The 57671-nt window shown below is 38.2% G+C and carries 55 protein-coding genes and 1 tRNA gene (1 of these 56 running past the window's edge); 3 read left to right on the top strand and 53 right to left on the bottom strand.

Annotated features, from left to right (window positions below):
• The 14 genes from LQE94_RS09765 to argS form a co-directional block, all read right to left on the bottom strand.
• A protein-coding gene (locus LQE94_RS09765) for a murein hydrolase activator EnvC family protein (protein ID WP_240577576.1) crosses the window boundary here: on the bottom strand, nucleotides 1-362 show its beginning. Its footprint begins 811 nt before the window's first position; 362 of the gene's 1173 nt are visible here — the first part of the coding sequence; the start codon lies at nucleotides 360-362; the stop codon falls past the left edge of the window.
• Nucleotides 363-433: 71 nt separating this feature from the next.
• Complete coding sequence (gene ftsX / locus LQE94_RS09760) at nucleotides 434-1387, bottom strand: permease-like cell division protein FtsX (RefSeq protein WP_022075890.1); 954 nt, start codon at nucleotides 1385-1387, stop codon at nucleotides 434-436.
• Nucleotides 1377-2063: a cell division ATP-binding protein FtsE gene (ftsE, locus tag LQE94_RS09755; RefSeq protein WP_240577575.1), complete on the bottom strand. Its 687-nt coding sequence runs from the start codon at nucleotides 2061-2063 to the stop codon at nucleotides 1377-1379. Before ftsE ends, ftsX begins: the two co-directional genes overlap by 11 nt.
• A gap of 45 nt (nucleotides 2064-2108) precedes the next feature.
• Complete coding sequence (locus LQE94_RS09750; protein WP_022075888.1) at nucleotides 2109-3200, bottom strand: PucR family transcriptional regulator; 1092 nt, start codon at nucleotides 3198-3200, stop codon at nucleotides 2109-2111.
• A 202-nt stretch (nucleotides 3201-3402) separates the two neighbouring features.
• Entirely contained in the window at nucleotides 3403-4074 is a 672-nt protein-coding gene (locus LQE94_RS09745; protein WP_118737415.1) for a WecB/TagA/CpsF family glycosyltransferase, read from the bottom strand.
• 178 nt (nucleotides 4075-4252) lie between these two features.
• Complete coding sequence (locus LQE94_RS09740) at nucleotides 4253-4456, bottom strand: small, acid-soluble spore protein, alpha/beta type (RefSeq protein WP_022075886.1); 204 nt, start codon at nucleotides 4454-4456, stop codon at nucleotides 4253-4255.
• Nucleotides 4457-4544: 88 nt separating this feature from the next.
• Nucleotides 4545-4739 carry a PspC domain-containing protein gene (locus LQE94_RS09735; RefSeq protein WP_022075885.1) on the bottom strand — a complete coding sequence of 65 codons (195 nt, stop codon included), beginning with the start codon at nucleotides 4737-4739 and terminating at the stop codon, nucleotides 4545-4547.
• 106 nt (nucleotides 4740-4845) lie between these two features.
• Complete coding sequence (locus tag LQE94_RS09730; RefSeq protein WP_240577574.1) at nucleotides 4846-5670, bottom strand: DUF4097 family beta strand repeat-containing protein; 825 nt, start codon at nucleotides 5668-5670, stop codon at nucleotides 4846-4848.
• The gene (locus tag LQE94_RS09725) at nucleotides 5667-6428 is read right to left on the bottom strand and encodes a DUF1700 domain-containing protein (protein WP_240577573.1); all 762 of its coding nucleotides are present in this window, start codon (nucleotides 6426-6428) and stop codon (nucleotides 5667-5669) included. Before LQE94_RS09725 ends, LQE94_RS09730 begins: the two co-directional genes overlap by 4 nt.
• The gene (locus tag LQE94_RS09720) at nucleotides 6425-6748 is read right to left on the bottom strand and encodes a PadR family transcriptional regulator (protein ID WP_118737412.1); all 324 of its coding nucleotides are present in this window, start codon (nucleotides 6746-6748) and stop codon (nucleotides 6425-6427) included. Before LQE94_RS09720 ends, LQE94_RS09725 begins: the two co-directional genes overlap by 4 nt.
• A 379-nt stretch (nucleotides 6749-7127) precedes the next feature.
• Nucleotides 7128-9170, bottom strand: coding sequence for a molecular chaperone HtpG (gene htpG / locus LQE94_RS09715; protein WP_118737411.1), 2043 nt, complete (start codon nucleotides 9168-9170; stop codon nucleotides 7128-7130).
• Nucleotides 9171-9372: 202 nt separating this feature from the next.
• Nucleotides 9373-10317 (bottom strand): CPBP family intramembrane glutamic endopeptidase, encoded by a 945-nt coding sequence (locus LQE94_RS09710; RefSeq protein ID WP_240577572.1) that lies wholly within the window; start codon nucleotides 10315-10317, stop codon nucleotides 9373-9375.
• Nucleotides 10310-11500, bottom strand: a complete 1191-nt coding sequence (locus LQE94_RS09705; protein ID WP_117989446.1) for an alanyl-tRNA editing protein — start codon at nucleotides 11498-11500, stop codon at nucleotides 10310-10312. The genes LQE94_RS09710 and LQE94_RS09705 overlap by 8 nt, the downstream gene beginning before the upstream one ends.
• A gap of 98 nt (nucleotides 11501-11598) precedes the next feature.
• Complete coding sequence (gene argS, locus LQE94_RS09700) at nucleotides 11599-13386, bottom strand: arginine--tRNA ligase (protein WP_207723257.1); 1788 nt, start codon at nucleotides 13384-13386, stop codon at nucleotides 11599-11601.
• A gap of 81 nt (nucleotides 13387-13467) precedes the next feature.
• Here argS and LQE94_RS09695 point away from each other — a divergent pair, with 81 nt between their 5' ends.
• Nucleotides 13468-14367: a deoxyribonuclease IV gene (locus tag LQE94_RS09695; protein ID WP_118724428.1), complete on the top strand. Its 900-nt coding sequence runs from the start codon at nucleotides 13468-13470 to the stop codon at nucleotides 14365-14367.
• A 47-nt stretch (nucleotides 14368-14414) separates the two neighbouring features.
• Here the strand turns inward: LQE94_RS09695 and LQE94_RS09690 are convergent.
• From LQE94_RS09690 to LQE94_RS09625, 14 genes are all read right to left on the bottom strand, one after another.
• Nucleotides 14415-14486 (bottom strand) — tRNA-Arg (locus LQE94_RS09690).
• Between the two features lie 203 nt (nucleotides 14487-14689).
• Nucleotides 14690-15622: a DUF5688 family protein gene (locus LQE94_RS09685; protein WP_118724429.1), complete on the bottom strand. Its 933-nt coding sequence runs from the start codon at nucleotides 15620-15622 to the stop codon at nucleotides 14690-14692.
• Nucleotides 15623-15957: 335 nt separating this feature from the next.
• Nucleotides 15958-16515, bottom strand: coding sequence for an elongation factor P (gene efp, locus LQE94_RS09680; RefSeq protein WP_117989383.1), 558 nt, complete (start codon nucleotides 16513-16515; stop codon nucleotides 15958-15960).
• Between the two features lie 96 nt (nucleotides 16516-16611).
• The gene (locus LQE94_RS09675) at nucleotides 16612-17118 is read right to left on the bottom strand and encodes a YqeG family HAD IIIA-type phosphatase (protein WP_022076037.1); all 507 of its coding nucleotides are present in this window, start codon (nucleotides 17116-17118) and stop codon (nucleotides 16612-16614) included.
• A gap of 91 nt (nucleotides 17119-17209) precedes the next feature.
• Nucleotides 17210-17917 (bottom strand): peptidoglycan recognition protein family protein, encoded by a 708-nt coding sequence (locus tag LQE94_RS09670; protein WP_240577571.1) that lies wholly within the window; start codon nucleotides 17915-17917, stop codon nucleotides 17210-17212.
• A gap of 83 nt (nucleotides 17918-18000) precedes the next feature.
• Nucleotides 18001-19455 carry an IMP dehydrogenase gene (gene guaB / locus LQE94_RS09665; protein ID WP_022076039.1) on the bottom strand — a complete coding sequence of 485 codons (1455 nt, stop codon included), beginning with the start codon at nucleotides 19453-19455 and terminating at the stop codon, nucleotides 18001-18003.
• A 257-nt stretch (nucleotides 19456-19712) separates the two neighbouring features.
• A complete protein-coding gene (groL, locus tag LQE94_RS09660; RefSeq protein WP_240577570.1) occupies nucleotides 19713-21338 on the bottom strand; it encodes a chaperonin GroEL in 1626 nt (541 codons plus the stop codon).
• 86 nt (nucleotides 21339-21424) lie between these two features.
• On the bottom strand, nucleotides 21425-21712 hold the full coding sequence (locus tag LQE94_RS09655; protein WP_022076041.1) for a co-chaperone GroES: 288 nt from the start codon (nucleotides 21710-21712) through the stop codon (nucleotides 21425-21427).
• 121 nt (nucleotides 21713-21833) lie between these two features.
• Nucleotides 21834-22145, bottom strand: coding sequence for a hypothetical protein (locus LQE94_RS09650; RefSeq protein ID WP_022076042.1), 312 nt, complete (start codon nucleotides 22143-22145; stop codon nucleotides 21834-21836).
• A gap of 111 nt (nucleotides 22146-22256) precedes the next feature.
• Entirely contained in the window at nucleotides 22257-23036 is a 780-nt protein-coding gene (codY, locus tag LQE94_RS09645) for a GTP-sensing pleiotropic transcriptional regulator CodY (RefSeq protein WP_022076043.1), read from the bottom strand.
• Nucleotides 23037-23167: 131 nt separating this feature from the next.
• A complete protein-coding gene (topA, locus tag LQE94_RS09640; RefSeq protein ID WP_240577569.1) occupies nucleotides 23168-25246 on the bottom strand; it encodes a type I DNA topoisomerase in 2079 nt (692 codons plus the stop codon).
• Between the two features lie 52 nt (nucleotides 25247-25298).
• Nucleotides 25299-26405 carry a DNA-processing protein DprA gene (gene dprA, locus LQE94_RS09635; RefSeq protein WP_240577568.1) on the bottom strand — a complete coding sequence of 369 codons (1107 nt, stop codon included), beginning with the start codon at nucleotides 26403-26405 and terminating at the stop codon, nucleotides 25299-25301.
• 2 nt (nucleotides 26406-26407) lie between these two features.
• A complete protein-coding gene (locus LQE94_RS09630) occupies nucleotides 26408-27940 on the bottom strand; it encodes a YifB family Mg chelatase-like AAA ATPase (protein ID WP_240577567.1) in 1533 nt (510 codons plus the stop codon).
• 199 nt (nucleotides 27941-28139) lie between these two features.
• Nucleotides 28140-29060 (bottom strand): NTP transferase domain-containing protein, encoded by a 921-nt coding sequence (locus LQE94_RS09625; RefSeq protein ID WP_240577566.1) that lies wholly within the window; start codon nucleotides 29058-29060, stop codon nucleotides 28140-28142.
• Between the two features lie 199 nt (nucleotides 29061-29259).
• On the opposite strand from LQE94_RS09625, the gene sigK reads away from it, so the two are divergent.
• Complete coding sequence (sigK, locus tag LQE94_RS09620) at nucleotides 29260-29898, top strand: RNA polymerase sporulation sigma factor SigK (RefSeq protein ID WP_022076048.1); 639 nt, start codon at nucleotides 29260-29262, stop codon at nucleotides 29896-29898.
• Here the strand turns inward: sigK and pepT are convergent.
• The 14 genes from pepT to mtaB all read right to left on the bottom strand — a co-directional run bounded on the left by pepT (nucleotide 29876) and on the right by mtaB (nucleotide 44085).
• Nucleotides 29876-31093 carry a peptidase T gene (gene pepT, locus LQE94_RS09615; protein ID WP_240577565.1) on the bottom strand — a complete coding sequence of 406 codons (1218 nt, stop codon included), beginning with the start codon at nucleotides 31091-31093 and terminating at the stop codon, nucleotides 29876-29878. The two genes, sigK and pepT, sit on opposite strands and share 23 nt — an antisense overlap.
• A gap of 62 nt (nucleotides 31094-31155) precedes the next feature.
• Entirely contained in the window at nucleotides 31156-32859 is a 1704-nt protein-coding gene (locus LQE94_RS09610) for a peptide ABC transporter substrate-binding protein (protein WP_240577564.1), read from the bottom strand.
• Nucleotides 32860-32925: 66 nt separating this feature from the next.
• Nucleotides 32926-33963, bottom strand: a complete 1038-nt coding sequence (locus LQE94_RS09605; protein ID WP_022076051.1) for an ABC transporter ATP-binding protein — start codon at nucleotides 33961-33963, stop codon at nucleotides 32926-32928.
• On the bottom strand, nucleotides 33956-35029 hold the full coding sequence (locus LQE94_RS09600; protein WP_240577563.1) for an ABC transporter ATP-binding protein: 1074 nt from the start codon (nucleotides 35027-35029) through the stop codon (nucleotides 33956-33958). The genes LQE94_RS09605 and LQE94_RS09600 overlap by 8 nt, the downstream gene beginning before the upstream one ends.
• 20 nt (nucleotides 35030-35049) lie before the next feature.
• Nucleotides 35050-36396 (bottom strand): ABC transporter permease subunit, encoded by a 1347-nt coding sequence (locus LQE94_RS09595; RefSeq protein ID WP_240577562.1) that lies wholly within the window; start codon nucleotides 36394-36396, stop codon nucleotides 35050-35052.
• 2 nt (nucleotides 36397-36398) lie between these two features.
• Complete coding sequence (locus tag LQE94_RS09590; protein ID WP_240577561.1) at nucleotides 36399-37340, bottom strand: ABC transporter permease; 942 nt, start codon at nucleotides 37338-37340, stop codon at nucleotides 36399-36401.
• Nucleotides 37341-37469: 129 nt separating this feature from the next.
• Complete coding sequence (locus tag LQE94_RS09585) at nucleotides 37470-38693, bottom strand: peptidase U32 family protein (protein WP_240577560.1); 1224 nt, start codon at nucleotides 38691-38693, stop codon at nucleotides 37470-37472.
• 27 nt (nucleotides 38694-38720) lie between these two features.
• Nucleotides 38721-39389, bottom strand: a complete 669-nt coding sequence (locus LQE94_RS09580; protein WP_240577559.1) for an O-methyltransferase — start codon at nucleotides 39387-39389, stop codon at nucleotides 38721-38723.
• Nucleotides 39390-39392: 3 nt separating this feature from the next.
• Nucleotides 39393-41063, bottom strand: a complete 1671-nt coding sequence (locus LQE94_RS09575) for a ribonuclease J (protein ID WP_118724456.1) — start codon at nucleotides 41061-41063, stop codon at nucleotides 39393-39395.
• Between the two features lie 47 nt (nucleotides 41064-41110).
• Entirely contained in the window at nucleotides 41111-41569 is a 459-nt protein-coding gene (locus tag LQE94_RS09570) for a Fur family transcriptional regulator (RefSeq protein WP_240577558.1), read from the bottom strand.
• Nucleotides 41570-41624: 55 nt separating this feature from the next.
• A complete protein-coding gene (locus LQE94_RS09565) occupies nucleotides 41625-41885 on the bottom strand; it encodes a DUF1292 domain-containing protein (RefSeq protein WP_022076059.1) in 261 nt (86 codons plus the stop codon).
• Nucleotides 41886-41896: 11 nt separating this feature from the next.
• Nucleotides 41897-42325, bottom strand: coding sequence for a Holliday junction resolvase RuvX (gene ruvX, locus LQE94_RS09560; protein ID WP_240577557.1), 429 nt, complete (start codon nucleotides 42323-42325; stop codon nucleotides 41897-41899).
• Nucleotides 42326-42332: 7 nt separating this feature from the next.
• Complete coding sequence (locus tag LQE94_RS09555; protein WP_022076061.1) at nucleotides 42333-42596, bottom strand: IreB family regulatory phosphoprotein; 264 nt, start codon at nucleotides 42594-42596, stop codon at nucleotides 42333-42335.
• Nucleotides 42597-42777: 181 nt separating this feature from the next.
• Complete coding sequence (gene mtaB / locus LQE94_RS09550) at nucleotides 42778-44085, bottom strand: tRNA (N(6)-L-threonylcarbamoyladenosine(37)-C(2))-methylthiotransferase MtaB (protein WP_022076062.1); 1308 nt, start codon at nucleotides 44083-44085, stop codon at nucleotides 42778-42780.
• Between the two features lie 122 nt (nucleotides 44086-44207).
• Here mtaB and LQE94_RS09545 point away from each other — a divergent pair, with 122 nt between their 5' ends.
• A complete protein-coding gene (locus tag LQE94_RS09545; protein ID WP_022076063.1) occupies nucleotides 44208-44441 on the top strand; it encodes an HPr family phosphocarrier protein in 234 nt (77 codons plus the stop codon).
• Nucleotides 44442-44541: 100 nt separating this feature from the next.
• Here the strand turns inward: LQE94_RS09545 and thiI are convergent, their stop codons facing one another.
• From thiI to LQE94_RS09490, 11 genes are all read right to left on the bottom strand, one after another.
• Nucleotides 44542-45723: a tRNA uracil 4-sulfurtransferase ThiI gene (thiI, locus tag LQE94_RS09540; protein ID WP_022076064.1), complete on the bottom strand. Its 1182-nt coding sequence runs from the start codon at nucleotides 45721-45723 to the stop codon at nucleotides 44542-44544.
• Nucleotides 45724-45736: 13 nt separating this feature from the next.
• Nucleotides 45737-46894 (bottom strand): cysteine desulfurase family protein, encoded by a 1158-nt coding sequence (locus LQE94_RS09535; protein WP_118724440.1) that lies wholly within the window; start codon nucleotides 46892-46894, stop codon nucleotides 45737-45739.
• A 58-nt stretch (nucleotides 46895-46952) separates the two neighbouring features.
• The gene (locus LQE94_RS09530; RefSeq protein ID WP_118724441.1) at nucleotides 46953-47705 is read right to left on the bottom strand and encodes a 16S rRNA (uracil(1498)-N(3))-methyltransferase; all 753 of its coding nucleotides are present in this window, start codon (nucleotides 47703-47705) and stop codon (nucleotides 46953-46955) included.
• 18 nt (nucleotides 47706-47723) lie between these two features.
• Nucleotides 47724-48677: a 50S ribosomal protein L11 methyltransferase gene (prmA, locus tag LQE94_RS09525; protein WP_118737397.1), complete on the bottom strand. Its 954-nt coding sequence runs from the start codon at nucleotides 48675-48677 to the stop codon at nucleotides 47724-47726.
• 26 nt (nucleotides 48678-48703) lie between these two features.
• Nucleotides 48704-49318 carry a cyclic pyranopterin monophosphate synthase MoaC gene (moaC, locus tag LQE94_RS09520; RefSeq protein WP_117989405.1) on the bottom strand — a complete coding sequence of 205 codons (615 nt, stop codon included), beginning with the start codon at nucleotides 49316-49318 and terminating at the stop codon, nucleotides 48704-48706.
• A gap of 191 nt (nucleotides 49319-49509) precedes the next feature.
• Complete coding sequence (locus LQE94_RS09515) at nucleotides 49510-51354, bottom strand: ABC transporter ATP-binding protein (RefSeq protein WP_240577556.1); 1845 nt, start codon at nucleotides 51352-51354, stop codon at nucleotides 49510-49512.
• Nucleotides 51354-53594: an ABC transporter ATP-binding protein gene (locus LQE94_RS09510; protein ID WP_240577555.1), complete on the bottom strand. Its 2241-nt coding sequence runs from the start codon at nucleotides 53592-53594 to the stop codon at nucleotides 51354-51356. Before LQE94_RS09510 ends, LQE94_RS09515 begins: the two co-directional genes overlap by 1 nt.
• 26 nt (nucleotides 53595-53620) lie before the next feature.
• Nucleotides 53621-54082 (bottom strand): MarR family winged helix-turn-helix transcriptional regulator, encoded by a 462-nt coding sequence (locus tag LQE94_RS09505; protein WP_022076071.1) that lies wholly within the window; start codon nucleotides 54080-54082, stop codon nucleotides 53621-53623.
• Between the two features lie 120 nt (nucleotides 54083-54202).
• Nucleotides 54203-54787: a 5-formyltetrahydrofolate cyclo-ligase gene (locus LQE94_RS09500; protein WP_240577554.1), complete on the bottom strand. Its 585-nt coding sequence runs from the start codon at nucleotides 54785-54787 to the stop codon at nucleotides 54203-54205.
• Between the two features lie 2 nt (nucleotides 54788-54789).
• The gene (gene cls, locus LQE94_RS09495; protein ID WP_240577553.1) at nucleotides 54790-56349 is read right to left on the bottom strand and encodes a cardiolipin synthase; all 1560 of its coding nucleotides are present in this window, start codon (nucleotides 56347-56349) and stop codon (nucleotides 54790-54792) included.
• Between the two features lie 15 nt (nucleotides 56350-56364).
• Entirely contained in the window at nucleotides 56365-57510 is a 1146-nt protein-coding gene (locus tag LQE94_RS09490; protein WP_240577552.1) for a DUF4317 domain-containing protein, read from the bottom strand.
• Between the last annotated feature and the right edge of the window lie 161 nt (nucleotides 57511-57671).

The following is a 57671-nucleotide window of genomic DNA, read 5'->3' as shown; positions in this document are numbered from 1 at the left end:
TCAATCAAAATTTCAATTAACTGCGTATTGCCATTCTCATACATGAATTTAATGCGTTTTTTCATGCTATCATACTGATTATTTTCGTCAACCTTGGCATTTACCAGTTCCGTCTCCGCTGTCTCAATTTCTGACTGTTTAGCTGTCAGTTTTTCCTGTGCTTTTTCCATGTCTTCTACAATTCCAGACAGCTGTTCCGTGAGAGAATTCTTTTCTGCCTCTGTAGAGTTTTTTTGTGACTGTAGCTGGTCGGCTTTCTTCTGTGCCTCTTCAATGGTTGTCGCATGTACATTCACAGTCATCCCCATACTCATAGTCAGTGCCAAGGCCCCACTAATTACGCGCTTTGTTTTTCTTTTCATATTTTCACCCATATTATTAGTGTACGATACCTATGGCATCGTACACCTTCATAAACTCTATGTAACTTTTATCAAACTTTCAAATGCTTACGCACTGTGAAATAACTTCCGATAAATCCAATTCCTACTCCTAAAAGTAATCCGATTGGCAATAAGTAACGATATACTGTTGTTACCGGAAGGAATTCGATAATATTATTTAAAATTGCAAACTTTGCTAAAATATATGAAACTGCTTTTCCATACAGTACGTATAATATTCCTAATGGAATAACAGCTCCGATAATTCCCATGATAAGACCTTCAATTACAAATGGAGAACGAACTACGAAGTCCTTTGCTCCGATATATTTCATAATTGCAATCTCTTCTTTACGAACTGTAATACCCATTGAAACTGTATTGCTGATCAGGAAAATAGAAACTCCAAATAAAATCAGGATAATCGCAATAGATATATATGCCACCAACACATTCACACTGGAAAGTGTATTTGCAACAACATCTGACTTATTTACCTTACGAACTCCATCCAGACCTTTTGCAAAGTCAACCAGCTCTTTCTGTGTTGCTGCAAGTGACTTACTTTTTGCAATTAAATCTTGTCCTTTATCATCTACCGTTTTCATATATACTTCGTAGTTATCTGAACCTGCAAGCGGGTTATCATTTTTAAATCCATCTGCCAGATCCTTATTATCTGCAAAGTATTCATCTTTAAACTTATCCCATGCATCATCTGCCGACACATATTTCACTTCAAGAACATCATCCTTGCTCTCAAGCTGTTTACCAATATTACTAATCTGATCCTCTGTTGCATCTTCGTTAAAGAAAACTGTGATTGCTACACCTTCCTCAGCTGTTTTAATAATATACTGAAAATTCAGCAAAATTGATGCAAATAATCCAAAAAGGAAGATACATGCCGACATTGTTGCGATAGCGGCAATTGAAAACATCTTGTTTCTTCCGATATTCTTCACACCTTGTTTTCCAACATATCCTAATGTACTAATCCTCATTTATATACCCACCTTTTTGTTCATCACTTACGATTACACCTTGTTTCATTGTGATAACTCGCTCGTTCATCTCGTTTACGATTTCCTGGTTATGTGTAACAACAAGTACTGTTGTTCCACGCTCGTTAGCCTCTTTCAGCAAACTCATAATCTCCCATGAGTTTGTCGGATCCAGGTTACCAGTTGGCTCGTCCGCTAACAAAATTGCAGGTTCATTTACAATTGCTCTTGCAATCGCAACTCTCTGCTGTTCTCCACCTGACAGTTCTTTTGGATAGGATTTGTATTTCTGTGCAAGACCTACCAGTGATAATGCAGCCGGTACTTTTCTCTTAATCACTCGTGTCGGTGTCTCAGTAACTCGCAATGCAAAGGCAATATTCTCGTAGATATTACGATCCTTTAACAAACGGAAATCCTGAAAGACAACTCCAAGTCCTCTTCTGTATTTTGCAATGTTACGATGTTTCATACGATTCAGATTCTGTCCGTTAACAATAATTGTACCGTTAGTTGGATCAAGTTCTTTCATGATCAGACGAATCAGTGTTGATTTTCCTGAACCGCTGTCTCCTACAATGAAAACGAACTCGCCACGTTCGATCTTAACAGATACACCATTAAGAGCTGCATTTCCCTTCGTGTACTCTTTCGTTACATTCTTTAATTCAATCATATGCTCCTCCTAATTATTTCTACTCCTTTGTATTCCCCAATACATTTAATACTCTAATGTTTCCATATATTTCATATACTTCACTACCATCAGCGCAATCTTAAATGTGATTGCATCTTCAAAGACACGCAAATCCAGACCGGTACTTTTCTGAAGCTTGTCCAGACGATATACCAATGTATTTCTATGGATATACAATTGTCGAGATGTCTCTGACACATTCAGGCTGTTCTCAAAGAACTTATTGATCGTAGCCAATGTTTCTTCGTCAAATTCATCCGGTGATTTCCCCTCAAAAATTTCTTTGATAAACATCTTGCAAAGTGGAAGTGGTAACTGATAGATCAAACGGCCGATTCCAAGTGTACTGTATGCAACAATATCTTTCTCATCAAAGAATATCTTACCGACATCCAATGCCATCTTAGCCTCTTTGTAAGACTTAGATACTTCTTTGATGTCATTCACAACAGTACCATATGCAATATGGATATGTTCATCTCCCGTATCCTCTTTCAGAATACTCAACATATCTTTTGCCATCTTATCCATCTCTTTACTTCCATCTTTTTCAGACAGTTCTTTCACAACAATAATATTCTTTTCATCTACAGCTGTGATGAAGTCTCTAGATTTTCCTCCTAAAAGGCTTCTGACATTATCCAATGCTGCACTGTCTTTTTCTCTCGATGTTTCAATAATAAAGATAACACGTTTTGCATCTGTGTCAATATGTAATTTTTTGGCGCGGTTATAAATATCCACCAATAACAGGTTATCCAAGAGCAGATTTTTTATAAAGTTATCCTTGTCAAAACGCTCTTTGTAAGCGATTAATAAATTCTGAATTTGGAATGCGGCAATCTTTCCAACCATGTATACATCTTCATTCTCTCCATCTGCAAGAAGAATGTATTCTAACTGCTGCTCATCAAATATCTTAAAAAATTGGCATCCTTGAATTTCCTGGCTATCTGCAGGTGATTCCCCGAACGACAGTACCACATCTTCATAGTTATGCCCGTTGTCTGATGTAGTAGCCAAAACTTTGCCCTCCACATCAAACACACAAAAATCAATTCTGGAAATTCCTTTTAATCCTTCAATTGTATTTAGAAGTATTTGATTTGTTATCATCTTTTTTTCCTCCACTGGCTCATTCAAATTCATGTGCAGTTTTCACAAACTTTTTTCTAGTCATTCGCACTCTGTAAGTCTATATATTTTATATACTAATGCAAAACTGCAAAAAAATAAAGACAAAATCCTTATTTTTTATGCATTTCCTCATATTTATTTACAATTTTTTAATTTTTTCAACCTATACAGAGTTCACAAATCAGCCTTTCTGTGTTTTTCCTACTTGATAGCGAAATAATCTTTTCAGAATGAAATATTTGAATTTCCCACTTGCCTTTTCCTCTTTTTTTTGTTGGTTCAACAAGAAAGTGCATCCAAACCATACTCTTGCGTTTAAAAGTGCTTTACTCTCTGCAATAAATTTTTCCTGCCATGGATAAGATAATCCCGATAATATGCAGTCCGGCTCTACACCATTAATCATATTAATCACTGCTTCTTTACTTCCACTTTGAGCCGAGATTACTGCTTCTCCAACAAATTGTATTCCTTTTCGGTAAGTTTCGATTCGTTCTTTTAATAATTTGCTCGCTTTTTCATCTTCTGTAAGCAAAAAAACTTTCTTTTTATTTTTCACTAAATACCTAAAAAACAATCTGACGAATGTGTTATTCTCCAAATCCTGTATTGCATTCTGATCCGTCACCTCTGCGCTTTCTAAAATTTCACGCTCTGACGGAAGTAATAAATCGACAGACTGTAATGCTTGTTTCCATTCAGCATCATCTTGTCCTTTTAACAATACTTCCATTGGAATAAGTTCAATTGTACTGACACTTTCCCCTCCCATATACCGCATCACTTGCCTCATTGCCTTTTTTGCAGTCAGCAGGTTCAGTTCAATGTCAAAAACATTTATCTTTTCTTCCATTTTCCCACCTATTTTTTCAAGTCAAACGCATGTGATTCCTCACAAAGCGATTATCTCAGTCGTACAATTGTACCAAAAACACTTTCCAATTTCAACTATTTTTATCAATTTTATCTCTTCAACGCAATATATTCATAGTTTTTTCATTTGATTTTCTTCAAATTTTCACATTTTCTTTTTACTTTTTATTTTCGTTCTTTTGCTTTTCTTCCCTTCTTCGCTTCGTGATCAAGCCACCAATTCTGCCTGTTTCTTTGGATGACAATGATTTCCATCCTGATTCCATTACTTTGTCTAGAAGGCCTAATTCTTCAGCAATTTCGTATTTCAGTTTTTCATCTTCTTCTAAGCATTTTAGATCTATCGTTTCTTTTTTCATCATGGATACCCCTTTCTTTTTTTCAGAGTATACCCATAAATGCAAAAAGACATTCTACATGAATGCCTTTTCTCATGATTCTATATTCTTTCTAGAAAGCAGACGGCTCATCTGGAATAATCACAGCTGCAATAAAATACGCTAATACACCTGTTCCGAAACTGCATGCAGCCAGAAGCACCATTCCTAATCGAACCAATGTTGGGTCGATATTAAAGTATTCTCCTACACCTCCACATACACCACATAACATTCTGCTTTCTTTTGAACGATATAATTTTTTCATAATATTTTCTCCTCTTCATATTATATTCTTTTCAAGTCGAACGTCCGTGAGACTTGGCACGCGATTCCGGTCAGCAAAGCTGACATATTCCTATCAGAATCACTTGCTACTTTTGAAATTCCACCTGAACCTGACCGATTCCACATTCTATATATAATTCTTTTTTTGCTCCATCACGAGAAATCTCTGTACCTGAACCAATCCCACCACATGACCTGCCTCCTACAGTAATTTCTCCCAGAGAGCTTTCCACTTGGTAGTTATATTCGTCCTCTCTTCCTTTTGCCTGATAAATGATACTTCCGACTCCACATTCAACTTCTGTTGATTCTGCTTCGCCTGCAATCTGCATTTCTCCTGCTCCACAATAAAATTCTGCACTATTTGAGACAAATTGTTCTATCTTTGCCTGACCGGCCCCCATTTCTACTTGTAATTCTTCAACTTGTATCTGACTGATATATAAGCTTCCGGCTCCCACCGAAATATCTGCTTCTTGTAATGAACGAGATGGAACTTTGATTCTTATCGTTGCCTTTGTATTATCTGACAATAATTTCTTAATTCTTTTTGAATCTTCCAATTCTATCTCTAATGAAGACTCGTCTGCTGTATAAGAGATTTTATTCAAAACATTGTCCGGAATATCAACCGTTTCTACTGTCAAATATCTGCCATCATACTCTTCGAGCTGTACATTCACCTGCGATACATCTACGTCCAGCTCTTTTATTCCATAAAATGTCTGCTGTTCTTCTCCTTTTATTTCCAAGTCATTTTCCGATTCAAAGGTTATATAATCAAAATCCCTGTCTTTTACAATGCTTCTAAAAAATGAACCACCTAATATCACACCGACAATACAACAAATCACTCCGATTGCAGCAAGGCTGCCACAAATCGCCCAGAATATCTTCCATTGCTTTTTCATACATTACCCACCGCCTTTCCTCGATAAAATGGCCATCTGCAAATATTAACAAAAATTCGAAATATTGCTGGATACATAACCATACACAATCTTACAGTTGCAACCGTTGCCACCAGACCAAGTGCCAACATAATCAATCCGACACCAACCATTATCATCGCCGATGGGAATCCAACTGCTGCCACGATTCCAAGTACAGCTACTGCGATTCCGGCTATTCCAATCCCCACTGATGCGACCACCAGACCTGCAAAGACTGCAAATGCCGCTATCACAAGTCCCAATACAGCAGCTACAATTCCTATTCCAACCGGAATCACAACCGGTGCACCAACCAGGACAATTGCAATGATCAAGATGATTTTTAATGTCTTGCTCGTCCATGGTTTCTGCCCTTGTCCCATGTTATTATAAGAACTATGATAATCCTGCTCTCCAAAAGCTTCATTATATGAATAGGTATCCCCTTCTTTTGTCCGTGGGCTTCTTGCGGCAGGTGTTGCTTTTTCCTCAAATCGTTCATCCTGAAATCCAGATTCTGTAAATTCACCATTCTGTTCACTTCCTGGTTCCAGATTCAGACATATAGTTGAGGCAACCTTCTGCGGAGTACCTAGTTCCTCTATTACCTGCTGCTCATTCTCAGCTCCTGCATCATCAAAATAATCTTCATAATATTGCAGTGCTTCTACTCTTTCTTCTTCTGATATTCCTATAAGCAGTTGGCTTAATTCTTCCATAAATTGTTTGCGGTTCATACTCCCACACCCCCTTCAAATATATCCTGTATCTTGCTAGAATAGTTCTTCCATTCAATTTTATATAAATTAAGCTGTGCCATCCCTTTTTCCGTTACTTTATAATAACGTCGGTTTCTTCCGTCATAACTCTTATCGTATACTTCCAGACATTCATCTTTCTGCAGTCTCCTGAGCACCGGATATAAAGTAGATTCCGATACATCAATTGCTTTACGTACATCTTGTGTAATCTTATAACCATAAGTACCCTCAGTTTCTCTTGACACAACAGCAAGAACAATCGCGTCCAATAAGGCAGCACCTGTGTTAAATACCATTCCATCACCTCATTTATGTATCATATTATTCTATTTGTAATATTATTTCTTTTCCAATATTATATGTTATATAATATTGTTTGTCAACTAGGTTTGTTAATAAGAAAACTCTTCCTATTCAAGAATGCCTCTGCATTCTTGCTGCGAGATGCGCGTCATGCAATGCATGACATACTTCTTCTGCGCATCTCTGCAATCCTGCCGGAGGCTATATCAGATGGGGGATTGACTCCCACCACTGATACTGATTTGTTACTCGCCACCTACAGAGGTGGGAGTCATCTCACATCTGATATATAAAAAGAGAGCAACCTCCACCAAGAATATTCTTAACAGAAATTGCTCTCTTCTATATACAGGATGTCCCTGTCACTTCATTTTATTTTGTCAAAAGCATCATAATCTCATTGCTTCTCTGTACAAATGCTGTCATCTCTTCCGGATTTAATGGCTTATGAGCCAGCATTGCCAGGTCATAGAGCTGTTTACAAATAATTGATACATTTTTGCTTCTCTTATGCTCTACAACAAATTTAACCAATGGATGATTTGCATTTAAAATCAGTGTTGCCTGTGTTCCAAACATACTTGGATCCATGCCACTCATTCCATACATCTTCATCATCTCTGCCATACGTCTGGATTCTTCTGACAGTACAGCCATCGATGCCACATTATCATCTTTGAGTTTTTCTACTTTAACATCCAGCTTATCATTTCCAAGCTCTTTACGGAAAATCTCTACGATACTGTCCGATGTCTTCTGGAACTCTTCTTTCTCGTCTTCAGATACTTCATCCTTCAAAGACTCATGTACATCGGCATCAATTCTCATAAATTTCACATCTTCATGTTTCTGCTCCAGATAAGTAATGAATGCAGAATCAATATTATGTGTCAGCAGAATCGCATCCTGTCCCTGTTCTTTAAACATGTTGATATACTGGCTCTGCTGTTGTTCGTCTGTTACATAATAAACAGTAGTTTTTTCTTTTTCAGCCTGTTCAGAATTCTCTGCTGCGTCAGTTCCTTCTGTTGTCTCAGTCTTTGTTTCTTCAGTTTCAGCATCTTCTTTTTTATTTGCCTTGATGCAATCTTCCAAAGTCAGATATTTGTGTTCCAAGTCTTTGTAAAGAATGGAATCTTTTACTTTACTACCGAATTTTTCATCTTTTAAGCATCCAAACTTGATAAATGGGCTGATATCATCCCAATACTTCTCATAATTTTCTCTGTCAGTCTTGAACATTCCGTTCAGCTTATCTGCAACCTTCTTAGAAATGTAATCTGCGACTTTATTTACAAATCCGTCATTCTGCAGTGCACTACGCGATACGTTCAATGGTAAATCAGGACAATCAATCACACCCTTCAATACCATTAAAAATTCAGGAATCACTTCTTTAATATTGTCTGCGATAAAGACCTGATTGTTATACAATTTGATCTTTCCTTCAATTGAGTCATACTCTGTATTAATCTTAGGGAAATACAAAATTCCTTTTAAGTTAAATGGATAATCCATATTCAAATGAATCCAGAATAATGGTTCTTTGTAATCCATAAATACTTTTCTATAGAAATCAATGTAATCTTCTTTTGTACATTCGCTTGGATTCTTTGTCCACAATGGGTGAATATCACTGATTGAAACAGGACGTTTTACAATTTTTGCTTTCTGTTTTGCTTCGCCCTCTTCCCCTTCTTTCGGCTCTTCTGTGATATGCTCAACTACTTCATCTGTATCCAGAACATCCGCCTCATCGATTGTCTCGTACTCCGGTTCTGCATTCGCTTTGCTTAAGAAAATTTCTACCGGCATAAATGAACAATATTTCTCCAACACTTCTCTTACACGATATTCATTTGCAAATTCAAGACAATCTTCATTCAAAAACAGTGTGATCTCTGTTCCGACTTCCTGTTTATTTCCATCCTGCATCTCGTACTCTGTACCGCCTTCGCTTACCCAGTGTACGGCAGTTGCATCATTCTGATAAGAAAGTGTATCGATATGTACCTCATCTGCAACCATGAATGCTGAATAGAATCCCAGACCAAAATGTCCGATCATCTCATCTTCTGTTGTTTTATCCTTATATTTCTCAAGGAATTGTGTAGCACCGGAAAATGCAATCTGTGTAATATATTTTTCAACTTCCTCAGCTGTCATACCAAGACCATTATCAATAAATTTTAATGTTTTCTCTTCTGGATTTACAATCACTTGAATTTTTGCTTTATAATTATCTGGAAGTTCATATTCTCCCATCATATCAAGCTTTTTCAATTTTGTGATTGCATCGCATCCGTTCGACACAAGCTCACGCACAAAGATATCGTGATCTGAATATACCCATTTCTTTATAATCGGGAAAATATTTTCGCTGTCAATTGATAAACTACCTTTCTTCATTGTCATAGTAAACACTCCTCTTTTATAAATCATTTTACTGTTAATCTGAAGTTAATTGGATGATACCATCTGCAATTCTTCTGTAAGCAGTATCATTTTTACCATCTAAAGAGTATTCTAATACGAGAATGACCAAAAGTCAACAACTTTTTAGCACTCGATTCAAACGAGTGCTAACATTTTCTATATTCAATTAATTCACACTATATTAACGGAACATATCCAGATTCGGTTTCTGGGAATCATCTGATTTATCAGACGGTTGTTCCGGTTTAAGACCTGTATCCATTTTCTGGATCATTGTGAACATCACAGCTGCCACAAATGTACATATAACAACGGTAACGCCAAGTATCTCCGGACTTTTTGCAAAACCATTAAATATTCCCGTGTTCGTTCCTATTACTGCCGTCAAATTGGCAATCATATGTGTAAACACCGGTGCTTTAAATGAACCATATTTATCATAAACATACGCTAAAACCAATCCCAACACAAGTGCATTTACCATCTGTATTGCATTGCTGTGCATAAACGAGAACAAAATGGCGGAAAACATTGCTGCCCTCAAAAATGGGGTTTTTGTCCGCATTCTTTTATAAATAATCCCACGGAATAACAATTCCTCCATAACTGGCACCAGAATACTCAATCCGACAATCTGAAGCCAAAATTTCGAATTATAAAATATTGCCGACGTATTTTGAAAACTACTATTTCCTGACACTAATTGCACCATATAAGATAAACAACTCACGCCAATATTATATGCAACTGCAAACACTAACAAAAATATATATTTAGACCAGGTTGCTTTCTCTGGCATCTGTGCATTTTCTTCTTTTTCTCGTTTACGATCTTTAAAATAGAATACAGAGCAGGCAAAAATGGAACAGATTGCTTTTACACACTGTATCTCAAGTGCATATTTTAATTCTAACTTCATGGCAAGTAATGAACACTGTTGCATTGCCATTGTCATAGCATCTGCACTCCCTGTATCAATTCCACTTAACACCTTCGCAAATTCATCTACATTTCCTATTACCAGCACACACGCTGTCCCGATACTAACACAAATTCCTACAATCCAGTAAACAAGCAGTGGGCCAAATACGTACCAAAACGGATTTTTTATCGGCTTATTATTCATTTCTCAAAGCCTCTCCTTTCTCTTGTATCCACCCTCTCAAACTCTCTTCATCTCCAAATAGTGAACCTTGCACCATCTCTGGTTTTCCGCCGCCTCTTCCTCGAAACTGCGAATTCAGTTCTTTTACCAATAATCTCATATCCAATGTTTTGCTTCCAATCACATATCGATATGACAACATTCCTTCTTCTGATGTTTCCGGCTGTCTGTTAAACACAGCACAAATATCATGTTGTTTTTCTAATACCTGATTCATTAAAAATCGTGGTCCTTCCCCATCCAGACCTTCTTCGAATAAACAGACTATCTTCTGAGTCGGATCTACTTCTTTCACTTTGTACTCCAACAACATTTTTTTCTGTCTGTCCAACTCTTGTTTTAATGCGTTATTTTCTTCTTTTAAACGTTCCACTGCCTCGGCCGTTTCATTCTCTTTTGCACAAAGACTTGCAGATATCTGCCTTGTTGCTGATAATTTTTTCCTATAATCGCAAAGTGCCCGAAAACCACAGAGCATCGTAATTCTCACGCCGCCTTTATAACGCTGTGCATTTGTCAGTTTAATCTGTCCGATCTCTCCTGTTGTTTTTACATGTGGTGCACAACATGCACATACATCATATCCTGGTATCGTCACAATCCTAATCTGACCTTCAATTTCAATTTTACTTCGATAAGCAATATTTTCTAATTCTTCTTTTGATGGATATGTAACCTGTACTTCCAGATTTTTTACAACTGCTTCATTCGCTTTCCACTCAATTTCCGCCAGTTCCTCTTTTGAAATTTCCCCATCAAAATCCATCGTACAGGAATCATCTCCCAAATGAAATCCTACATTGTTATATCCAAATCTTGCATGCACAAGCCCGGATATAATATGTTCTCCTGTATGTTGCTGCATCTTTTCAAAACGTTCCTGCCAGTCAATTTTTCCTTCCACAACATCTCCCGCTTCAAACGGATGCGAAGTATAATGCCACACATCGCCTTGCTTTTCCTGAACATCATGCACTTCATATTCATTCAAAGTTCCATGGTCAGCATATTGTCCTCCGCCTTCCGGGAAAAATGCCGTGCGATCCAAACGGATTTTATAATTTTCTCCATCCTTGCAACACTCTTGTACAATTGCCTGAAACATCTGCATATGACTGTCTTTGTAAAATAATTTTTCCGTCATTCTTTTCTCCATTTCACAACAGCCCTTCCCATATATAGGAAAGGGCTGTTATTTGTTGTTTATAGAATTCGTTTATACAAACATTTTCTTCTTATTGTTTACATTCTTTCCGGTGCTTCAAAGCCTAATAAATCAATACATGTCTCCAGCACATCTTTTGTAAGCTTTAACAATGCGATATAGCCGGCTTTCTTCTGAGCATCTTCTTCTGCCAAAATCTTTGTCTCATGATAAAATTTATTAAATGCGTTTGCCACATCATAAATATATGCACAAATTTTATGTGGTGCGATTTCTGCATAAACATTGTTAATCATTTCATTGAATTTTGCAATCTCAAGCATCAAAGCTTTTTCAGACTCATTTGTTGCTTCCTGAAGTTTCAAATCCTCAATGATACCGCCATCCTGCTGATATTTACCAAGAATTGATTTAATACGTACAATCGTATACAAAATGTACGGACCAGTATTTCCCTCAAATGAAGTAAATCTATCCACATCAAACACATAGTCTTTAGAGGCCTGATTTGAGAGATCGCCATACTTGATTGCAGCAAGTCCTACTGTTTTTGCTGTATTTCTTGCCTCTTCTTCCTCAACAGTACGATTATCCATAATCTTCTTATACATCTCTTCATCAATCTCACGGATCAGATTCTCCAGACGCATAACTCCGCCTTCTCTTGTCTTAAATGGTTTTCCGTCTTTTCCATTCATTGTACCGAATCCAAGGAATTTCAGCCCCGTTTCCGGACGCACAATACCACATTTTTTAGCACAACGGAATACCTGGACAAAATGTAATTCCTGACGCTTATCTACGACATAAATCACTTCATCCGGTTTGTATAATTCTTCACGCTCTACCAATGTTGCGAGATCTGTTGTATCATAAAGAGCTGCTCCGTCTGATTTTAAGATCATACATGGTGGAATTTCTTTTTTATCTCCTTCTTCCTGAACATCAACGACCAATGCACCTTCATCTACATGTGCAAACCCTTTTTCTTTGAGCATCTCTACCATACCCGGAATATATTTCTGTGCGTCTGCCTCACCTTTCCAAAGGTCAAATTCAACATTCAGATTCTTATAATTCTTTTTCAAATCTGTAACTGATACGTTCATGATATGTTTCCAGATCGCACGATATCCTTTGTGTCCGTTCTGAAGCAGATAAGTAGCCTGTAATGCCTTCTCACGATACTCTTCGTGTTCTTTTGCATAACCGCTTGCAGTTGGATAAATTTCCTCCAGCTCTCCGATGGTAAATGGTGCCTCTTTTGGATATTCTCCCTCAAAGCTCTCATCGAAATATGGAAGATCCGGCTGACGTTTCTCCAACTCTGTAATGATCAGACCCATCTGGTATCCCCAATCTCCAAGATGAATATCGCCTGTTACATCATTTCCTTTAAAGCGCATAATACGTTTTACACTCTCTCCGATGATTGCTGAACGCAAATGTCCTACGTGCAATGGTTTTGCTACGTTTGGTCCGCCGTAATCAATTAAGATTGTCTTCGGATTAGCTTCTTTTTCCACACCAAGTGTGTCATCTCCTGCCATCTCATTTAAAAATGCTGTCACGAAAGATGATTTTAATTTCAGGTTGATGAATCCAGGATTCACTGCATCTACCTGAGCAAAACATTCACTGTCCTGTAAATTTGCAACGATATCATTCGCAATCATAATTGGTGCTTTCTTATATGTCTTAGCAGCTGCCATTGCTCCGTTGCACTGATACTCACACAGATCCGGACGATTTGATACTGTTACTTTTGCAAACTTCGCATCATATCCCGCTGCTGTAAATGCCTGTTCCATTTCTTTTGTAATTAATTCAGATAAGGTATTCACTATATTTTCACTCCGTTCCATTTTATACTACTTCCATTTAGCTATTCTATCATTTATAATGAGTTCTATCAAGAAATTTATCAAATCATTTTGGAGGAAATTATGCTAAAAATCGGATCACACGTAGGAATGAAAGGAAAAGAAATGTTGCTTGGCTCAGCAAAAGAAGCTGTTTCCTACGGCGCCAATACATTTATGTTCTATACAGGAGCCCCACAAAACACTCGCAGAAAAGATATAAGTGAGTTAAATATTGACGCAGCATGGGAGTACATGGCGTCCCACAATATAGAAGAAATCATTGTTCATGCACCTTATATTATCAATCTGGGGAATGCCGTCAAGCCAGAAACTTTTGAACTTGCAACAGAATTTCTTGCGAAAGAAATTGAACGCACCATTGCCTGCCGAAGTCACACCTTGATTCTGCATCCCGGTTCTCATGTTGGTGAAGGTGTTGATATCGGAACTGCCCAGATTATAAAAGGCTTAAATGAAGTACTCACACACGACACTGACTGCTATATTGCACTGGAAACAATGGCCGGAAAAGGCTCTGAGATAGGACGTTCTTTCGAAGAACTTGCTCGTATCTATGACGGTGTTATATGTAATGAAAAACTTCGCGTTTGTTTTGATACCTGCCATATTAGCGATGCCGGTTATGATATTATCCATCACTTTGATGATGTCATCGATAAATTTGATCAAATATTGGGGAAGGAACAGATTGCTGTTTTTCACATCAACGACAGCAAAAATATACCTGGAGCTGCAAAGGATCGTCACGCTAATATTGGTTTTGGAGAGATTGGTTTTGATGCGCTGAATTATATTGTGCATCATAAAGATTTTGAAAATATCCCTAAAATCTTAGAAACTCCATATGTTCCAGATTTAGAAAATGCGAAAAAATCTTATCCGCCATACAAATACGAAATTGAAATGTTAAGAAACAATACTTTTAATCCGAATCTGCTTGATTTGATTCGAGAAATTTAAAGCAAAAAAAGAAAAGATGCCGTAAAATTATACGGCATCTTTTTACTCGCGTCTGGGCGGATTCGAACCGCCGCTCCTGCCTCCGGAGGGCAGCGCTCTATCCCCTGAGCTACAAACGCAAATTCTTATTCTTAGATTATTCCAAGAACACAAGCATTACTTTAACATACTTTTTTCTAAAAGTAAAGAGGATTTGGATACTGCCTGTCCGGAAGACAGGCAGTATCGTTGCTGTTCACAGGTACTGTGAACGGTAACGCAGTATCCTCCTTGGCTTTAATCCATTTAACTCACTTTCTGTAAACAATTTTAATGAAAATATTTATATTTCACTCAAACACTTTCCCATCATCAATGTATGTGTGTTCTTTTCATAATAGTATGCATGATCACTCAAAACTTCCTCTTCTTGAACCTGAGTTTCATTGACTTCATTAATCATTTCATTTAAATCTTTTAAATCAGGGCTTTTCGATTTTGGAATCAAAATCACTTCATGGATACTGCTTGGCAGCAGATAGAAATCTTCACCGATAATTCGCGATGCCATTTCCAGAATATTTGGATAAGCAAGTACTGCAGCTCCAAATTGGTGAATTGAATTTGTCAGAATATACATAAATTCTTTATTCTCAGGCGGGAATTTTGCTTTCAACAAATCTTTTTCTTCCCCCTTTGATATGTCGCAAAGCTTTTCTATCACATGTTGCATACACATCAGTCTTGCAGGGATCAAACATTTTACATTAAGCTTTGCATCCTTATATAATTGTTCCACATTTACATTCCAGTTTTCGATATGTTCATTTCGAATCTGAATGGTTGCACTCCCCTTCTCATCTACATCAACTAAAATGTAAAAAACAATACTCAGATCCAGCAATGGAATATGTGGAACCTCTTTTAACATCTGCTGATTCTTTTCTGTATTCACCAGCTTAAATGCAATTTTCTTCTTTACATTCTCATACAACGATAATTGTGATACATCGTAGTCTTCTTCTACTTTTACTTTTTCATAAAATTCCAGAATCTCATTTACAATTCTATCAATTGACATTCCTTTTTGATATTGTTCAAAAAATTCTTCCAAATAGATTGCCGGTGCGATATTATATTCGTCACTTTCCAGTATCATCCCTGTTTTTTCCATTCCATTATTTTTTACAACAGAATACTTCGACGCCTTCATTCCTCCTTCCAATTTTAAATTCAGTTTTTCTTCCACCATACATACAAACTTTTTGTATTCCATATATGCTCCTTTCTTTTTCGGTGGTTCATCTTTAAATTCAACTGAGAAATCCGCACGATTCGTGCATGAAATATTAGCGATTTGCTAATTGATTTGAAATATATTATGTAGGAAGATTATATCGAATCGCTCACTAAAAAGCAACTGTTTTTTTCAAAAAGAAACAAATTTCTCGCAATCATTTTCGTAAAAACTTCAAAGCTGTTCATATAACACAAAAGATCCCTTAGTTTTTTGCCGTACGTACATCAGAAAAGAAGCGCTGTAGAATCTCTATCTACAACGCTTCCCACAAAAGCAGACCCTCTGTCTGCCTACTTTATTCTTTGTATCGATTATACTCGTGACAAGTATTCTCCTGTACGTGTATCAATCTTCAAAACGTCTCCCTGTTCTACGAACAATGGAACCATAACAGTAGCTCCTGTTTCAACGATTGCTGGTTTTGTAGCACCCTGTGCTGTATCACCCTTAAATCCTGGCTCTGTCTCTGTAATTGCAAGCTCTACAAACAATGGTGGCTCTACTGAGAATACATTGCCATTGTGTGAACATACTTTTACAGTCTCGTTCTCTTTTACAAACTTCAATGCATCCCCTACAACATCTGAGTTCAGTGCAATCTGATCGTATGTCTCAACATCCATAAAGTTGTAAAGATCTCCATCCTGATATAAGTACTGCATATCTTTTCTGTCGATATGAGCTTTTGGGAATTTTTCAGTTGGTCTGAAAGTTTTTTCAACTACTCCACCACTGATGATATTTTTTAATTTTGTTCTAACAAATGCTGCACCTTTTCCAGGTTTTACATGCTGGAACTCCAAAATCTGATAAATATTTCCATCGATTTCGACTGTTACACCATTCTTAAAATCTCCTGCTGAAATCATTTGTAATCCTCCTTAAAATTGCGCACAAATACGCCTAACTTTTAAACTAAGTATAATTCTATAATAATTTTATAGTTTTTTCAACCTTTTTTTATATTAAGAGCTCTTCTTTTGCTCTTTCTTGTAAAAAAACAACACAATTCTCTCTAAATATCGCTTCAAAACAATCTGGATTTCCTCTTTTGGATGAATTGGTTTTACAAGAATATTACGGATACCGGCACGTTTCGCTCCCCACACATCTGTAAAAAGCTGATCTCCGACAAAGAGCGTATTTTCTTTGTCTGTCCCCATCTTCTCCATTGCTTTTACATAATTTTTTGTTGATGGTTTATGTGCGTTATAAATATAATTTGTCTGAATATCCTGATTAAACATCTTCACTCTCGGTTCTTGATTGTTTGACAGCAGACATGACTGAAAGCCTATCTTCTCAAGCCTTGCAAATAATTTTTTTGCTCTTTCATCAGCCGGTGCCCCATGTGGGACTAATGTATTGTCAATATCAAAAATTACTCCTCGATATCCTTCTTTATATAATTTTTCAAATGAAATCACATATGTTGAAGCCATATATTCGTCCGGGAAAAATTTATTAAACATCTTTATCTATCTCCACTTATTTTGTACGCTATGCTTTGTGTATTATAGCAAGTTTCTAACCACCTTGCAACACGAACAGCTTGTTCTATCGTTATTTTTGCTTGTCTTTTTGTAATGCCGCTCCCACATCTTCTTTAAATGCCTGCCACGCATCTTCATGTTCTACAAAATATTTCGGACATATTTTTCCTGTAACATCATAATGTCGGATCACATTTTCCTGTGTAAGTCCATATTTTTCACATAAAAAAGCTGTCAACTGTACTACTGATTTATATGTCTCGTCATTAAATTTCCCGGTTTCATCCGGATGACAGCATTCTATTGATACCGTGTCATGATTTCTCTCATTTGAGGCATATGCAATCTCCCAAGTCGGCACACATTGTACAATTTCTCCCTCAAGCCCCACTACAAAATGACTGCTGACGGATGTTTCATGACTATCTTTTAATCCATTGAAATAATCCCGATTCTGCTGTGCCGTGCTCCCGGGGTTTGCTGTATAATGAATTACAATTCCGGTGATTGGATCTGACTCAATCCCCGGTCTGGAATATTCATTAATATCTAAAAGCTGTACATCAATATCTGGTTGAGATGCATCCACATCCAAATGACCCTGTCGTTCCCTCCCATATCTTCTTTGCATGATTCCTATTCCAAGAATCACTATAAGTAAAATCACCCCGATGATCACCAGTTTTTTCGTTCGGTTTCTTCTAGATTTTCTATGATATTTTTTAATTGAATGATTTGATTTTCTTTTTTTCTTCTGCATGTACTTATCATAACACATTTTATGAGTTTTTCCTACAAATGAAAAAGGTCAGTATGATTTTAAAAACATTTCATACTGACCAATATTTAAACTTTATTATACTACTGTTCTACACTATAGTTTGGTGCTTCTTTTGTAATATGAATATCATGTGGATGACTTTCTTTTAATGAAGCAGCTGAAATCTTCACAAACTGTCCATTTTCTTTCAGTTCTTCAATTGTAGCAGTTCCGCAATATCCCATACCAGAACGAAGTCCGCCCATGAGCTGGAATACAGTATCTTCTACTAATCCTTTATATGCCACACGGCCTTCTACACCTTCTGGAACTAATTTCTTTGCATTCTCCTGGAAATAACGGTCTTTGCTTCCATTCTCCATAGCAGAAATAGAACCCATGCCACGATATACTTTATATTTTCTTCCCTGATATAATTCAAATGTTCCTGGGCTTTCATCACATCCGGCAAAGATGCTTCCCATCATACATACATTTGCTCCGGCTGCAATTGCTTTTGTCATATCTCCTGAGAACTTGATACCTCCGTCAGCAATAATCGGAACTCCGTATTCTTTTGCCACTTCGTAACAATCCATAACAGCAGTAATCTGTGGAACACCGATTCCCGCAACAACACGTGTTGTACAAATAGATCCAGGTCCGATACCAACTTTAACAGCATCTACACCAGCTTCGATTAATGCTCTTGTTGCTGCTCCTGTTGCAACATTACCTGCGATAACCTGAAGATCTGGATATTTTTCTTTAACCATACGAACTGTCTTGATTACGTTTGCAGAATGTCCGTGTGCTGAATCCATAACGACCACATCTACTTTTGCTTTCACAAGAGCCTCTACTCTCTCCAGGCAATTTGCTGTGATACCGATTGCCGCACCGCAAAGCAGTCTTCCCTGAGAATCTTTTGCTGATAATGGGTATTTAATCTGTTTTTCAATATCTTTAATTGTAACAAGTCCTTTCAGATTGCCCTCTGCATCTACAATTGGAAGTTTCTCTTTTCTTGCTTTTGCAAGGATTTTCTTTGCTTCCTCCAATGTAATTCCTTCTGGTGCTGTAACAAGACCTTCTGATGTCATAGACTCTTTAATCTTTTTAGAGAAGTCTTCTTCGAATTTTAAATCACGATTTGTAATAATACCTACAAGCTTTCTTCCTTCTGTAATTGGAACACCTGAAATACGGTATTTTGCCATCAGATCATTCGCATCTGCCAATGTATGTTCCGGTGAAAGATAAAATGGATCTGTAATAACTCCGTTCTCTGATCTCTTTACCTTATCAACCTCTTCTGCCTGCTGCTCAATGCTCATGTTCTTATGAATGATACCGATTCCTCCCTGACGAGCCATTGCAATTGCCATGCGATGTTCTGTAACAGTATCCATACCTGCACTCATCATTGGAATATTCAGTTTAATTTTTTTTGTTAAATGTGTTGATAAATCTACTTGATTTGGAATCACTTCCGAGTATGCCGGAACCAGCAGCACATCATCAAATGTAATTCCTTCTCCAATAATTTTACCCATGATTATCTTCCTCTCTTTCTCCAAACGTAAATATTGTCGTAAATATTTATCTGATATACTACAAAAATTAAGTATACTTGTCAAGAGTAATCTCGCACCAAAATTTGAATTATTTGTTCTTTATTTTATACCCATTATTTTTGCTAATATTCTTTTATAACCCTATCTATTAAACCTGTCAAAATCACTTCCTGATATACCGAAAAAGAGCCCGGTACGTTGTACCGGGCTCTTCTCTATTTTCAATAGAATGTTTATTACATCATACCCATTCCGCCTGCTCCACCAGCTGGCATTGCAGGAGTATCTTCTTTAATTGTTGAAACAACAGACTCTGTTGTTAATAATGTAGATGCTACACTTGTTGCATTCTGTAATGCACTTCTTGTAACTTTAGCTGGATCCAGAATTCCTTCTTTTACCATATCTACATACTCTTCTTTATATGCATCAAATCCAACTCCTGGCTCTGATTCTCTAACTTTATTAATTATAACAGATCCTTCCAGTCCTGCATTATGTGCAATGTGGAACAATGGTGCTTCCAGTGCTTTCAGAATAATCTGAGCACCTGTTTTCTCATCGCCTTCCAATTCATCGGCAAGTTTTGCAACTTCTTTTGAAGCGTGGATGTATGCAGAACCACCTCCTGCGATAATTCCCTCTTCAACAGCTGCTCTTGTAGCATTCAAGGCATCTTCCATACGAAGCTTTGCTTCTTTCATCTCTGTCTCTGTTGCAGCACCAACACGGATTACAGCTACTCCACCTGCCAGTTTTGCAAGTCTTTCCTGTAATTTTTCGCGATCGAAATCTGATGTTGTCTCATCGATTGCTTTCTTAATCTGTTCAACTCTTCCGTTGATAGCTTCTTTATCTCCACAGCCATCTACGATAACTGTATTCTCTTTCTGAACTTTTACAGATTTTGCACGTCCAAGCTGATCCATTGTAGCCTCTTTAAGATCCATACCGAGTTCTTCTGAAATCACCTGACCACCTGTCAAAATAGCGATATCCTGAAGCATTTCTTTTCTTCTGTCACCATATCCCGGTGCTTTTACAGCTACTACATTAAATGTTCCACGCAATTTATTTACGATCAATGTTGTAAGTGCTTCTCCTTCGATATCTTCAGCAATGATCAAAAGTCTTGCTCCTGACTGAACAATCTGTTCCAAAACAGGAAGGATATCCTGAATATTAGAAATCTTCTTGTCTGTAATTAAAATATATGGATCATCCAGAACTGCTTCCATCTTCTCCATATCTGTTGCCATGTAAGCTGAAATATAGCCACGATCGAACTGCATACCTTCCACAAGGTCAAGCTCTGTCTGCATTGTTTTAGATTCTTCGATTGTAATAACTCCATCGTTAGAAACTTTTTCCATTGCATCTGCTACCATCTGTCCGACAGACTCATCTCCTGAAGATACCGCTGCAACTCTTGCAATCTGCTCTTTGCCTGTTACTTTGCTGCTCATATCTGCAATTGCTTCTACAGCTTTGTCTGTTGCTTTTTTCATACCTTTACGAAGTACGATTGGGTTAGCACCTGCTGCCAGGTTCTTCATTCCTGCATTAACCATTGCCTGTGCGAGAACTGTTGCTGTTGTTGTACCATCTCCTGCCACATCATTTGTTCTCGCAGCAACTTCTCTGATAAGCTGTGCTCCCATGTTCTCAAATCCATCTTCAAGTTCAATTTCTTTTGCAATTGTAACACCATCATTCGTAATCAGTGGTGCTCCAAAAGATTTATCCAATACTACGTTTCTTCCTTTTGGTCCGATTGTTACTCTTACTGTATCAGCAAGTTTGTTCACACCTGCTTCTAATGCTGCTCTGGCTTCTGCACCATATTTAATTTCTTTTGCCATGATATAACTCCTCCAATTCTATCTTGCAAATTCTGCTTCTCATTTTAAAAAGCGGATACTATTCTCCGCCTTTTTATTCTTCTATGTTATGCCTCAACGATTGCTAAGATATCGCTCTGTTTTACAACGATATATTTCTCGCCTTCCAGCTCTACGTCTGTTCCTGCATATTTAGAGTAAATAACTTTATCTCCGACTTTCACCTGCATTGTTACTTCTTTTCCATCTATATTACCGCCAGGTCCGACTGCAATTACTTCTGCTTCCTGTGGTTTTTCTTTTGCCTGTCCAGGTAATACAATACCAGACTTTGTTGTTTCCTCTGCTTCTAACTGCTTCAATACAATTTTATCACCTAATGGTACTAATTTCATTGTAATTCCTCCTTAAAAAGCTATTTATTAGCACTCATTTCTCTCGAGTGCTAACCCATGAATATAAAATAACACTCTGCTAACTATTTGTCAACAGAGTTTATAAATTTTTTATCTATATTTATTTATTCTTTCTGTCTAAAACATAAAACCCGTTTTCAATCCGAAATACCAGTATATTACCGTTTTCTGACTGATAACGTTCTTTTACTACTCCACTGCAGGATAACAGTTCTGTTCTAGTTGAAATATAACACTGATATTTTGCATCAAGTGAAATTGCTTTAAGATCGTTCTCTCTCAATTTCAAATAAATATAATCTTCTTCCATATCGTAGCGGAACACCTGACAACGATGTGTTGCATCATCAAATACTCCATCCGCCGAAATTGTTTTTATCATTTGCAGCGCAACTGCATTTCCTTCGTACATTTCCGGTCCTCCTTTATATTATTCTACACCTTTAAAAATTATGAATGAATCTTTTTTCTGAAAACGAAAGGGCATCAGAATACTGATACCCTTTCTGGTTGAACTTTCAAATTACATTCTTTCTTTTTTAATCTTCTCTAATTCTGTGAATACATAATCATTCAACACTTTGATATAAGTACCTTTCATTCCTGAAGAACGCGATTCAATAACTCCTGCACTTTCAAATTTGCGCAATGCATTTACGATTACTGATCTTGTAATTCCGACGCGATCTGCAATCTTACTTGCCACAAGGATTCCTTCTGTTCCATTCAATTCATCAAAAATGTGAACAATTGCCTCAAGCTCTGAGAAAGATAATGTACTGATCGCAGACTGAACAATATGCTCTTTTCTTGTCTCTTCTGCACTTTCCTCATTAACAGAACGAAGCATCTCAAGTCCGACTACCGCTGTTCCGTACTCACTCAAAATAATGTCGTCAATCTCATATCCTTCATTTTGCTTGTAGATAAATAACGTTCCAAGACGCTCTCCTGCAATGTCGATTGGTGTGATAATTGCCTGATAGCCTTTCACAACATCCCCTGAAAATCCAAGAGTCTCAAGATTGACATTCTCTTTTGTAGATAAAATGCTAAGCAAACGTTCATTCAGCATCTTATCGATATGAGCGCCCACACGTTCTTCCAATAATTCTTTGATTTCTTTTACATTGACTGATTTACTTGTACCTAAAACTTTTCCTTTTTTACTTACAACCAGTACATTCGAATCAAGAATTTCTGTCATGACAGCGCAAATATCATTGAATACAACCTTGCTCGAATTATTGTTATGCAATAATTTATTGATTTTTCTTGTTTTATCTAATAACTGTACACTCATCATTTTCCTCCATGTCCGAATTGTATGTACAACTCATATTAAATCACCATATAAGGGTATATTATCATACAATTCCTAACTTTTCAATCAAAGTGCTCATATTTTTTTCGAATATTTCAATAAACTTTTTATTATGCGTTCTCTTTTTCAATCGTCTCTACGTATCCGCATTTTTCATCGGCACAAACCAGCTTATTTCCCTTTTCAACCATGTATCCTCCACATTTCGGACACTTCTTTTTCGATGGTTTCTGCCAAGACATAAATTCACATTCCGGATTATTCTCACATCCGTAGTAACGTCTTCCTTTTTTCGTTTTTCTGATTACAACTTCCTTGCCGCAAACAGGACACGGAACTCCAATCTTCTCAAGATATGGTTTTGTATTTCTACATTCCGGGAATCCGGGACATGCGAGGAACTTTCCATGTGGTCCATATTTTACAACCATATTACGTCCACACTCTTCGCATATCACATCTGTAACTTCATCTTCAATCTTAACACTCTCCAGTTCCTTTTCTGCAATTTGAACTGCTTCATCCAAATCCGGATAGAAATTACGGATTACTTCTTTCCATGCGACCTTTCCTTCTTCTACCATATCCAGAAGCCCTTCCATATTTGCTGTAAAGCTCACATCCACAATACTTGGAAAGGACTGCTTCATGATATTATTTACAACCTCTCCGATTTCTGTCATATACAGATTTCTGCCCTCTTTTGTAACATATCGTCTTGCAATGATCGTTGAAATTGTCGGTGCATACGTACTTGGTCGTCCAATTCCCTGCTCCTCCAATACCTTTACAAGAGATGCTTCTGTATAATGTGCCGGTGGCTGTGTGAAATGTTGTTTTGTTTCATCCTCTTTCTTTGTAAGAACAGATTCTGTACTCAATCCGTTCACAAGAACATTACTTACTTCCTTTTCTTCATCAGCCTCTGTATAAACTGTGCGGAATCCTTCAAACACACATCTTGATGTAGATACTGTAAATACATACTTTGCCGCACCGATTTTTACAGAAGTTGTTTCAAACACTGCTGGTTTCATTCTACTTGCAGTAAAACGTTTCCAAATCAACTGATATAATCTAAACTGATCTCTTGTCAAAGAGTCTTTCAATGATGCTGGTGTTCTTGTAATATCAGAAGGTCGGATCGCTTCATGCGCATCTTGAATCTTCTTCCCTGTCTTTTTCTCTGTACTGCCTTCCGTCACAAACTCGCTGCCATAAGTCTCTGAAATATAACTTCTTGCTGCTGCATCTGCTTCCTCTGAGATTCGTGTTGAATCTGTACGCAGATAGGTAATGACACCGACTGTTCCATTCCCTTTGACATCAATTCCTTCATACAATTGCTGTGCAATACGCATTGTCTTCTGTGTTGCAAAATTTAACACCTTTGATGCTTCCTGCTGCAATGTACTTGTTGTAAATGGCAGAGGTGCTTTTCTTGAACGCTCCCCTGTCTTTATATCTGTCACTTTATATTCTACATTCTCCAGCTCTTTCAAAATCTGATTCATCTCTTCCTCTGAATGAATCGTTATTTTTTTATCAACCGTTCCATAAAATTTCGCAGTCAATGGGCGTTTTTCACCTTTTACTTTTAAAATTGTATCCAATGTCCAATATTCTTCCGGAATAAATGCATTAATCTCATCTTCACGATCTGCAATAATACGCAGTGCAACAGACTGTACTCGACCTGCGCTCAAGCCTCTCTTCACTTTTGCCCAAAGCAGTGGACTGATCTTGTATCCAACCATACGGTCCAATGCACGACGTGCCTGCTGTGCATCCACAAGATCCATATCAATCTCTCTTGGAGCTTTTAATGATGCTTTGACTGCATTTTTTGTGATCTCATTAAATGTAATACGACGCATCTTCTTGTCGTCCAATTTTAACGCCGCTGCAAGATGCCAGGAAATAGCTTCTCCCTCACGGTCCGGGTCAGTTGCAAGAAACACTTTATCAGCTTTTTTTGCTTCCTTTCTCAGATTTGCAAGAATATCTCCTTTTCCTCTGATCGTAATATATTTCGGTTCATAATCATTCTCCACATCGATACCGAGCTGACTCTTTGGGAGATCCCTTACATGTCCATTTGAAGCTGCCACTGTATAATTGCTTCCTAAAAATTTCTTGATTGTTTTTACTTTTGCAGGTGACTCCACAATAACAAGATAATGTGCCATAAAAACATTTTCCTCCATTATAGGCAGAATTTCTGCCATTCATCTAGCTTTCTCATACTTTTATATAATAATTTTTTGATATTTCCCGAATTAAGCCTTGTATCTGTAATGCACTCAAAATTTGAAAAACGATAGAAACCTGTAGTCCTGTTTCCTCCATAATTTGATTCGCACTTTTAGGATAAAGACCAACTGAACTATACACCAAATTTTCCTTTGTTTCAAGCACTTTTTTCTTTTCTTGTTCTTTTTCTTTAAATTCGACACCTTCTGCTACATTTATAATCCCAAGTTCTTCCAGTAATTGTTCCGGTGATAACAATATACCTGCACCTTGCCATATAAGCCGGTTACATCCCGAACTCAAAGCACTGTTGATTGGTCCGGGCAATGCATAGACATCTCGCCCTTGCTCCAGTGCCATATCAGCAGTAATCAATGAGCCGCTTTTTTCTCTTGCTTCTATAACCAATAACACATTTGAAAGACCGCTGATAATTCTGTTCCGTTTTGGAAATTGGAATCCCAAAGGTGGCGCTCCAAGTGGAAATTCTGATAAAATTCCACCACCTTGTTCGATAATATCATGATACAGACCGATATTTTCTCTTGGATAACAAATGTCCACACCATTACCAAGGACTGCAAATGTTTGTCCGCCTCCCATCAATGCTCCTCTCTGACTAATTCCATCAATTCCTTTCGCAAGACCGCTGATGATTTGCACCCGATGTTGTGCAAGCTGCTGTGCAAATTCAAAAGCATATTTTTCTCCATATGGCGTACACTGTCTCGCTCCTACAATTCCCACACTATATTTTTCTGTTGTTGGCAAACTTCCTTTATAAAATATCGCATATGGTCTGTCTGGTATCGACTGCAATTGTCGTGGATATTTTTCTTCAAACCGTAAAACAACAGAAACTCCTTTTTTCTCCAACTCTTCTTGCACATAATCCGGATTCAACTCCTTTTGCGCCTGTTTTATCACATTTTTTTCCTTTTCCGACAAAAAATTTAGTGTGTTTAATTCTGTTTCTTCTATATAATAAGCACGCTTGGCAGAATTCATATGCTCTCTCAATTTATGTTTTTTATTATCTGACAAATTCTGAATAGAAGCCAGCCAATATTCATATTTTTTCTCATTTTGTATCATTTCTATTTCCCCCAATATTTTTTATCCATAGCCCGATATCCTATGGCCTCCTGCAAATGTCTCAACTCAATATTTTCTGACTCATCTAAATCTGCAATTGTACGTCCTACCTTCAATATTTTATAATATGTTCGTGCAGTTAAACCGAGCCTTGAAAATGCCTGTCGCATCATTTGTTCTTCTTTTTTTCCAAGTCTGCAATATTTCTCTAGCTGTTTCCCTTCCAATTCTGCATTCGTTAAAATTCCTGTTGATTGGTATCGTATTTGCTGTATTTTTCTTGCTTTTGAAACACGTTTTCGTATCTCTTCAGATTTTTCTTCTCTTCTTTTTTCTTTCAAAACCTGATATTCCACTCTCGGTGCCTCCACACATATATCCATCCGGTCAAGGAATGGCTGACTTAATTTTCCGATATATTGCTGTATTTCTCTTTCTGTACACCGACATTTGTTCAAATCGGGATAGCATCCGCAAGGACAGGGATTTAATGCTCCAACCAGCATAAAATTAGCCGGAAACTGATATGTTCCCTGTGCTCTTGCAATCCGAATCTGATGCTCTTCTAACGGTTGTCTCAGCACTTCCAGTACCTCTCTTGAAAACTCCGGTAATTCATCTAAAAATAGAACGCCGCTATGTGCCAGACTGATTTCACCCGGTCTTGGAATTCTTCCGCCTCCAACCAAAGATGTTTTTGTTGCTGTATGATGTACGCTTCGAAATGGTCTTGTACAAATAAGAGGGTCTGTTTCTTCCAACATTCCCATCACACTATATATTTTTGTAATTTCTATACTCTCTTCTCTTGTCATTTCCGGAAATATTGTTGGAATTCTCTTTGCAATCATAGATTTTGCACTGCCCGGAGGTCCGATCAACAATAAATTATGATTTCCTGCCACGGCAATTTCCGTTGCTCTTTTCACAGCAGCCTGTCCATAAACATCACTATAATCTAATGGTGGTTCAAGATTTTCACCTCTATCTTTTGACGAATATAGCGTTGCATTAATTTTCGCTTCCCCTGTTAAAAACAAGACCGTTTCTTCCAGATTTTCCACTCCGATTACTTTCATTCCTTCAACTAATGCACCTTCTAAGGCATTTGCTTTTGGTAAAACACAAGTTTTGATTCCTCTTTTTTTCGCTTCTAGTACAACCGGAAGAACACCTGTGACAGATTTCACATTTCCATCCAGACTTAATTCTCCCAGCATCATGATGTTTTCCACCGATGCTTGCTCAAGCTGTCCCAATGCTGTTAAAATTGCTACCGCAATCGGCAGGTCGAACGCTGCACCTCGCTTTTTAATCGTTGCCGGAGCAAGGTTTATAATTGTTTTTTTTGCCGGAAATTCCATTCCTGAATTGTGAATTGCCGTTCGTACTCTGTCTGTCGCTTCCTTTACTTCTGACGACAAATAGCCCACCATATGAAACATTGGGAGCCCATTACTTACATCTGCTTCTACATTTACGAGCTCTACTTTAAGCCCAAATACAGCTGCAGACAGTACTGTACTAAATCCCATGTACGCACTTCCCTTCTTTATTTACTTTACTAAATTGGAGTCTTCGACCGAAAATGGTCTTTTTGACGTTCGCTGACAAAGAATTCTTCAGCGGATATTTATAACATGCATGTTTAAAAAAGAAAGAATAAATGCTATGTTACATTACAAGCTTTATTCTTTCTTTGTATCTTAACTTGAATCTGACGGATTGTCAATTCTAATTTTGAAAAATCTCCTGATATTTTTTTGTTGTATAACTCTCTACTGCCTGCTCTAATTGTTCGTATTTCTCCAACATCTCTTTCCCGGCCTTTGATACATTGGCAGCTCCACCAAACTTTCCTCCGGGTTGTCTCTCTACAAGTGTTTGTCCGGACTCTTTTTCTGCATCTCGGATCATTGACCAGGCTTTACTATATGAAATTCCTGTTTTTTCTGATGCTTCTCTTACTGAACCCAGACTTTCGATTTCTCTAAGAAGTGTTACCATTCCTGGTCCAAAGAAAGGTTTGCGATTTGTAAGTCTTACCTTTACCGTTGCCCTCATACGAGTTTCCCCATATTGTCTGACAATCTCATCACTGTTTTTTACACTGTCTGCACGTACTAAAATTCCTTCATCTTCGACAACTTCATAGACAGGTTCTACGGAAAGGCTCTGAATTGCTCCACGCAATCCATTTTCTCCTTGGTATCCAAGAATTGACGTAACCAATGAAGCAGATATAAGTATTGGATGACCGGCATGATAATTCACCGAAGGAATTACCAGTTTAGCCGGATTCTTCATCAATTGTTCCACAGTATCCTTTGTAAATAATGCAATTTCTACCGGGCATACAAATATTCTTTCACATCTTGTCTCCAGATATGAAAGTCCCTTTTTCACACCGGAAAACATCTCTCCTTCATTGTCACCCGTATCATTTAAAAAACTAACACCGAACCCTCTCAATTCTTTTTTCAGATTTTCTTTTTCTTCTTTACAGACAACCACTATATCTTTGATTCCTGCGCGCTGAAATGTCACCACAATCTGTACCGCAACATTCAAATCATCTATCTCTTCCATCGGATTTTGTTTTTTTCCATGACCGCCATATCCAGATGCAACAATCACTGCACCAACACTATTCATCGTCTTTCCTCCTAATTACTGCTTTTTTATCGCTACTTCACAGTCACCTGTAAAATGTAATCCAGTTTGTCTTATTTTTATTATACACAAGAGTCGATATTTGGAAAAGCACCAATTTCTTCATTTCATCATAAACTATATTAAATTGTTTCTGTCTGAAATATATACAGAAACAGAATATGTTCTGTGAGGTATGCTTTTGAAATCTTTCCCTGCCCCGCTCACTTCTTCGGAAGAAAAGTATTATTTTCAAAAATACACTGAGGGAGACCTGCAGGCAAAACATATTTTAATTGAACACAACCTTCGGCTCGTTGCACATGTCATAAAAAAATATCAATCTTCGGATGACGATATAGAAGATTTAATTTCAATCGGTACAATCGGATTGATCAAATCTGTTATGACATTCAATAGCGAAAAAGGGAACCGACTTGCAGCATATGCTTCAAAATGTATTGATAATGAAATTCTGATGTATCTGCGTTCAAAAAAGAAAACAAATAAAGAGGTTTCTCTTTACGAGCCGCTCGGGATTGATAAAGAAGGAAATGAAATTCAATTATATGATATCATTGAAACGAATGAGGACGATGCTTCTGATCGCATTGTCCTAAAACAAAATATACAAAAATTATATGAGGAGTTAGAATCTCTTCTAACTCCTCGTGAACGTCTTGTATTAAAAATGCGCTATGGACTTTACAACGGAGAAGAATATACTCAGCGTGAAGTCGCACGACAACTTGGTATTTCAAGATCTTATGTTTCAAGAATTGAAAAAAGCGCCATACAAAAATTACGTTCTTCTTTCTTTACTTCGCAAACTGTAAAATAATATTTTTAATAATTGCAGCTGCTTTATCCATACCTTCTGCTGTAATGTGTTCAAAAGCACCATGGAAACCATATCCGCCTGTTCCAAGATTTGGACATGGAAGACCTACAAAGCTGAGACGTGCACCATCTGTACCACCTCGGATTGGTGCAATATCAGCTTTTACTTCAGCCATCTCACATGCTTTTTTAGCATACTCAATCAATTCCATACATGGTTCTATTTTTTCACGCATATTACGATAAGAATCTTTCAGCTTCAGTTCTACTGTTCCTTCTCCATATTTTTTATTTACAGTTTCTGTAATATTTCGAAGCAATTCCTTACGATTTTCATAACTCTCTGAATCAAAATCACGGATAAGATAACTCATTTTAGTTTCTTCTACAGTACCAGTCATTTCCATCAGATGGAAAAAGCCTTCATAGCCTTCGGTGTATTCAGGTGCTTCATCGACTGGCAGCATTCCCTGAATTTCCATTGCAATCTTTTGTGAATTCTTCATGATTCCTTTTGCTTCTCCAGGATGCACATTTACCCCATGCACATAAAAATCAGCTGATGCCGCATTGAAATTTTCAAACTGAATCTCTCCTTCCGGACCGCCATCTACTGTATAAGCAAATGGTGCCCCAAACACTTCCAGATTCATATGTTTTGCACCGCTTCCGACTTCTTCATCTGTTGTAAAGCTGATGGACACTTTCCCGTGCGGGATGTTCTCTTTTATCAGTTCTTCTGCAACAGTCATGATTTCAGCGATGCCTGCCTTATCATCCGCACCTAAAAGGGTCGTTCCATCTGTCGTGATCAATGTTCTTCCTGCTAAAGTCTTTAAGGATGGAAATTCAGCAACAGACAATACTTTCCCAGATGTTCCTAAAGATACGTCATTTCCATCATAATTTTCAATAATCTGTGGATTTACATTTTCGCCACTATAATCCGGAGCTGTGTCCATATGTGCAATAAATCCAATCGCAGTGCGATCCTCGTATCCAGGAGTTGCCGGAATATGTCCATATACATATCCAAACTCATCCATATAGGCATCTTCAATTCCTATTTCTTTCATTTCTTCTACTAATTGCTTAGCCAGATCAAACTGACGTGACGTTGTCGGTGATGTCGTACTTTCCTCATCACTTGTTGTCCAGATTCTGGCATACTTTAATAATCTCTCATATGCTTTCATGTTGTCTCTCCTTATTCTAAAAAAAGGAATCCTGCAAGCAGAATTCCTTTTTATTATAACATTTAGTTTGCCTGATGAGTATATCCGAAGAAGAAATATCCAAGTGGGCAATAGTATGTGCCTTCAATTCCATCAGCAAGCATGTATTTCTGTGTATAGAAGTAAAGTGGATCTACTACATAATCCTGACCAACAAGAATATCTTCTGCCTGATGTAACAGTTTCATACGCTCTGTAGCGTCTGAAGTAGCTTTAGCCTGTTTGATGATGTTATCATACTCTGGGTTAGCGTACTGAGCATCATTGTTTCCGCCACCTGTCATCCACATATCAAGGAATGAAATTGGATCGTTGTAGTCAGAAATCCATCCGTTACGTGCAATAGAGTAATCTCCATCTTTACGTGTCTGAAGGAATGCAGCCCACTCCTGGTTGTTCAGAGTAACAGTTACACCAAGTTCCTGCTCCCACATATTCTGAAGTGCTTCAGCAACAGCTTTATGAGCATCACTTGTGTTGTACAGATATTCTACAACTGGGAATCCTTCTCCGTTAGGATATCCTGCTTCTGCAAGAAGCTGTCTTGCTTTCTCACAGTTAGCTTCGTAATCTTCATCTGTTGGAGCATAGTAATCTCCACCTTCTGCACGGAAGTCTCCGCCATCAGCGTCAGAGATACCAGATGGTACATAACCGCCAGCTTCAACCTGTCCAGACTGAGTTACTTTATTAACAATGTAAGTACGATCAACAGCAAGTGTGAATGCTTCACGAACTTTAGGATTGTCAAATGGAGCTTTCTGTGTCTGGAAGCATACATAATATGTTCCAAGGTAGTTTAAGATTTTCATATCGCCAGAAGCAATCAATCCTGGAAGCTCTGCCTGTGGAGCGTCCTGGATGAAATCAAGTTCTCCTGATTTGAAACCAGAAAGCATAGCGTTTGCATCATCCATCAATTTGAATGTAATTGTATCTGGTCCAAGATTTTCATAATCATAGTAGTTCTCGTTTTTAGCCATAACGATCTGTGAGTTATGTGTCCACTCTGTCAGTTTGTAAGGACCATTTGAGATATATGTTGATGGATCAAATGTCCACTGATCACCTTTTTCTTCAATGATATCCTGACGTACTGGCATTGTAGCTGGGAATGCACAGATTTCTTCGAAATATGGAACATCTGTAGTAATAGTAACTTCAAATGTCTTATCATCAACTGCTTTTGCAGCAAGTTCAGAAGCATCTTTCTCTCCTGCAATGATTTCATTTGCATTTACAACGCTGTCAAGCATGTAGCTGTAGTCAGCTGCTGTAGCTGGGTCAACAAGACGTTTCCAAGCGTATTCAAAATCTCCTGCTGTAACATCTTTTCCGTCTGACCATTTGATACCGTCACGAAGGTGGAATGTATAAGTAACTGTTCCGTCTTCATTCTCAACTTTATCATAGCTCTCTGCCTGACCATAAGTAAGTTCTGCGTTATCTACTGTTCCGTCAGATCCATCAGCCTCTTCTCCAGTATCCTGCCATTTCATTAAACCTTCGAACAAGTGGTTTGCCATAACACCACCATCAACAGTGGAGTTTAAAGCCGGATCCATAGTCATTGGTTCAGATGCGAAGTTTACTGTTACATTGAATCCATCACTACTAGATGTAGCTGCTTTGTCATCTTTTGCTGTTTCTTTACTTGAACCACAACCTACAACCATAGAACAAGTAAGTGCCGCAGCTAAAATAACAGATAAAATTTTCTTTTTCATAGTTCTCTCCTTCTTTTTTTTATTGATAAACAGGTTTTCCTGTGTTATCCATGTCCAAGAGAAGTTTTACTTCTCAAGCAGGTGGCATGCCACCCAATGGCCTTTTTCATATTCCTTGAATTCCGGTACACATTCCTTACATTTATCCATTGCATATGGACATCTTGTATGGAAACGGCATCCGCTTGGCGGATTCATCGGAGAAGGGATATCTCCCTCAAGAACGATACGATTTCTTCGTCTGCTCACTTCCGGATCCGGAACAGGCACTGCGGAGAGCAATGTCTGAGAATATGGATGCAGTGGATGACGGTTCAGCTCAAAACTTTCTGCCAACTCTACCATAGTTCCAAGATACATAACACCGATACGATGTGAAATATGGCGAACAACTGATAAATCATGCGCGATAAACAGATAAGTAAGTCCCATCTCCTGCTGCATATCTTCCAACATATTAACAACCTGTGACTGAATTGACACATCCAATGCTGAAATCGGCTCGTCACATACGATAAATTCTGGGTTTACTGCCAATGCACGTGCAATACCGACACGCTGCTGCTGTCCACCAGAGAACTCATGTGGATAACGGTTCGCATGCTCTGTATTTAATCCTACACGTCCGAGTAATTCTTTAATACGATCTGTACGGTCTTTTTTAGATGCACAGAGTTTATGGATATCCAAAGCCTCTCCTACAATCTCTCCTACCGTCATACGTGGGTCAAGGCTGGCTGAAGGATCCTGGAAAATAATCTGCATCTTGCGTCTGTATGGAAGCATTTTTGCCTGTTTTGCTCTTGGTACTTTGACCGGATGCATAATTCCATTCTCATCTCTCTTCCACGGGTTCTGTCTCTCAAAAATTGTTTCTCCATCGTAAACAATCTTTCCTGCAGTAGGCTCGTGAAGCTGGAGAATTGTACGTCCCAATGTTGTTTTTCCACATCCTGACTCTCCTACTAATCCAAGTGTCTCACCGCGGTTAATAAAGATTGAAATATCTTCTACTGCCTGAACCCCAGGCCCTTTTAATCCCTTAACCGGGAAATATTTTTTCAGGTGTTCAACCTGAACGAGCACATCATTTTTCTCACTCATGGCTGTCTACCTCCGTTTTTTCATTATTCTCATCATTATTGATCCATGCATGGTCTTTCTTTGCCTCATTTAAGCAATCCTGTACACGAAGCCAGCATGCTGCACGATGTTCGTCTCCCATCTGTACATATGGTGGCATCTTCTGCAGACAAATTTTCTTTGCATGTTCGCATCGTGGTGCAAATGGACATCCTTCCGGTGGATTCAACATATCGACCGGTGTTCCCTCGATAGGAATCAGACGCTCATATTTTTCTGCATCTACACGAGGCATAGAACGAAGCAGTCCCATTGTGTATGGATGTCCCGGATTATAGAAAATGTCATCTACCGGTCCCTGCTCTACCATCTTACCTGCATACATAACGGATACTTTATCACAAATTTCTGCTACAACACCTAAGTTATGTGTGATAAAAATAATACCCATCTGATTCTTCTCCTGGAGCTTCTTCATCAACTCCAGAATCTGTGCCTGGATCGTTACGTCCAAAGCTGTTGTAGGCTCATCAGCGATCAGAAGTTTTGGATGACAAATAAGTCCCATCGCGATCATTACTCTCTGCCGCATACCTCCTGATAACTCATGTGGATACTGTTTCATACGTTTTTCAACATTATTGATACCAACCTGCTCCAGCATCTCCATTGCACGCTTTTCAGCATCTGCTTTACTTACACTCTTGTCGTGTGCTTTCAACGCCTCTACAAGCTGATTTCCGATTGTATATACCGGATTGAGACAAGTCATAGGATTCTGGAAAATCATAGCAACTTCTTTTCCTCTGAATTCCACCATCTCTTTTGGTGTTTTAGAAAGCATATCCTGTCCTTCGAAAGTAATAGATCCTCCTACTACTTTTCCCGGATTCTGAAGTAATCCGATAACGGAATATGCTTCCACACTCTTACCAGAACCCGACTCACCAACGATACCCATAACTTCATTATAATTTACATCATAGGAAATACCGTTTACTGCTTTTACTTCTCCTGCCGGAGTAAAGAAAGAGACTTGGAGATCTCTGACTTCTAACAGTTTATGTTCTTTATTTTCCTGCTTCATTTTTCTCCTCCCTTTCTTTCTTATTTCTTCAATTTTGGATCCAATGCATCACGAAGACCATCACCAAACAAGTTTAGTGCCAGAATCATTACACTTAAGATGACCGCCGGAATGAACAGTCTGTATGGATATGTGCTAAGTCCGCTCAACGCCTCTGAACACATAGAACCAAGACTTGTCAGTGGTGCAGATACACCAACACCGACGAATGAAAGGAATGACTCCAGGAAGATTGCAGATGGAATCTGCAAGAATGTTGTTGTGATAATCTGTCCAATACAGTTTGGAAGCAGATGTTTTGTAATAATACGTGTACCTTTTTCTCCAAGTGCACGGGCTGCTGTTACATATTCCTGCTGTTTTAACTGAAGAATCTGTCCACGGATAATACGGCTCATTGTTACCCAGTACAATAGACCAAACGCGATAAACATAGAAATCAGGTTAGGTCCTAAAATTGTAACTAAATTCTGAAGTGGTCCGTTTCCTGAGTTCTGGAAGCTCTCTAACGCCGGTTTCAACGTTGCTGAGAGTAACAGAATGATCAGCATCTCTGGAATAGAATATATAATCTCTACGATACGCTGCATTACAGTATCCACAACGCCTCCGCAATATCCTGAGATAGAACCATACAATGCACCAATGATCAATACAATAAGTGCTGCGCAGACACCAACGATAATAGAAACTCTTGTTCCCACCATAACTCGGACCATAATATCACGACCCTGATCGTCTGTACCAAATACATGTGGGAATACCTTCTCGCCATCTGCTTTTTTCTGCAACTCTTGTGTAGAATATCCAAATACTTTGTGTTTGATTCCAAGTGCTTTTGCAGCATCGTCTTCTGTGATTTTCTCATCATTTGCACTCTTCTGTTTTACGCTTGCTTTTGCACGGATTTTTGCTTCCTCTACACGGCTTAAAGTTTTCCCCTCTTTTTCAGCCTTTGCTCTGGCCGCCTCAATAGCTTCATCCGGAGTCATATTCGCCTCTTCATTATGCTCTTCCATGTATGCATCAATCTTTTCCTGATCTTCTAATGTATAATGCCATGGATGTAATGCCTCTGCTCCACGAGTCTGCTGTTTGTATGTGTAAGGAACCAGATTCGGTCCTACAAATGCAAAAATAACTAATATGATAATAATTGCAAATGCTACCATTGCAACTTTGTTCTTACGTAATCTACGCCACGCATCTGCCCAATAAGAAACGCTCTTACGAACTTTAATGAATTCCTCTTTCTCCTGAGCACTTGCATCTTCGAATGCGTCTTCCGGCAATTCGCTCCACTCTAAAATATCTTCAATATTCGGTTGAAGAGAGCCTGGTCTTTGATATCTTCTCTTTCCAGACATATTTAGTTTCCTCCCTTCGCCAAATTGATTCGTGGGTCTACCAATTTATAACACAGGTCTACCACAAGGTTCATAATAATAATAAATGTCGCCAAGAAAATTGTTGTTCCCATGATCAATGGATAATCACGGTTCTGGATAGCCTGGATAAAATAACGTCCCAGACCCGGTATTGAGAATACCTGTTCTACAACCATACCACCACATAATGTGAATGCAATCTGTGGTCCCAAGTAAGTGATAACCGGGATCAATGCATTTCTTAATGCGTGTTTGAAAATAATCTTGCTGTTTTTCAGTCCCTTGGCACGAGCTGTTTTAATGTATTCCTGATTAATAGAATCCAGCATTGCAGTTCTTGTCTGACGTGACAGATAACACATTGGATAAAAACCAAGTGCCAGACATGGTAAAACATAACTCTTTGGAGTACCATCAAACAAAGCCGGGAAGTACTTCATTCCAGGAATTCCTCCACAAAATGTGTGAAGTAACATTGTTGCTACTACGAATCCTGGCATAGAAATACCAATCGTACATACAACACGTAAGAAACTATCCACCCAAGTACCTCGCTTATATGCCGCAAGACATCCCAATGGAAGTCCTACTGCTATTGCCCACAATAAAGCGAAACTACCAATTTTTGCTGAAAGTGGAAACATTTCTTTAATAATGTCTAAAACCGCACGGTTTTTCTGCATCTTAATTGATGTTCCGAAATCTCCCTGAACAAGATTTCCTAAATATTTGCCCAACTGAACAAGCAGGGGCTGGTCAAGTCCATATTTTGCATTTAACGCCTCAATTGTTGCCGGCGAAGGTGTTTTTTCAGATAACCACGGATTTCCCGGGATTGCGTTCATCAAAAAAAACGTAACACTTGCAACTACTAATAACGTCACAATTGCCATAAAGACTCTCCGTACTGTGTACTTTGCCATTTTTTACACCTTTCCTCTCCATTTCATACGTAAAAATGCCGACTAATTCTACATCACTTTAGCGTATTAAATTGTCGACAATTGTTTTAATTATACACTTTTTTTGCAGGTTAGTCAATAAGAACTATATTACTCTTTTCTTCTAATGATATCATATTTATCAGCCTGTCCTGCAAGATCAATATATAAAACCTGTTTTGGATGTGGAGCACTCTCCTGTTCCTCTCCGGCTTCATTTACAATCTTTCCAACGGTTACCTCAATATTTCTTCCGTCCGGCTTCATAATCTCTATTGTCTCCCCTACGGAAAATTTATTACGCTGTTCAATGCGATACAGACCATCTTTTTCTTCTCCGATAATACCAAGATATGTGTATTCTTTCACATAAGTATTACTATCATAAATCTGTGAGTTTTCATCCGGTTTTCCAAAGAAGAAGCCTGTAGTAAACTGGCGGTATGTACAATTTGATATCTGATCCAGATACCACGGCATATTTTTACGATAAATCTCTGGATCCTTCTGATAGTCATCCAAAGCCTTTCTATAAGTACGTGCCACTGTTGCAACATATAAAGCTGTCTTCATTCTTCCTTCAATCTTTAAACTATCAATTCCTGCGTCAATAAGTTCTGGAATGTATTCAATCATGCAAAGATCTTTTGAATTGAAAATATATGTCCCACGCTCATTTTCATATACCGGCATATACTCTCCCGGTCTTGTTTCTTCGACAACCGCATATTTCCAGCGGCATGGATGTGTACATGCACCTTGATTCGCATCTCTTCCAGTAAAATAGTTGCTAAGCAGGCATCTTCCTGAATAAGAAATACACATTGCTCCATGTACAAATGTTTCAATCTCCAAATCTTCCGGAATATTTGCGCGCAATTCTTTTAATTCTTTCATTGATAATTCTCTTGCTGACACAACACGGCTTGCACCTTGTTTATACCAGAAATTATAAGTTGCGTAGTTTGTATTATTGGCTTGTGTACTCACATGACGCTCAATCTCAGGACATACTTCTTTTGCAATTTCAAACACACCTGGGTCTGCGATGATCAATGCGTCCGGTTTGATTTCTTTTAATTCTTCAAAATACTCTCTGACCCCCTCCAAATCATCATTGTGTGCCAGAATATTTGCTGTAACATAAACCTTCACATCATGTGCATGTGCAAATTCAATTCCTTCTTTCATATCTTCCATTGAAAAATTCTTTGCTTTTGCACGTAAACCAAATGCTTCTCCACCGATATATACTGCATCTGCTCCAAATACTACTGCTGTTTTTAATACCTCCAGACTACTTGCCGGAATCAATAACTCAGGATGTCTTGACATATTCTTTTCCTTTCAATTCTGCTATTTTTATTCTCCAACTTTTGTATCTTTTTTATTTAATTTTACACTGACAGCAACTCCATCCCCTAATGGAATAATTGATGTCAGCAACTCTTCATGATGCTTTAACTCATAGAGATATTCTCTCATTCTTGAATGGATTGTTCTGTCACGTCGCTCTACTGCAAACCTTGACTCTATAATACTTCCATCCTGCATCACATTATCCGAAACCAGCGTTCCTCCTGTTTTTAGCAAACGCATCACTTCCGGCATATAATGAATATACTGTCCTTTTGCTGCATCCATAAATATAAAATCATATGGTTCATCTAACGTCGGAAGCACCTCCATTGCGTCTCCCTCTAACAGAGTGATCTGAGATTCTTTTCCTGCTCTTTTAAAGTTATTCCTCGCAATTGGAATTCTTTTTTCATAATTTTCAATCGTTGTAATTTCACACCCGGCAGGTGCATACTCACTCATCAATAACGCAGAGAAACCTACGGCAGTTCCGACTTCCAGAATGCGCATAGGTTTTTGAATCGTCAGAAGTACTTTCAGAAAGCTCTGCATCTCTTTGCGAATAATCGGTACATAAGTACTCAATGCCTCGCTTTCAATTGCTTCTAATATTTTACTATTCTCTGTCTCCATGGAATTGATGAATGTAACGATACGTTCATCTACTATCATATCTTACACATCCACATCCATAATAATTGGGATAATCATTGGTCTTCTCTTTGTTTTCTTCCAAATAAAGTCATTCATTGTATCCCTGATTGTTAATTTGATCTTATTCCAGTCTGCATGACGATTGCTCAGGCATTTATCCAGGCTGTCACTTACCGCTCTTCTTGCTTCTTCCATCAAACCTTCTGATTCTCGTACATATACAAATCCACGAGAAACAATATCCGGTCCTGCCAGAAGACGGTTGCTTCCCTTCTCTAAAGTTAAAACAACAATAATAATTCCATCCTCAGCCAGATGCTGTCTGTCTCGGAGCACAATATTACCAACGTCTCCAACACCAAGACCATCTACCAGAATTGCTCCTGTGTGAACCTTATCTACCACTTTTGCGCTTTCATCGCAAAGCTCCAGAACATCTCCTGATTGAATAATAAATACATTCTCCTTTGGAATCCCAAGAGACATTGCAATTTCAGAGTTTGCTTTCAAATGACGATACTCTCCATGAACCGGAATCGCATATTTCGGTTTTACAAGAGAATAGATTAATTTCAATTCTTCCTGACAAGCATGCCCGGATACATGAGCATCCTGAAATATTACGTTTGCTCCCTTTGAAGATAATTCGTTGATCACACGTGAAACTGATTTTTCATTTCCCGGGATTGGATTCGAGCTAAATATAATTGTATCATTCGGCTGAATTGTGACCTTGCGATGCACATCTGCTGCCATACGAGACAAAGCAGCCATCGATTCTCCCTGACTTCCTGTTGTAATCAGCACCATCTTCTCCGGTGGATAATTCTTCATCTCATCAATCTCAATCAATGTATGCTCCGGTACATTCAGATAGCCAAGCTCTGAAGCTGTCGAAATAATATTCACCATACTTCGACCTTCTACAACTACTTTTCTTCCATATTTATATGCAGAATTGATAATCTGCTGCACACGATCCACATTCGATGCAAATGTTGCAATAATAATTCGTGTATTCTGATGCTCTGCAAAAATGTGATCAAATGTAATACCTACTGTTTTTTCAGATTGAGTAAATCCTTTGCGCTCTGCATTGGTACTATCTGACATTAATGCAAGTACGCCTTTTTTACCAATTTCTCCAAATCTCTGTAAATCGATCGCATCTCCAAATACCGGTGTGTAATCTACTTTAAAGTCTCCTGTGTGCACCACAATTCCTGCCGGTGAATAAATTGCCAAAGCGGATGCATCCTGTATACTATGGTTTGTTTTAATAAATTCAATTCTGAATTTTCCTAAATTGATAGACTGACCATGACGCACAACTTTTCTTCTTGTAGAACGAAGCAAATTGTGTTCTTTCAATTTATTTTCAATAATTCCCATTGTTAATTTAGTTGTATAAATCGGAATATTAATTTCTTTAAGCACATAAGGCAAGGCACCAATATGATCTTCATGTCCATGAGTGATCACAAATCCCTTCACCTTGCTAATGTTATCCTTTAAATATGTGATATCCGGAATAACCAGATCAATACCAAGCATGTCATCTTCCGGGAATGCGAGACCGCAATCCACAACAATAATACTGTCTTCATATTCAAAGGCTGTTATATTCATTCCAATCTGTTCCAGACCACCTAAAGGAATGATACGCAATTTTCCTGTATTTTGCTTTTTCAAAAATTTCACACCTCCATCTATTTTTTGTACTGACAAAAACCGGAGTTTTATTCTTGTTCCATGCATTGTTTACACACACCATAAAATTTCAACTCATGATCCACAATATGAAATCCTGTTTTTTCCTGAATATGCGTTTCCAATCCATCTAACAAATCATCATCAAACGGAAATACTTTCCCGCATTTCCTACATATTAAATGATGATGACTGTGTTTCATCTCACCTTCGAACAAATGCCCGATCTCATAACGCACACAACCATCATCCAGATTAATGCGGTCTATCAACTGCATCTCATATAAAAGTTGTAATGTACGATATACAGTAGCCAATCCAATCTCCGGATACTGCTGTTGTATCTGTGCATACAGCTCTTCTGCTGCCATGTGATTACCGTTGCTTTTTGCAAGCGTGGACAATACAAGCAGACGCTGCTGTGTAATCTTCAAGCCCCGTTCTTTTAACTTTGCCCGAAGTAGTTTCTCCACCTTTTCCTGTTCCATCGTCTACTCCAATTCCTGTGTAGTAAATCTATCGCAACTATCCTTTGTCGGATATTTACAATGTAATATCAACATCTTCCAACAGTTCTTCAAACACCTTCGAAACTGCTGTCAATTCATTATCATCTTCTACGATATCATACAGATTGTCCTGTTCATTTCCTGACTCTGTCTCTTTCAAAATCAGACATTCTGCATCATCGCTTTCATTATCAGCTACGAGTAAGTATGTAGCACCATTTAACTTTGTTTGCTCCAAAACGAAAAAGTCAACTGTTTCGTTTGTATCTTCAAATGTAAATGTAATCTTCTCCATAGGTCTCCCCTTTATTTTAAAATCTGCAGCGAATCCAGATATCCCTGTAATATAAATACTGCTGCAATCTTATCAATATACTTTTTCCGATTCTCTCGTCTTACTTTACTTTCAATCAATGTACGCTCCGCAGCAACCGTCGTCAGGCGTTCATCCCACATGACCACTTCAAGTCCGGTTCTTCGTTCTAACATTGCTTTAAATTCCAGTGACTTCTCTGCTCTCTCTCCCACATCATTGTTCATATGTTTTGGAAAGCCGAGCACGATCTTTTCTACTTCATATTCACGAATCAGTTCTTCGATGCGTGCACATGTGCGACGCAGCTTGTTTTCTTCTTTTCGTTCTATTGTCTCTATACCCTGAGCCGTCAGACCAAGTGCGTCACTAATTGCAACCCCAACTGTCTTCGTGCCATAATCCAATCCCATAATTCTCATAATTTAATTATTCCCATGAATTATTCTGAATATACGACTTCAATAACTCTTCTACCAGTTCATCTCTCTCCACTTTCATCACAAGACTTCTTGCTCCATTGTAACTTGTGATATAAGTTGGATCTCCGGACATAATATATCCAACAATCTGGTTTACCGGATTATATCCTTTTTCTTTCAACGCTTTGAAAACGATCTCTAAGATATCTTTTGCAGAAATCTGCGGACCTGGTTCAACCTGAAAGAATTGTGTATTACTCAAATCACTCATGTTTTTTCCACCTTTCTCTTTTTATGTCTAACATTGTATTGTTTTCATTACCGGTCATTATTTTTATAACCCATAATAAATTTACATCTCGCATCTGTCCCAGACAGCCACAAAACATCCTCCAGCAAAACAAAGTTGCCAGATTCCCTACTTATCATTCTAATATAATCCCGTTTAAAATTCAATGGATAATTTGAGAATGGTCATCTATTCGCGCCTTGACAATCTGATTCTGTAAATTTTCATCTGATTCCAATGCAACTTTTATATATTCTTTTGTGTGCCCGACTTGTACTTCTTTTCCGTTGATCTGTGCTGGTTCTTCCACAAGGATTTCTACATCTTTTCCAACCATTTCTTTCTCGTATGCTTCCTGTTTTTTTGCTCCCAGCTCAATCAATTGTGCACTTCTTTCTGCCTTTATCTGTTCCGGCACCTGATTTTCCATCACAGCTGCCCTTGTTCCTTCCCGTTTAGAATATTTAAAAATATGTGTTTCATAGAAGTTTACTTTGTCGACAAATGCTTTTGATTCTTCAAACTCTTCTTCTGTCTCTCCCGGAAATCCTACAATTACATCCGTTGTCAACGCCGGGTGGTCAAAATATTTTCGCAAAAGCTCACACTTTTCATAATACTCACCCGTTGTATAGCGGCGATTCATACGTTTCAAAGTTGCATCACACCCGCTCTGTAAAGATAAATGAAAATGTGGACACATCTTCGGAAGTCCTGCTATTGTTTTAGCAAATTCTTCTGTGATGATCCTTGGTTCCAGAGAACCCAGACGAATACGTTCAATACCCGGAATTTCATGAACTGCCAGAATCAATGTCAGTAAATCTGTTTTCTTTCTCGCTTCCTGTTCTTCAAAATCAACTCCATAAGAACTCAGATGAATTCCTGTAAGAACAACTTCCTTGTAACCATTTCCAGATAATGTTGTTACTTCCTGTACTACATCTTCCAGAGAACGACTGCGCACGCGGCCTCTTGCAAACGGAATAATACAATATGAACAGAACTGATTGCATCCATCCTGTACTTTGATGTAAGCTCTTGTATGTTCTCCGGTGCGAGATAGATTTAGGTTTTCATATTCATTTGTATGATTAATATCAATTACTTTCTCTGTTTTACATTTTGATTCATATTCATCCAAAATCTGAATCAAATCTTGTTTTTTATTATTTCCAATTACAATGTCAATGCAGGAATCTAATTCATGATGTTCATTTTCCTGTGCCTGCACATAACATCCGGCCGCAACTACAATTGCATCCGGATTCATTTTTCTCGCACGATGCAACATCTGTCTGGATTTTCTGTCTGCAATATTCGTCACTGTACATGTATTAATAATATAAATGTCTGCGCCTTCTTTAAACGGAACAATTTCATACCCCTCTTTTTCCAGCATTTCCTGCATGGCTTCTGTCTCATACGCATTCACCTTGCATCCCAAATTATGCAACGCTACTTTTTTCATTAATTTTTCTCCTTCTATCGTTCTTTTTTCTATCAGTTTCTTGACTTTTATATTCCTATCTCGTAGAATAAGCTAAGAGGGAAAACCTCGTACTTTTTCGTATATCAAGGAGGGATTATAACATGAAAACTGTACAGATTTCTTTAAACTCAATTGACAAAGTAAAGTCTTTCGTAAATGAAATCACAAAATACGATAACGACTTTGATCTTGTATCTGGACGATATGTAATCGATGCTAAATCTATTATGGGTATCTTCAGCCTGGATCTTTCAAAACCAATCGACCTGAACATTCATGCCGATGGCGAATTGGATGATATCCTTGCAGCTCTTGAGCCATACATCATCAAATAAGTAATCGACTTACATTTGTCAAGTAGTAAGGCTGTCTTTTACGACAGCCTTTTTGTTTTGATTATTTGTTACTGTTCACAGTACCTGTGACCAGCAACAATTATTTTACTTTAATCACTTCTACTGTATCAATCGCTTTCTGTACTAATTCATCAATACCTTCTGCCAGATTCAATTCTGATTTTTCAATCTTCTCCAAAATTGGTTTTGTAACCGGATGTTTCGCCACGAAAATTGTACAGCAATCTTCGAATGGCAGTATTGAAGTCTCATATGTGTTGATTTTTTCTGAAATTTCTACGATATCACGTTTATCAAAGCCAATCAGCGGACGATAAACCGGCAATGTGCAAACCGCATTTGTCACATTCAGACTCTGCATTGTCTGACTTGCAACCTGTCCAATACTCTCCCCTGTGATCATGCCAAGACAACCGTCCTGTTTTGCAAAATGTTCTGCAATCTTCATCATATAACGACGCATAATGATCGTGAGTTCTTCATGTGGACACTTCTCATAAATATACAACTGAATATCTGTGAAGTTTACAACATTCAATTTGATCGGTCCTGAATATTTTGATACAAGACGTGCAAGATCTACAACCTTTTCTTTTGCACGTTCGCTTGTATACGGTGGTGCATGAAAATATGTTGCTTCCAAGGAAACTCCTCGTTTTGCGATCATATATCCCGCAACCGGGCTGTCAATTCCGCCTGACAGAAGTAACATCGCACTTCCGTTTGTTCCAACCGGCATTCCACCCGGTCCCGGAATAATCTCTGAATAAAGATAAATCTCTTCACGGACTTCTACATTCAACATAATATCCGGATGATGTACATCTACCTTCATCTCAGGAAATGCATCTAAAATCACTTCACCTAACTGACAGTTAATCTGCATAGACTGAAGAGGATAGCTCTTTTTACTTCTTCTCGCCTCTACTTTAAAAGTCTTATTCTTATCCGGATACATCTCATCCATATAAGCAACCACTTCTTTTTTCAGTTCTTCAAAGCCTTTATCCTCCAGACGGACAACCGGACAAATTCCAACAATTCCAAATACTCTTGCAAGACTTTCTACAGTCTCTTCATAATCATACTCTCCATCACAATCCACATATACTCTTCCATAAGATTTGTGAACATAAAATTCTCCATCTACATCTTTCAATGCAAATCGAATCTGACGAACCAATGCGTCCTCAAATATATAACGATTTTTTCCTTTAATTCCAATCTCACCGTATTTGATCAAAAATGAATGAAATTTCATATCTTTCTCCTTTTTAGTGTCTTGTATATCTCCTTAACATCGGTACACAATTATATAGTGTTTCCAACGTATAGTCAATTTCTTCTTTTGTTGTAAATTCTGACATACTGAAACGCAATGTCGAATCCAGGTACTCCTGTGAAGTTCCAATTCCTCTTAATACTCCACTGATCGCAGGATGATTTGATGCACACGCAGAACCTGAAGACACGTATATACCTTTATCTTCCAAAGTATGCAGCAACACTTCACTTCTAACCCCTGCAATGCCAACGCTTATAATATGAGGTGCACTATTTTCATCAGTCAGACCATGCACCGTTGCGTGTTCTATTTTCGATATTCCTTCTATAAAATGAGCTTTCAGTTCCCTCATCAGTGAAACTTTCATGTTCAGATCTTGATATATCATCTTTGCCGCAAGTCCAAGTCCTGCAATTCCCGGAACATTTTCTGTACCGGAACGAATATTCTTCTGCTGCTCTCCTCCGAAAATAATCGGCTTAATCTTTACTTTCTCATTTATATATAAAAATCCTGTTCCTTTTGGTCCATGGATTTTATGTCCACTTGCTGAAAGCATATCAATCCCAACTCGTTTCGGATAAATATGGTACTTTCCAAATCCCTGCACTGCATCAGAATGGAAGAGAATTCTTGGATTGAAGTTTTTTACGATTTTTACAGCTTCTTCAATCGGTTGGACAGAACCCACCTCGTTATTAACATACATGATGGATACTAAAATCGTATCTTGGCACAGTGCCTCTTTTAATGCTTCTAAACGAACACGTCCATTCTCATCTACCGGTAAATATGTCACCCGAAATCCTTCCTCTTCTTCCAGATAATGCATTGTATTTAAAATAGCTGGATGTTCGATTGAAGATGTGATCAAATGATTCCCCCTGCGTCGATTTGCCCGTGCTGCTCCGATCAAAGCCAGGTTATCGCTTTCTGTACCTCCTGATGTAAAAAAGATTTCCTTCGCATTTACTTTTAATAGCTTTGCTAAAATTTCTTTTGCATCTTTCACATAATGCTCCGCCTCTACGCCTTTACGATGCATCGAAGACGGATTACCATAATCCTGACACATTACTTTATATACAATATTTCCAACTTCCGGATATGCTCTTGTTGTCGCCGAATTATCTAAATAAACTTCCATGTTACCTTTCCTTCTCTGTCTTGTTCAGATTTTTCACTGTTGCTCTGAACGTTTCTTACTATAAATTATGAATCTCACATTCTAAGTGATACATCAGAATTGATAAAATTGTCAACCCTGCCGTCTCTGTCCTCAATATTCTTTTTCCCAACGAAACCGGTATAATCTCCTGTTCCATCGCCTGTTCAATCTCCGCCTCTTCAAATCCGCCTTCCGGTCCGATAAAAACCCCAATACTTTCACCCGGCTTAATCTGATCTACAGCTGATTTCATCGTCCCCATTCCTTCTGCTTTCTCATAAGGAATCAGACGGACATCTAAGCTTTTTGCAAATTCTAATGCCTCTGCAAATGTCATAACGTCGTGAACTTCTGGAATTCTGTTTCTTCCGGACTGTTTTGCCGCTCCTTCTGCGATTGCATTCCAGCGCGCAACCTTCTTGGCAGCTTTTTTCTCATCCAGTTTTACTACTGCACGCTTTGTCACAACCGGAACCACCTCATAAACACCAAGCTCCACAGCTTTCTGTATGATCAATTCCATCTTATCAGCTTTTGGCAGTCCTTGAAACAGATAAATTCTGGACGGAAGTTCTACATCATCCTGAATCTTATCACAGATATGTAGTCTTGCCGAGTCCTGCTCATACTCGTCCACTTCACATATATATCTGTTTGAACTTCCGTCACTGATTTCAACCGATTCTCCTGGTTTAATCCTCAACACATTTTTCATATGGTTCAGATCCGAACCCTCTATTGCAATCGTATCTCCACAGATTTGCGTTGGTTCAACAAAAAAATGATGCATTTTTGTCTCTCCTTTTAATTAGTTCTTTCGTGCTGTTACAGACACCCACTCACCCTGATATGTCACTTCCAGCACTTCCAGTCCTGCTTTTTTCACAGCTTCAACAACAGTCTCTTCTTTATCATCGATGATTCCGCTTGTGATATATATACCACCCTTTTTCAGCTGATTTACAATCACCGGTGTAAGAGCGACTAACACATCTGCAAGAATATTTGCCACAACGATATCATAGCATTCATATCCAACCTTATCCTGTACCGCTTTATCATCAATAATATTTCCGATCATAACTTCATACTGATCCTTTGAAATACCATTCACTTCCATATTTTCATATGTTGCATCGATTGCACAAGGATCAAGGTCTGTTCCTACGGAATGTTTCGCTCCAAATTTAAGTGCCAGCATTCCAAGGATTCCACTTCCGCATCCAACATCAAGAATTTCTGTATCCGAAGTCACATGTTTACGGATCTGGCGAATGCATAACTGTGTTGTCTCATGCATTCCTGTTCCAAATGCTGTTCCCGGATCAATATGGATCACCATCTTATCCTCATCTTCCGGTTTTACATCTTCCCATGACGGAATGATTAAAATATCATCTACATAAAACTGATGGAAATATTGTTTCCAATTATTTACCCAATCCACATCCTCTGTCTCGGATTCTTCAATAGAACATTCTCCAAGATCCATAAATTCTGACATTTCTTCCAGTTCCTGACGGACATTTTTCAAAATACTTTCTGTATCCGCATCTTCTTCTAAATAAAAGCTTAAATATGCAATTCCGTCATCAGCCTCTGTTTCCGGCAAAATATCCACAAACATCTGCTCCTTATCTGCCGCTGTCAAAGGAATCTTATCTTCAATCTGAACTCCTTCAACCCCCAAATCTGCCAGCATACTGCTCACGATATCTTCTGCCTGTGTAGTTGTCTTTAAGCGAAAACTTTTCCACTTCATGTTCAATCTTCCTTTCTTTTTGCATCTTATAATAAATCCAAATCATCCAGTGTTCCGCGTCCTGTTACCGTCCGTTTTCTATTCGGATTACCCAACTGATAATCCAAATCTTTTAACGGATCATTCTTAGGTGTCTTATTTTCATGCTGTATATATGGTACTTTCTCATTTCGCACTTCGCCACTCTTACCGCCCGTCTTTCTACAAAGATAAATCTCACCGATCTCCATCGATTTATCCAATGCCTTACACATATCATACACGGTCAAAAGTGCAACACTGACCCCTGTCAGTGCTTCCATCTCTACGCCTGTCTTTCCTGTCACTTTCACTGTACAATAGCAGTAGATTGTACAACTTTCTTCATCCATATCAAACGTCACTCTGCAATTCGTGATTGGAAGAATATGACACATCGGAATCAGCTCAGCGGTTCTCTTAGCTCCCATAATCCCGGCTGTTGTCGCCACTCCCAGGACATCTCCTTTTCCAACTGTTCCTGCTGCAATTGCTTCATATACTTTTCTGCTGACCATGATTTTTCCTGCGGCAGTTGCCTCACGAACAGTCTCGCCTTTATCTGTCACATCCACCATCAGTGCCTTACCATTTTCATCAAAATGTGTTAACCCCGATTCCATACTATGATTTCTCCTTTTGTAAATACATCATTACCTTGCATTATAATATGGAAACACCCTTTTGTGAAACCCTTTTTTCACATTTCTATTTAAAAAACAATTATATCGTTATTCTTTCACCCTATAATAACAATATAACATAGAAGAAAGAGACCCGTCACTTAAGGTCTCTTTCCATCTTTTCATTCGATTTATGATGCTTGTTCTGTTGTATTTTCAAACTGTGAGTTATACAAATCTGCATAGAATCCATTTTTTGCAAGCAGTTCTTCGTGATTGCCCTGTTCTACAATATCTCCATCTTTCATAACCAGGATCACATCTGCATCACGTATAGTAGAAAGTCTGTGTGCGATCACAAAACTTGTTCTTCCCTTCATAAGCGTATCCATCGCTTTTTGGATTTGAATTTCTGTTCTTGTATCTACAGAACTTGTAGCCTCATCCAGGATTAATATTTTAGGATCTGCAAGAATTGCTCTCGCAATTGTAAGAAGCTGTTTCTGTCCCTGTGACACATTACTTGCTTCTTCGTTTAATTCCATATCGTATCCACCCGGTAATGTCTGTACAAATCGATGTACTCTTGCCGCCTTTGCAGCTTCAATCACTTCTTCATCTGTCGCATTCAGCTTTCCATATTTAATGTTATCCTTTATACTTCCATGGAACAACCATGTATCCTGAAGTACCATTCCAAACATCTGTCTTAATTCACTTCTGTTAAAATCCTTAACATTGTGTCCATCAATCAAAATTGCCCCGCTGTTCACATCATAGAAACGCATCAAAAGCTTGATCATTGTCGTTTTTCCAGCACCTGTCGGTCCAACAATCGCAATTTTCTGTCCTTCTTTTACATCAACAGAAAAATCATTGATAATAATCTTATCCTCATTGTATCCAAAATGCACATGCTCAAATGTAACATTTCCTTCTAACCCTTCTACTGATACCGGATTTGGAACTGTCTGATCTTCTTCCTCTTCTTCAAGAAATTCAAAGACACGTTCTGAAGCTGCTGCTGTGGACTGTAGCATATTTGCAACCTGTGCAAGCTGCTGGATTGGCTGAGTAAAGTTTCTTACATACTGGATAAATGACTGTATATCTCCGACCTCAATCGTCTTCTTAGCAGCTAAAATGCCTCCGAGTATAACTACCCCTACATATCCTAAATTTCCCACAAACTGCATGATCGGCATCATCATTCCGGAAAAGAACTGTGATTTCCATGCTGAATCATATAATTTATCATTCGTCTTCTCAAACTCTTCGATCACATCTTTTTCCTTATTAAAGGCTTTCACGATATTATGCCCAGAATAAACTTCCTCCACCTGACCATTTACATTTCCCAAATATTCCTGCTGTCCTTTGAAATATTTCTGTGAATGTTTCATTACAAATGAAATCATGCCAAGTGAAACAGGAAGGATTAAGAGTGCAACCAGCGTCATAAGAGGACTGATTGACAACATCATCACAAGTACACCGATGATCGTTGTTGTCGAAGTTATGATCTGTGTTGCACTCTGATTCAAACTCTGTCCCAGAGTGTCCACATCATTCGTAACCCTTGAAAGCACTTCACCATGTGTTCTCGTATCAAAGTAATTCATTGGCATACGATTGATTTTCTGTGAAATTTCTTTTCTCAATCGGTATGTTGTTTTTTGTGAAACTCCCGTCATCAAGAAGCCCTGTACCAACGAGCACAATGCACTCGTTACATACAATGCCAATGCTGTCAGCAAAATAGTTGCAATCTTTTCAAAATCCATTCCGCTTCCGCCGGAAACTTTGCTTACCAGTCCATTAAAAATCTCTGTTGTTGCTTTACCAAGTATTTTCGGTCCGATGATATTAAAGACAGTTCCTCCAATGGCAAAGATCACAACGAACAGCATCTGAATCTTAAATGCACTCATGTATTTAATTAATTTTCCCATGGTACCTTTGAAATCTTTTGCCTTTTCTCCACCCATACGTCCATGACCCATCGGCCCACGTCTTGGTCCTCGATTTTCACTCATTACTGTTCTCCTCCTTTCCCATTTTCTTCTAATCCCGCCTTTAATTCTGCTTCTGATAACTGAGAAGCTGCAATCTGCTGATATACCTCACAATTTTTCAGCAACTCCTGATGAGTACCGACTCCGGCAATCTTTCCATCGTCCAGAACAATAATCTGTTCCGCATGCAAAATTGTACTAATACGCTGTGCTACGATTAACACAGTACTGTCTGATGTTTTTTCCTTCAATGCCTTACGAAGTGCTACATCTGTCTTATAATCCAGTGCTGAAAAACTGTCATCAAAAATAAAGAGTTTTGGATGTTTTGCAATCGCACGTGCAATCGAAAGACGCTGCTTTTGTCCTCCTGATACATTTCCACCGCCCTGTGAAATTGTACTGTCATATTTTTTGGATTTTGTATCGATAAATTCTGTTGCCTGTGCAATCTTGGCTGCCTCTTCCATATCCTGTTCATTTCCGTCCGGATTGCCAAACATAATATTCGAACCAATCGTTCCTGAGAACAGAACACCTTTCTGTGGAACATATCCCAGTTTACTTCTCAGCTCCTGCTGTGTCATTTCTCGGATATCAATACCATCCAATGTAATAGAGCCTTCTGTCACATCATAGAAACGAGGAATCAAATTCACTAATGTAGATTTTCCGCTTCCGGTACTTCCGATAATGGCCGTTGTCTGTCCCGGATGTGCCGTAAAGTCAATATCTTCAAGAACATCTTCATCTGCACCAGGATATTTAAAAGCTACATGATTGAATTTCAAAACGCCTTCTGTTTTCTTTGGCAAATGTTTCGGTTGCTCTGGATCTTTGATGATCGTCTTGCTTGTCAACACTTCATCTACACGCTCTGCTGCAACAGCTGCTCTAGGTAACATGACAGAAATCATACACAGCATTAAAAATCCCATGATAATCTGCATTGTATATTGGATAAATGCCATCATATCACCGACCTGCATCTGACCGTCATTTATGCCATGCGCTCCCGTCCATACGATCAGTACAGAAATTGCATTCATAACTACCATCATGACCGGCATCATAAATGTCATAGCACGGTTTACAAAAAGATTGGTTTTTGTCAAATCTCTATTCGCTTTATCGAATCTTTCTTCTTCATGTTTTTCTGTACTAAATGCACGGATAACTGATAAACCAGTTAAGATTTCACGTGTTACAAGATTCAGTTTATCAACCAATTGCTGCATGATCTTAAATTTTGGCATTGCAACAATAAACAATACAGAAACTACCAGTACGATTAAAATCGCTGCCAATGCAATGATCCATGACATAGATACATTTGTTTGGAATACTTTATAAATGCCGCCGATTGCGATAAGCGGAGCATATAATACAATACGAAGAAGCATAACGATCAACATCTGTATCTGCTGAATATCATTGGTACTTCTTGTGATCAATGAAGCTGTTGAAAACTGATCAAATTCATTATTGGAAAATCCAACAACTTTTCTAAACACTTTGCCACGAAGGTCGCGTCCTGTTGATGCACCCACGCGTGATGCCAGCAGTCCGACCAGAACACTTGCCAACATTCCGAGTAATGCAAGTGCAAGCATCTTTCCTCCTGTTACAAACAAATAATGGAATTGTATCTGATTCATATCCATACCAAGATCTTCATATGCCGTTTTGATATAACTGATTCCGGCTTGTTCTATGATCGTATCCGGCATATCATCCATTTGGTCTTTCATCTTATCAGTCATCTGTGAAAGTTGCTCTTCCGGCAGCATTTTCAAAATATCAAATACTGTTGCATCTTTTGGAAGCATCTCGGCCGGAATGTTTGCACGCAACTGCTCTTCAATCTTAGCTGTTGTATCACTTCCTTGTTCAAATCCAGCTGTCATCATCATCGGAACAGATAAAATTTCTTCTAATTCTTCTGTTTTCTCTTCGTTATCCTGAATATTTTTCTTCAATACATATGTTGTTTGATTATAAGTATTCTCATCTTTTTCATATGCATCCAGCACTGTCTGCCTGTCATCTGCCTGTACAAACAACAATACTTTCTCCATCTCTTCTTCTGAAATTGCTTCCGGTATCTTGTCATCGACACCTGCCTGCTGAATTCCAACATTTACGATATCTGACGTATAACTTGGCAGAGATAAGTCGCAATATACCTGAACCAAAAGTACAAGCAATATAACAAATGCCATCTTCCAGTACGTTTTCAGATATTTGAATAATTTACCCATAGTACAAATCCTTTCTTCCTTCTGTTTTAATTGTTTTTCTGGTCGGTTGTACGTTCCGTATGCTGTTTTAAATTATCCAGCATTTGGAGTAAAAATCTTCTAAGCAGGATTTTTTCTTCTATGCTAAACCCCGAAACTAACATCTCTTCCATCTTATTAATTACACCCCAAACCTGTTCAAGACAATTCTCTGCCTTTTCTGTCAAATATAATCTCATAATTCGTTGATCCTGTTCGTCAGGCCGGCGCTCGATCAAGCCCTGCTTTTCCATCTTCTTAATTCCCGATGTGATCGTCGGTGGTGTCAGTTTCATCTTTTTAGCTAATTCCCTTTGTGACATACCACTATTTTGATGTAATGAGAAAAACATCGCTGCCTGCCATGGTTTTAATTCATATTGTTTTAACGACTGACTGGCACAATTCATCTCCATATGCATAATCTGATTCATAATATTGACGATTGACATTTCTTTTTCATCATTCACTTATATCATCCCTCTTTTCTTCATCAGTAATTAGTTAGATGTCTAACGGTTATTTTATGAGCATTGATTATATTTGTCAAGAAAACCTCTTGTATTTTCACAGTTTTTTAATATTTTTCTCTAATTTTCCATTTGATATCGAACAATTTCTCTCTCGGATACCACAACATCCATCATCAAGTCATGCCCTTCTGTCGGTATCTCCGACAGAAGTATTTTTTCTCTGCACAAGATTACTCTCCACGCATCTGTCTGACTAAGATATCTGTCATAAAATCCCCCACCATATCCGAGTCTGTCACCTTTTTTATTGCATGTGACACATGGTACAAATGCCAGATCAATCTTCTGCGGTGGTATCTCTTCGCAGTAACCTTTTGGCTCCATAATGCCATAAGCACCTTCTTCCAAGTCATCCAGGCTTGTAATCGCATAAACTTTCATAACACCTTTTGAAATACACTTTGGAACACCAAGCTTCCTGCCTGATTTTAATATTTCCTGTAACATCGGCGTTGTATTGATTTCATCTTTCGTTCCCACATAACAAAAGACTACCTTTGCATTCTCATATTCAGGAAGTGTTAATGCATGTTTGCTAATCTTCTCATCTGCTGACTTACAATACGCTATTGAAAGTTCTGAAATTTTCTTTTTTATTTGTTTCCGTAACTCTTGTTTTTCTCTTTTTAAATCTGTTTTCATTTCTATAATAATCCTGCAAATAATCTCATAAACAATTGGCCCAGACGCAAATAAGCACTATTCCCTGAACTATATTTTTCCGTCACTTCACAGCATTCTTTCATGGTTGCTTCTAAATCTTCTCTAATCAAAGTAACTGCGCTACAATCTGCCATAAAGCATCCATTTTCAAAATGATGATAAAGGCTTCTATAATCCAGATTTATGGTTCCACACGTAGCCATACAATCATCAGCTACACTCATTTTTGCATGGCAAAATCCAGGAGTCCATTCAAAAATACGCACTCCATCTTTTACCAGTCCGTGATAAAATGAACGTGTAACACTATAAATTAATTTCTTATCCGGAATTCCCGGTGTAATTATCCTTACATCAACCCCGCGTTTCGCAGCCAGACACATTGCATGCATCATCTCATCTGTAATAATCAGATACGGCGTCATAAACCAACAATATTTTTCTGCTTTATTTATCATGCTGATGTAAACTTCTTCGCCCACCTGCTCATCATCCATCGGACTGTCCGCATAAGGCTGGATAAATCCGCTTTGTTCTGCATGATACTCATATGGTAATAAATATTTTTCAAAATTCGTATCATTTTTATCTTTATCATTGACTGCATTCCACATTTCTAAAAATGTTATCGTCAATGACCGGACTGCGTCTCCCTCTAAACGAATCCCCGTATCCTTCCACTGTCCGTATGGATGTGTAAAATTAAAGTACTCATTTGCAAGATTATAGCCACCGGTAAATCCGATTTTTCCATCTATAACCGTAATTTTACGATGATCTCGATTATTTAGAAATACATTCAGACCCGGCATAAATGGATTGAATACACGGCACTGAATCCCTACATTCTCAAGCTTCTCTATAAAATCTGTATTTATGAATCCGATTGACCCCATGTCATCATAAAAAATGCGAACTTCTACTCCTGCTTGTACTCGTTCTTCCAAAACCTTTTGGATCATATACCACGCTTGTGCATCCTCAATCGCATGGTATTCCATAAAAATAAAACTTTCTGCTTTTGACAATTCTTCAAGCTGGGCTTCCAGTCCTTTTACCGCTTCACTGTAATATGTTACATCTGTATTCTGATATACCGGATAATTTGCATTTTTCTTTATATAGTAAGCAATATTGCCGGCTTTTGGATTTTTCTCGTTTAATCTTCCTAAAGTTTCTTGATTTTCCGGAAGTAACGGCAAAATAATATTATCAATGTCTTTGTACCGTATTCTCATTTTACGAGTTCCGCCGTTTAATCCAATCATCAAGTACAAACCAACTCCCATTATCGGAAATATAAGTATCAAAATTATCCATGGCATTTTCATAGACGAAGTTTTGTTGGATGCATAAAGTCCCAAAACCAAACCGCCTGCCAGAATCCTTGTCAGCAGATTGACAAATTCTGCGTATCTGTTCAATTTGGTGAGCATAACTATAACAAAAAGAACTTCCAGCAAAATACAAACCACAGAAAAACACAATCTCTTTACGCCGTTTTTGGTTTTCGCTCTGCCTTCTAGTGTATCCTGTTTCATTTAACTCATCTCCTTTTATTCATCTGCCTGCGGGCGTTTTATTGTACGGACATTAATCCCATTCAATTCTATATGGTCATCAACAGGAATCACAATGCATTGTCTTCCATCAATTATCCTTGTTTCAATCAAATCAGCTCTGTCCGGGTTTACTTTTATAACCACGTCAGGTGTCTCAATATTGAATTTTCTTGTCTCTGCAATATTTTCTGCAATAAGTGTTGATTTTTCGCCCGCTGCAGCCTCAAATGTCTGTTCAAATATCTCCATCTGTTCTGCTGATACGCCACTATTCTCAAAGATTTTCTTCATATCTGTTTTATCTAAGGATACTGGTTCCGGCTCATCTTTATGTTCTTCAATAATTTCATTCAGAGTCTCATGAATATTTCTTACCGTTTCATAATCACCATCTTCGCCGAGCGTATCCTCAATGATCATCTGGAATGTCTCTTTCTGTGAGTCCGCCGACATCGGCATCTTCGCTCCCAGCACCTGATTGATCAACTCCGGCTGAAGGTCCTGCGATTTCTTTGTATAATACAATACCCCATGGATATCTGTACTTCGATCTGTAAATGCAGGGAATAAAAATCCTTTATCAGGCTTATCTACAATCCAGTCACGTATACGGTCTTCAATCCTGTTATCCTCGGCATTATAACACAATCCGGCTTTTGATAATGACACTGGACAGATACTGCATATAAGATATTCAAATACCTCATCCGATGCATCATACATTTCTAATTCATCTGTTCCTTTTCCCGGAATATCATACATTGCATGGATCAAAATAATATAATAGTTTTCTTCATACTCATAGTTCTCGATTATTTTATCGTAAAACTCTTCCAAAAGCATATCATCTTCTAATTTACTGTTTTTTAATTTCAATAAAAATTCCTGCGTTCCTCCCGGCATCTCCTGTTCCAAAGGAAATTCCATATTCAACAGGTTCTTCCCCAGACTCCCTGATAATGTTTTCTTAAAAATATCAAAATACTTAAATGCTTCTTCTTCCGGCAAAGAAAGAAATGCTTCTTTCGATTCTAAACGTTTTGTCTTTTCATGGTCTACATAGCATCCGCAAATACGCGTAATCGCACAGTTTGCGGGTGTAAATTGTTTTCTAATTTCCAGTACTTCTTTTTTATTCATTTCTCTTTCCTCTCTTATACTTATTGTCGTTACATTATTATACAACGGAAAGTAACGTTTGTGAAAGTGACATTTGGAAGTGACAATTGAGGAAAAGGGGGGGGGGGGGGGGGGGGGGGGGGGGGGGGGGGGGGGGGGGGGGGGGGGGGGGGGGGGGGGGG

Origin of the sequence: Mediterraneibacter sp. NSJ-151 (genome assembly GCF_022487435.1) — a bacterium.
GTDB lineage: Bacteria > Bacillota > Clostridia > Lachnospirales > Lachnospiraceae > Schaedlerella > Schaedlerella hominis.
The sequence above is the reverse complement of the archived record's forward strand: the minus strand, read 5'-3'. Positions and strand labels throughout refer to the sequence as shown.

Bases quoted from the DNA above. Each gene is read 5' to 3' on its own strand.
- moaC (WP_117989405.1), bottom strand. From the start codon at position 49,318: ATGGAATCGGGGTTAACACATTTTGATGAAAATGGTAAGGCACTGATG.
- LQE94_RS09545 (WP_022076063.1), top strand. From the start codon at position 44,208: ATGAAAACTGTACAGATTTCTTTAAACTCAATTGACAAAGTAAAGTCT.
- LQE94_RS09695 (WP_118724428.1), top strand. From the start codon at position 13,468: ATGCTAAAAATCGGATCACACGTAGGAATGAAAGGAAAAGAAATGTTG.
- LQE94_RS09725 (WP_240577573.1), bottom strand. From the start codon at position 6,428: ATGAACCGCAAACAATTTATGGAAGAATTAAGCCAACTGCTTATAGGA.
- ftsX (WP_022075890.1), bottom strand. From the start codon at position 1,387: ATGAGGATTAGTACATTAGGATATGTTGGAAAACAAGGTGTGAAGAAT.
- LQE94_RS09580 (WP_240577559.1), bottom strand. From the start codon at position 39,389: ATGATAGTAGATGAACGTATCGTTACATTCATCAATTCCATGGAGACA.
- prmA (WP_118737397.1), bottom strand. From the start codon at position 48,677: ATGAAGTGGAAAAGTTTTCGCTTAAAGACAACTACACAGGCAGAAGAT.
- LQE94_RS09490 (WP_240577552.1), bottom strand. From the start codon at position 57,510: ATGAATAAAAAAGAAGTACTGGAAATTAGAAAACAATTTACACCCGCA.
- cls (WP_240577553.1), bottom strand. From the start codon at position 56,349: ATGAAACAGGATACACTAGAAGGCAGAGCGAAAACCAAAAACGGCGTA.
- ftsE (WP_240577575.1), bottom strand. From the start codon at position 2,063: ATGATTGAATTAAAGAATGTAACGAAAGAGTACACGAAGGGAAATGCA.
- LQE94_RS09530 (WP_118724441.1), bottom strand. From the start codon at position 47,705: ATGCATCATTTTTTTGTTGAACCAACGCAAATCTGTGGAGATACGATT.
- codY (WP_022076043.1), bottom strand. From the start codon at position 23,036: ATGAGTGTACAGTTATTAGATAAAACAAGAAAAATCAATAAATTATTG.
- groL (WP_240577570.1), bottom strand. From the start codon at position 21,338: ATGGCAAAAGAAATTAAATATGGTGCAGAAGCCAGAGCAGCATTAGAA.
- LQE94_RS09570 (WP_240577558.1), bottom strand. From the start codon at position 41,569: ATGGAACAGGAAAAGGTGGAGAAACTACTTCGGGCAAAGTTAAAAGAA.
- LQE94_RS09745 (WP_118737415.1), bottom strand. From the start codon at position 4,074: ATGGAAGAAAAGATAAATGTTTTTGACATTGAACTGAACCTGCTGACT.
- LQE94_RS09555 (WP_022076061.1), bottom strand. From the start codon at position 42,596: ATGAGTGATTTGAGTAATACACAATTCTTTCAGGTTGAACCAGGTCCG.
- LQE94_RS09730 (WP_240577574.1), bottom strand. From the start codon at position 5,670: ATGAAAAAGCAATGGAAGATATTCTGGGCGATTTGTGGCAGCCTTGCT.
- efp (WP_117989383.1), bottom strand. From the start codon at position 16,515: ATGATTTCAGCAGGAGATTTTAAGAATGGTGTAACAGTCGAAATCGAT.
- LQE94_RS09630 (WP_240577567.1), bottom strand. From the start codon at position 27,940: ATGGGATTTAGTACAGTACTGTCTGCAGCTGTATTTGGGCTTAAAGTA.
- pepT (WP_240577565.1), bottom strand. From the start codon at position 31,093: ATGAAAGCATATGAGAGATTATTAAAGTATGCCAGAATCTGGACAACA.
- LQE94_RS09500 (WP_240577554.1), bottom strand. From the start codon at position 54,787: ATGAAAACAGATTTAAAAAGAGAAAAACAAGAGTTACGGAAACAAATA.
- thiI (WP_022076064.1), bottom strand. From the start codon at position 45,723: ATGAAATTTCATTCATTTTTGATCAAATACGGTGAGATTGGAATTAAA.
- LQE94_RS09595 (WP_240577562.1), bottom strand. From the start codon at position 36,396: ATGTCTGGAAAGAGAAGATATCAAAGACCAGGCTCTCTTCAACCGAAT.
- LQE94_RS09650 (WP_022076042.1), bottom strand. From the start codon at position 22,145: ATGTACGAAGGAAATGCAGTTGCGCTGCAAATGATAAAAACAATTTCG.
- LQE94_RS09670 (WP_240577571.1), bottom strand. From the start codon at position 17,917: ATGTGTTATGATAAGTACATGCAGAAGAAAAAAAGAAAATCAAATCAT.
- LQE94_RS09565 (WP_022076059.1), bottom strand. From the start codon at position 41,885: ATGGAGAAGATTACATTTACATTTGAAGATACAAACGAAACAGTTGAC.
- dprA (WP_240577568.1), bottom strand. From the start codon at position 26,405: ATGATACAAAATGAGAAAAAATATGAATATTGGCTGGCTTCTATTCAG.
- LQE94_RS09655 (WP_022076041.1), bottom strand. From the start codon at position 21,712: ATGAAATTAGTACCATTAGGTGATAAAATTGTATTGAAGCAGTTAGAA.
- mtaB (WP_022076062.1), bottom strand. From the start codon at position 44,085: ATGAAAAAAGTAGCGTTGCATAATTTGGGATGCAAGGTGAATGCGTAT.
- LQE94_RS09510 (WP_240577555.1), bottom strand. From the start codon at position 53,594: ATGGGTAAATTATTCAAATATCTGAAAACGTACTGGAAGATGGCATTT.
- LQE94_RS09535 (WP_118724440.1), bottom strand. From the start codon at position 46,894: ATGGAAGTTTATTTAGATAATTCGGCGACAACAAGAGCATATCCGGAA.
- LQE94_RS09750 (WP_022075888.1), bottom strand. From the start codon at position 3,200: ATGATAACAAATCAAATACTTCTAAATACAATTGAAGGATTAAAAGGA.
- guaB (WP_022076039.1), bottom strand. From the start codon at position 19,455: ATGGGTAAAATTATTGGAGAAGGAATTACATTTGATGATGTGCTGCTG.
- LQE94_RS09685 (WP_118724429.1), bottom strand. From the start codon at position 15,622: ATGGAATACAAAAAGTTTGTATGTATGGTGGAAGAAAAACTGAATTTA.
- topA (WP_240577569.1), bottom strand. From the start codon at position 25,246: ATGGCACATTATCTTGTTATTGTGGAGTCACCTGCAAAAGTAAAAACA.
- htpG (WP_118737411.1), bottom strand. From the start codon at position 9,170: ATGACAATGAAGAAAGGTAGTTTATCAATTGACAGCGAAAATATTTTC.
- LQE94_RS09705 (WP_117989446.1), bottom strand. From the start codon at position 11,500: ATGACGGAAAAATTATTTTACAAAGACAGTCATATGCAGATGTTTCAG.
- LQE94_RS09600 (WP_240577563.1), bottom strand. From the start codon at position 35,029: ATGAAGCAGGAAAATAAAGAACATAAACTGTTAGAAGTCAGAGATCTC.
- LQE94_RS09720 (WP_118737412.1), bottom strand. From the start codon at position 6,748: ATGGTATTTAACACAGGTGCTGCCTTATTGGACGCGATTGTTCTTGCT.
- LQE94_RS09710 (WP_240577572.1), bottom strand. From the start codon at position 10,317: ATGAATAATAAGCCGATAAAAAATCCGTTTTGGTACGTATTTGGCCCA.
- LQE94_RS09610 (WP_240577564.1), bottom strand. From the start codon at position 32,859: ATGAAAAAGAAAATTTTATCTGTTATTTTAGCTGCGGCACTTACTTGT.
- LQE94_RS09590 (WP_240577561.1), bottom strand. From the start codon at position 37,340: ATGGCAAAGTACACAGTACGGAGAGTCTTTATGGCAATTGTGACGTTA.
- LQE94_RS09605 (WP_022076051.1), bottom strand. From the start codon at position 33,963: ATGAGTGAGAAAAATGATGTGCTCGTTCAGGTTGAACACCTGAAAAAA.
- ruvX (WP_240577557.1), bottom strand. From the start codon at position 42,325: ATGAGAATTATGGGATTGGATTATGGCACGAAGACAGTTGGGGTTGCA.
- LQE94_RS09740 (WP_022075886.1), bottom strand. From the start codon at position 4,456: ATGATGAAAAAAGAAACGATAGATCTAAAATGCTTAGAAGAAGATGAA.
- argS (WP_207723257.1), bottom strand. From the start codon at position 13,386: ATGGAACGGAGTGAAAATATAGTGAATACCTTATCTGAATTAATTACA.
- LQE94_RS09515 (WP_240577556.1), bottom strand. From the start codon at position 51,354: ATGAGTGAAAATCGAGGACCAAGACGTGGGCCGATGGGTCATGGACGT.
- LQE94_RS09675 (WP_022076037.1), bottom strand. From the start codon at position 17,118: ATGTTTAATAAATTTTTCCCGGACGAATATATGGCTTCAACATATGTG.
- LQE94_RS09625 (WP_240577566.1), bottom strand. From the start codon at position 29,060: ATGAATAGTGTTGGTGCAGTGATTGTTGCATCTGGATATGGCGGTCAT.
- LQE94_RS09585 (WP_240577560.1), bottom strand. From the start codon at position 38,693: ATGTCAAGACATCCTGAGTTATTGATTCCGGCAAGTAGTCTGGAGGTA.
- LQE94_RS09735 (WP_022075885.1), bottom strand. From the start codon at position 4,739: ATGAAAAAATTATATCGTTCAAAAGAAAGCAGAATGTTATGTGGTGTA.